Origin of the sequence: Caminicella sporogenes DSM 14501, assembly GCF_900142285.1 — a bacterium.
Taxonomy (GTDB): Bacteria; Bacillota; Clostridia; order Peptostreptococcales; family Caminicellaceae; genus Caminicella; species Caminicella sporogenes.
The window spans coordinates 115,344-168,529 of the sequence record NZ_FRAJ01000006.1 but is presented as its reverse complement, the minus strand read 5'-3'; the positions used below and the strand labels follow the sequence as shown (position 1 = coordinate 168,529).

Annotated in this window: 53 protein-coding genes (1 of these 53 only partly in view); 11 read left to right on the top strand and 42 right to left on the bottom strand. The window is 28.5% G+C overall.

Annotated features, from left to right (window positions below; genetic code table 11):
- The 12 genes from BUA90_RS04790 to nuoE form a co-directional block, all read right to left on the bottom strand.
- On the bottom strand, positions 1 to 218 hold a 218-nt coding region (locus BUA90_RS04790), incomplete at its 3' end, for a transposase (protein ID WP_465220307.1).
- A 297-nt stretch (positions 219 to 515) separates the two neighbouring features.
- Positions 516 to 1,466, bottom strand: coding sequence for an arsenic resistance protein (locus BUA90_RS04785; RefSeq protein ID WP_072966242.1), 951 nt, complete (start codon positions 1,464 to 1,466; stop codon positions 516 to 518).
- A gap of 13 nt (positions 1,467 to 1,479) precedes the next feature.
- Positions 1,480 to 1,677 carry a 4Fe-4S dicluster domain-containing protein gene (locus BUA90_RS04780; protein WP_072966241.1) on the bottom strand — a complete coding sequence of 66 codons (198 nt, stop codon included), beginning with the start codon at positions 1,675 to 1,677 and terminating at the stop codon, positions 1,480 to 1,482.
- Positions 1,678 to 2,031: 354 nt separating this feature from the next.
- Positions 2,032 to 2,217 (bottom strand): FmdB family zinc ribbon protein, encoded by a 186-nt coding sequence (locus tag BUA90_RS04775; RefSeq protein ID WP_072966240.1) that lies wholly within the window; start codon positions 2,215 to 2,217, stop codon positions 2,032 to 2,034.
- A 57-nt stretch (positions 2,218 to 2,274) separates the two neighbouring features.
- Positions 2,275 to 2,745, bottom strand: coding sequence for an HAD family hydrolase (locus BUA90_RS04770; RefSeq protein ID WP_072966239.1), 471 nt, complete (start codon positions 2,743 to 2,745; stop codon positions 2,275 to 2,277).
- Positions 2,746 to 2,878: 133 nt separating this feature from the next.
- Entirely contained in the window at positions 2,879 to 6,424 is a 3,546-nt protein-coding gene (nifJ, locus tag BUA90_RS04765; protein WP_072966238.1) for a pyruvate:ferredoxin (flavodoxin) oxidoreductase, read from the bottom strand.
- A gap of 130 nt (positions 6,425 to 6,554) precedes the next feature.
- Positions 6,555 to 7,748 carry a class I SAM-dependent methyltransferase gene (locus BUA90_RS04760; RefSeq protein WP_072966237.1) on the bottom strand — a complete coding sequence of 398 codons (1,194 nt, stop codon included), beginning with the start codon at positions 7,746 to 7,748 and terminating at the stop codon, positions 6,555 to 6,557.
- 140 nt (positions 7,749 to 7,888) lie between these two features.
- A complete protein-coding gene (locus BUA90_RS04755; RefSeq protein WP_072966236.1) occupies positions 7,889 to 8,218 on the bottom strand; it encodes a DUF4870 domain-containing protein in 330 nt (109 codons plus the stop codon).
- Positions 8,219 to 8,395: 177 nt separating this feature from the next.
- Positions 8,396 to 10,174, bottom strand: coding sequence for an NADH-dependent [FeFe] hydrogenase, group A6 (locus tag BUA90_RS04750; RefSeq protein ID WP_242945042.1), 1,779 nt, complete (start codon positions 10,172 to 10,174; stop codon positions 8,396 to 8,398).
- A 7-nt stretch (positions 10,175 to 10,181) separates the two neighbouring features.
- Positions 10,182 to 11,804: an NADH-quinone oxidoreductase subunit NuoF gene (nuoF, locus tag BUA90_RS04745; protein WP_200793485.1), complete on the bottom strand. Its 1,623-nt coding sequence runs from the start codon at positions 11,802 to 11,804 to the stop codon at positions 10,182 to 10,184.
- A gap of 24 nt (positions 11,805 to 11,828) precedes the next feature.
- Entirely contained in the window at positions 11,829 to 12,218 is a 390-nt protein-coding gene (locus BUA90_RS04740; RefSeq protein WP_072966233.1) for a (2Fe-2S) ferredoxin domain-containing protein, read from the bottom strand.
- Positions 12,219 to 12,229: 11 nt separating this feature from the next.
- Entirely contained in the window at positions 12,230 to 12,718 is a 489-nt protein-coding gene (gene nuoE / locus BUA90_RS04735) for an NADH-quinone oxidoreductase subunit NuoE (protein WP_072966232.1), read from the bottom strand.
- A 373-nt stretch (positions 12,719 to 13,091) separates the two neighbouring features.
- On the opposite strand from nuoE, the gene BUA90_RS04730 reads away from it, so the two are divergent.
- Positions 13,092 to 14,312 carry a methyl-accepting chemotaxis protein gene (locus BUA90_RS04730; protein ID WP_072966231.1) on the top strand — a complete coding sequence of 407 codons (1,221 nt, stop codon included), beginning with the start codon at positions 13,092 to 13,094 and terminating at the stop codon, positions 14,310 to 14,312.
- A gap of 91 nt (positions 14,313 to 14,403) precedes the next feature.
- On the opposite strand, the gene BUA90_RS04725 is transcribed toward BUA90_RS04730, so the two are convergent.
- On the bottom strand, positions 14,404 to 16,311 hold the full coding sequence (locus tag BUA90_RS04725; RefSeq protein WP_072966230.1) for a sensor histidine kinase: 1,908 nt from the start codon (positions 16,309 to 16,311) through the stop codon (positions 14,404 to 14,406).
- 105 nt (positions 16,312 to 16,416) lie between these two features.
- Entirely contained in the window at positions 16,417 to 17,730 is a 1,314-nt protein-coding gene (locus BUA90_RS04720) for a YjiH family protein (RefSeq protein ID WP_072966229.1), read from the bottom strand.
- 202 nt (positions 17,731 to 17,932) lie between these two features.
- Here BUA90_RS04720 and BUA90_RS04715 point away from each other — a divergent pair, with 202 nt between their 5' ends.
- Positions 17,933 to 18,637 carry a response regulator transcription factor gene (locus BUA90_RS04715; protein ID WP_094756729.1) on the top strand — a complete coding sequence of 235 codons (705 nt, stop codon included), beginning with the start codon at positions 17,933 to 17,935 and terminating at the stop codon, positions 18,635 to 18,637.
- A 67-nt stretch (positions 18,638 to 18,704) separates the two neighbouring features.
- On the opposite strand, the gene BUA90_RS12245 is transcribed toward BUA90_RS04715, so the two are convergent.
- A complete protein-coding gene (locus BUA90_RS12245; RefSeq protein ID WP_120240138.1) occupies positions 18,705 to 18,842 on the bottom strand; it encodes a Spo0E family sporulation regulatory protein-aspartic acid phosphatase in 138 nt (45 codons plus the stop codon).
- Positions 18,843 to 19,009: 167 nt separating this feature from the next.
- On the opposite strand from BUA90_RS12245, the gene BUA90_RS04710 reads away from it, so the two are divergent.
- A complete protein-coding gene (locus tag BUA90_RS04710) occupies positions 19,010 to 19,411 on the top strand; it encodes a helix-turn-helix domain-containing protein (RefSeq protein ID WP_242945041.1) in 402 nt (133 codons plus the stop codon).
- 103 nt (positions 19,412 to 19,514) lie between these two features.
- On the opposite strand, the gene BUA90_RS04705 is transcribed toward BUA90_RS04710, so the two are convergent.
- The 3 genes from BUA90_RS04705 to BUA90_RS04695 form a co-directional block, all read right to left on the bottom strand.
- Positions 19,515 to 20,465: a TDT family transporter gene (locus BUA90_RS04705; protein ID WP_330390661.1), complete on the bottom strand. Its 951-nt coding sequence runs from the start codon at positions 20,463 to 20,465 to the stop codon at positions 19,515 to 19,517.
- Between the two features lie 14 nt (positions 20,466 to 20,479).
- Positions 20,480 to 20,944 (bottom strand): C-GCAxxG-C-C family (seleno)protein, encoded by a 465-nt coding sequence (locus tag BUA90_RS04700; protein WP_072966227.1) that lies wholly within the window; start codon positions 20,942 to 20,944, stop codon positions 20,480 to 20,482.
- Positions 20,945 to 21,324: 380 nt separating this feature from the next.
- Complete coding sequence (locus BUA90_RS04695; RefSeq protein WP_072966226.1) at positions 21,325 to 21,885, bottom strand: uracil-DNA glycosylase; 561 nt, start codon at positions 21,883 to 21,885, stop codon at positions 21,325 to 21,327.
- A gap of 292 nt (positions 21,886 to 22,177) precedes the next feature.
- Here BUA90_RS04695 and pepV point away from each other — a divergent pair, with 292 nt between their 5' ends.
- The gene (gene pepV, locus BUA90_RS04690) at positions 22,178 to 23,566 is read left to right on the top strand and encodes a dipeptidase PepV (RefSeq protein ID WP_072966225.1); all 1,389 of its coding nucleotides are present in this window, start codon (positions 22,178 to 22,180) and stop codon (positions 23,564 to 23,566) included.
- Between the two features lie 171 nt (positions 23,567 to 23,737).
- Here the strand turns inward: pepV and BUA90_RS04685 are convergent, their stop codons facing one another.
- On the bottom strand, positions 23,738 to 24,133 hold the full coding sequence (locus tag BUA90_RS04685) for a secondary thiamine-phosphate synthase enzyme YjbQ (protein ID WP_072966224.1): 396 nt from the start codon (positions 24,131 to 24,133) through the stop codon (positions 23,738 to 23,740).
- Positions 24,134 to 24,280: 147 nt separating this feature from the next.
- Here BUA90_RS04685 and BUA90_RS04680 point away from each other — a divergent pair, with 147 nt between their 5' ends.
- Positions 24,281 to 24,751 carry a QueT transporter family protein gene (locus tag BUA90_RS04680; RefSeq protein ID WP_072966223.1) on the top strand — a complete coding sequence of 157 codons (471 nt, stop codon included), beginning with the start codon at positions 24,281 to 24,283 and terminating at the stop codon, positions 24,749 to 24,751.
- A gap of 24 nt (positions 24,752 to 24,775) precedes the next feature.
- Here the strand turns inward: BUA90_RS04680 and BUA90_RS04675 are convergent, their stop codons facing one another.
- The 8 genes from BUA90_RS04675 to BUA90_RS04640 form a co-directional block, all read right to left on the bottom strand.
- Positions 24,776 to 25,882: a GerAB/ArcD/ProY family transporter gene (locus BUA90_RS04675; RefSeq protein WP_072966222.1), complete on the bottom strand. Its 1,107-nt coding sequence runs from the start codon at positions 25,880 to 25,882 to the stop codon at positions 24,776 to 24,778.
- On the bottom strand, positions 25,875 to 26,981 hold the full coding sequence (locus BUA90_RS04670) for a GerAB/ArcD/ProY family transporter (RefSeq protein WP_072966221.1): 1,107 nt from the start codon (positions 26,979 to 26,981) through the stop codon (positions 25,875 to 25,877). The genes BUA90_RS04675 and BUA90_RS04670 overlap by 8 nt, the downstream gene beginning before the upstream one ends.
- A gap of 22 nt (positions 26,982 to 27,003) precedes the next feature.
- A complete protein-coding gene (locus tag BUA90_RS04665; RefSeq protein WP_072966220.1) occupies positions 27,004 to 28,155 on the bottom strand; it encodes a Ger(x)C family spore germination protein in 1,152 nt (383 codons plus the stop codon).
- Positions 28,156 to 28,177: 22 nt separating this feature from the next.
- On the bottom strand, positions 28,178 to 28,387 hold the full coding sequence (locus BUA90_RS04660) for a hypothetical protein (protein ID WP_072966219.1): 210 nt from the start codon (positions 28,385 to 28,387) through the stop codon (positions 28,178 to 28,180).
- A 3-nt stretch (positions 28,388 to 28,390) separates the two neighbouring features.
- A complete protein-coding gene (locus tag BUA90_RS04655) occupies positions 28,391 to 29,560 on the bottom strand; it encodes a Ger(x)C family spore germination protein (RefSeq protein WP_072966218.1) in 1,170 nt (389 codons plus the stop codon).
- Positions 29,561 to 29,564: 4 nt separating this feature from the next.
- On the bottom strand, positions 29,565 to 31,097 hold the full coding sequence (locus tag BUA90_RS04650) for a spore germination protein (protein ID WP_072966217.1): 1,533 nt from the start codon (positions 31,095 to 31,097) through the stop codon (positions 29,565 to 29,567).
- A gap of 194 nt (positions 31,098 to 31,291) precedes the next feature.
- Positions 31,292 to 32,911, bottom strand: a complete 1,620-nt coding sequence (locus BUA90_RS04645) for an ATP-binding protein (RefSeq protein ID WP_072966216.1) — start codon at positions 32,909 to 32,911, stop codon at positions 31,292 to 31,294.
- A gap of 85 nt (positions 32,912 to 32,996) precedes the next feature.
- Positions 32,997 to 33,248 carry a phage holin family protein gene (locus BUA90_RS04640; RefSeq protein ID WP_072966215.1) on the bottom strand — a complete coding sequence of 84 codons (252 nt, stop codon included), beginning with the start codon at positions 33,246 to 33,248 and terminating at the stop codon, positions 32,997 to 32,999.
- 124 nt (positions 33,249 to 33,372) lie between these two features.
- Here BUA90_RS04640 and BUA90_RS04635 point away from each other — a divergent pair, with 124 nt between their 5' ends.
- Positions 33,373 to 33,540, top strand: coding sequence for a CDIF630_02480 family spore surface protein (locus tag BUA90_RS04635; protein WP_072966214.1), 168 nt, complete (start codon positions 33,373 to 33,375; stop codon positions 33,538 to 33,540).
- A gap of 147 nt (positions 33,541 to 33,687) precedes the next feature.
- Positions 33,688 to 34,734 carry a M42 family metallopeptidase gene (locus BUA90_RS04630; RefSeq protein ID WP_072966213.1) on the top strand — a complete coding sequence of 349 codons (1,047 nt, stop codon included), beginning with the start codon at positions 33,688 to 33,690 and terminating at the stop codon, positions 34,732 to 34,734.
- A 65-nt stretch (positions 34,735 to 34,799) separates the two neighbouring features.
- Here the strand turns inward: BUA90_RS04630 and larB are convergent, their stop codons facing one another.
- From larB to BUA90_RS04605, 6 genes are all read right to left on the bottom strand, one after another.
- The gene (larB, locus tag BUA90_RS04625; protein WP_072966212.1) at positions 34,800 to 35,546 is read right to left on the bottom strand and encodes a nickel pincer cofactor biosynthesis protein LarB; all 747 of its coding nucleotides are present in this window, start codon (positions 35,544 to 35,546) and stop codon (positions 34,800 to 34,802) included.
- A gap of 81 nt (positions 35,547 to 35,627) precedes the next feature.
- Positions 35,628 to 36,434: an ATP-dependent sacrificial sulfur transferase LarE gene (larE, locus tag BUA90_RS04620; RefSeq protein WP_072966211.1), complete on the bottom strand. Its 807-nt coding sequence runs from the start codon at positions 36,432 to 36,434 to the stop codon at positions 35,628 to 35,630.
- Positions 36,424 to 36,831: a nickel pincer cofactor biosynthesis protein LarC2 gene (larC2, locus tag BUA90_RS12735; protein ID WP_465220306.1), complete on the bottom strand. Its 408-nt coding sequence runs from the start codon at positions 36,829 to 36,831 to the stop codon at positions 36,424 to 36,426. Before larC2 ends, larE begins: the two co-directional genes overlap by 11 nt.
- Positions 36,832 to 36,881: 50 nt before the next feature.
- Entirely contained in the window at positions 36,882 to 37,652 is a 771-nt protein-coding gene (larC, locus tag BUA90_RS12730; protein WP_330390660.1) for a nickel pincer cofactor biosynthesis protein LarC, read from the bottom strand.
- Positions 37,653 to 37,687: 35 nt separating this feature from the next.
- Complete coding sequence (locus tag BUA90_RS04610) at positions 37,688 to 38,677, bottom strand: cache domain-containing protein (RefSeq protein ID WP_072966210.1); 990 nt, start codon at positions 38,675 to 38,677, stop codon at positions 37,688 to 37,690.
- A gap of 154 nt (positions 38,678 to 38,831) precedes the next feature.
- Entirely contained in the window at positions 38,832 to 39,470 is a 639-nt protein-coding gene (locus BUA90_RS04605; RefSeq protein WP_072966209.1) for an N-acetylmuramoyl-L-alanine amidase, read from the bottom strand.
- 291 nt (positions 39,471 to 39,761) lie between these two features.
- On the opposite strand from BUA90_RS04605, the gene BUA90_RS04600 reads away from it, so the two are divergent.
- Genes BUA90_RS04600 through BUA90_RS04590 form a run of 3 tightly spaced genes read left to right on the top strand, consistent with a single transcriptional unit; the run spans position 39,762 to position 41,596 of the window.
- Positions 39,762 to 40,088, top strand: a complete 327-nt coding sequence (locus tag BUA90_RS04600; protein ID WP_072966208.1) for a hypothetical protein — start codon at positions 39,762 to 39,764, stop codon at positions 40,086 to 40,088.
- Positions 40,089 to 40,145: 57 nt separating this feature from the next.
- Entirely contained in the window at positions 40,146 to 41,231 is a 1,086-nt protein-coding gene (locus BUA90_RS04595) for a glycosyltransferase (RefSeq protein ID WP_094756724.1), read from the top strand.
- A gap of 23 nt (positions 41,232 to 41,254) precedes the next feature.
- Complete coding sequence (locus tag BUA90_RS04590; protein WP_072966207.1) at positions 41,255 to 41,596, top strand: hypothetical protein; 342 nt, start codon at positions 41,255 to 41,257, stop codon at positions 41,594 to 41,596.
- Between the two features lie 58 nt (positions 41,597 to 41,654).
- On the opposite strand, the gene BUA90_RS04585 is transcribed toward BUA90_RS04590, so the two are convergent.
- The 6 genes from BUA90_RS04585 to BUA90_RS04560 all read right to left on the bottom strand — a co-directional run bounded on the left by BUA90_RS04585 (position 41,655) and on the right by BUA90_RS04560 (position 47,182).
- A complete protein-coding gene (locus BUA90_RS04585) occupies positions 41,655 to 42,374 on the bottom strand; it encodes a lysophospholipid acyltransferase family protein (RefSeq protein WP_072966206.1) in 720 nt (239 codons plus the stop codon).
- A gap of 130 nt (positions 42,375 to 42,504) precedes the next feature.
- Positions 42,505 to 42,891 (bottom strand): hypothetical protein, encoded by a 387-nt coding sequence (locus BUA90_RS04580; RefSeq protein ID WP_242945040.1) that lies wholly within the window; start codon positions 42,889 to 42,891, stop codon positions 42,505 to 42,507.
- Positions 42,892 to 42,977: 86 nt separating this feature from the next.
- A complete protein-coding gene (locus tag BUA90_RS04575) occupies positions 42,978 to 44,264 on the bottom strand; it encodes a S1C family serine protease (protein WP_072966205.1) in 1,287 nt (428 codons plus the stop codon).
- A 78-nt stretch (positions 44,265 to 44,342) separates the two neighbouring features.
- Complete coding sequence (locus BUA90_RS04570; RefSeq protein ID WP_200793484.1) at positions 44,343 to 45,005, bottom strand: phosphatase PAP2 family protein; 663 nt, start codon at positions 45,003 to 45,005, stop codon at positions 44,343 to 44,345.
- Positions 45,006 to 45,054: 49 nt separating this feature from the next.
- Positions 45,055 to 46,461, bottom strand: coding sequence for a sensor histidine kinase (locus tag BUA90_RS04565; protein ID WP_072966204.1), 1,407 nt, complete (start codon positions 46,459 to 46,461; stop codon positions 45,055 to 45,057).
- A 40-nt stretch (positions 46,462 to 46,501) separates the two neighbouring features.
- The gene (locus tag BUA90_RS04560) at positions 46,502 to 47,182 is read right to left on the bottom strand and encodes a response regulator transcription factor (RefSeq protein ID WP_072966203.1); all 681 of its coding nucleotides are present in this window, start codon (positions 47,180 to 47,182) and stop codon (positions 46,502 to 46,504) included.
- A 255-nt stretch (positions 47,183 to 47,437) separates the two neighbouring features.
- Between BUA90_RS04560 and BUA90_RS04555 the strand changes: the two genes are divergently transcribed.
- Entirely contained in the window at positions 47,438 to 49,624 is a 2,187-nt protein-coding gene (locus BUA90_RS04555) for a glycoside hydrolase family 3 N-terminal domain-containing protein (protein ID WP_072966202.1), read from the top strand.
- 38 nt (positions 49,625 to 49,662) lie between these two features.
- Here BUA90_RS04555 and BUA90_RS04550 read toward each other — a convergent pair whose 3' ends face one another.
- The 3 genes from BUA90_RS04550 to galT all read right to left on the bottom strand — a co-directional run.
- Positions 49,663 to 50,673, bottom strand: a complete 1,011-nt coding sequence (locus BUA90_RS04550; protein WP_072966201.1) for a LacI family DNA-binding transcriptional regulator — start codon at positions 50,671 to 50,673, stop codon at positions 49,663 to 49,665.
- A gap of 87 nt (positions 50,674 to 50,760) precedes the next feature.
- Positions 50,761 to 51,804, bottom strand: a complete 1,044-nt coding sequence (locus tag BUA90_RS04545) for an aldose epimerase family protein (protein ID WP_072966200.1) — start codon at positions 51,802 to 51,804, stop codon at positions 50,761 to 50,763.
- Between the two features lie 94 nt (positions 51,805 to 51,898).
- A protein-coding gene (gene galT / locus BUA90_RS04540) for a UDP-glucose--hexose-1-phosphate uridylyltransferase (RefSeq protein ID WP_330390659.1) crosses the window boundary here: on the bottom strand, positions 51,899 to 53,186 show its 3' portion. The gene runs 212 nt beyond the window's last position; only the last 1,288 of its 1,500 coding nucleotides appear in the window; its start codon lies beyond the right edge, outside the window — the gene reads right to left on this strand; the stop codon is at positions 51,899 to 51,901.

The window sequence follows — 53,186 nt, the reverse complement described above, 5'->3', positions numbered from 1 at the left end:
AGCTCATTCATATCTTTGAGTATCAAGTATTTGAACAGGCGAATAGGGTCTTTGGCACCACGACCATGAGTTAGATTATAATTCTTTTCTACTTCCTCTATGACAAATGAAAAGTCTACTAGTTCTTTGATTTTGCGAAGTATGTGATCTTTTTGAATAAGTATATCATATAAGTCAGCATATTTGCTAATCATCATTTCTTGTTGCCTTTTTAGCATAATAAGTCTCTCCTTTATTTTTTCTATACTTATTATATTCGACATCTACTCCCTAATCTCCTTTTTGCCACTTAAAAAACCTTATCATAATTTCTTATGATAAGGTTTGACTTTTTCAGTGACCTCAAAAATAGTCATTTGTTTTTTTATTTTATTATGCTATTGTTAAAAAAGTTAACCAATATGCACTATCATTAGAACCATATCGTCTATATTCATAATGACAGATTACTTTTTTCAATGTATCTCCTGCTATAAATGCATCAAATTCATTATCTAGTATATTTCAGAAAATTTTCAGACCTCTTGTGTTACCAATTTCATATAAAACGCTGCTACGGGTAATTGTACTACGTAACCTATTGCAATTAAAAATACTGCTAAACTTCCACCAAAAGAGCTCAATGATAATCCAAGAGCTATAGTAAGATTTCTCATTGTCGTTGCATAAACTAATGAAATACCATCTTTGTCTTTTAAAAACTTCTTTCCTAAAAAATGTGATATAGTCACTATTAACACATAAAAAATAACTAAAGGCACTATTGATAAAGCTACCAAATCTAATTGGTTAATAATTGTCTTGCTTTTAAGCGCCATTGCTATAAATACTATAATAAGTACTCCCAATGAACTTACACCACTAAAATTAGGCTTCATCTGATTATACTTTTCTATCCCAAATACCTTTATAATTAAACTTCTAGTAAACACACCTAAAATTAGAGGCACTATAACAACTTTTAATAAACTGTTTACAATAACCATTGTCTTTACTGTTACAACTTCACCTAAAAATAGTTTCATATAAATGGGAATCATTAATACTGACAATAATAAATTAACTGAAATCATAACTAATGAAAGTTGAAGATTTCCTTTTGCCAGTCCCGTCCATGATGCAGTCATTCCACTCGTAGGTATCAATCCTATTAGTATAATTCCTACTAATAACATAGGCTCATTCACAAAAAATATTTTTCCTAATAAAAATACTAAAATAGGCGATATGATAAAGTTAATAACTATACTCATAATAAGAGGTCTAATATTATTAAAACTCTTTAATACATCTGAAAATTTTAAATTTATCATCATTGGATAAACCATTAAAAATAATACAATTGATACATATGATTTTAAAAATGTCGGTTTGCTAAAATATCCGAAAATCAACCCTAATACTATTGATACAATAATTAAATATGGTAAATTATTTTTTATAAACTTTAAAAATTTCGTAACCATTCTCTCACTCCTTCTAAACCATTTTTACAGCTTTCATTGGACAAACTCTAACACATTTTCCGCATCCTATACATTTATCATGGTCTATAACAGGAGTTTCAGCTCTAAAAAATTTTACTTTTTGGCTTACTGCATTTACTGGACAAATTCTCTTTACTGGACAAAATGGAGACCTATCACATTTATTCTTATCTATAACTGCTTTTTTCATAATAAAAATCACTCCTCAATCTCTTATAATAAAAAATTATTATAGTTTTAAAGTCTCATCTTTCTAAATTAAATTTGCTATAGCTCTTTTAAATAACAAAATCCCTAACCTAACTTTTATTGTCTAATCTCAATTCAAATATACCGCATACAGGTATATGGTATCATATTTGTTTTCTATTGTAAAGTTAAAATATATATCAGTACTTAATTATATTGTTACAAATTTTAAACTTTTTTATGATAAAGCCTTGAAAAAACATTTTATATTCTCAATAGTAAAAAAGCCTGAAGTAATTTTAAATTACTTCAGGCTTTTTAAAACACAGCCCTCTATACTAGAGGCTTATATACCTCAACCGCCACATGAAGGAGCTGAAAATCCACCACTATTTCCCCCACATGCAAATGTTGAAAAAACTTTTTTAGTATTTTCACTGCCACACTCTGGACATTTTTGCTTTTTATCACTATCTGAACTTCTAATTAATTTTTCAAACTTATATCCGCACTTTTCACAAACATATTCAAATATTGGCATATTTTCACCTCCTAGTAATATTATATACCCCCTACTGGTATATTTCAATATATACTTTTATTTTCTTAAAGTTGCAATAAGTCTCCTTTTTTCAATTATCATATCAAAGACATCTACTATATTATTTACAATTATATCGCTATTTATAAAAGTTTCTGTTGCAAGACCTTCTCTACCTAATACACATATACCTATGGCACTCTCTTTAATCATCAATAAATCATTATTTCCATTACCAACAGTTATTGTCTTATCAAATCCCAAATACTTTACAAATTCATATTTATCTAATCTTTCATTTCCCTTTGAAATTATATGTATATCTACATTTAAACCTTCAAAATTTTCCTTTACTGTTCCATAAGTATCAGCAGTCAATATATATACATTAAGAATTTTTGTAAGTTCTAATAATCTTTCCTTCACTCCTTCTATAAGATTGCCATCAACTGCTAAAGTTCCATTGTAGTCAAATACTATATTTTCAACATTAATTTTTTTAAAAGAAGGTATTTCAATTTCAAGCACCTTAAGTCACTCCTTAAATATTTTTTTATATAATATCATTTTTTTCTTTTATTTCAAAGATTCATTTTTTATTGTAATACTAAAAAATATAAAAAAAATCGAGCAGTTTGTAAACTGCTCGATTTTTTTTATATTAGTATTCCATTTCTGCCATACGCTTATAAGTTAAATATCTTTCTTTAGCATCTTCTTCTGCTTTTTTGAATAATTCTTCTGCTAATTCTGGGAATGACTTCATTAGTGAAGTATATCTTACTTCTCCTTTTAAGAACTCTTGGAAATCACCAGTTGGTTCTTTAGAATCAAGAATAAATGGATTCTTACCTTCTGCTTTAAGCATTGGATTATATCTCCATAAATGCCAGTATCCAGCTTCAACAGCTTGTTTAGTTCTCTCTTGAGTTTTACCCATACCAGCTTTAATTCCATGGTTAATACATGGTGCATAAGCTATAATTAATGATGGTCCATCATAACTTTCAGCTTCTTTGATAGCTTTCATAAACTGGTTCTTGTCAGCTCCCATACCTACTTGAGCTACATATACATAACCATAAGTAGTAGCTATCATACCAAGGTCTTTCTTCTTAACCTTTTTACCTGATGCAGCAAATTTAGCTACAGCAGCTGTTGGAGTAGCTTTAGAAGACTGTCCACCAGTATTTGAATAAACTTCTGTATCGAATACTAATACATTTACATTTTCACCTGAAGCTAATACATGGTCGAGTCCACCATATCCTATATCGTAAGCCCATCCGTCTCCACCAACAATCCATACGGACTTCTTAATTAAATAATCTTCTTTTTCTTTAATTTCTTTAAGAATTGATTTTATTTCGTCACTTGAAGCATTTGCTATCATATCGTCAATTACATCAGTAATAGCCTTAGATGCTTTCTTAGAACCTTCTGCATCTTCTTTATTATCTATCCAAGCTTGGAATAATTCTTTGTTTTGTACATCTTTTTCTAAAAGCTGTTTCATCAAGTCTTCTAATCTATTTCTTATTTGCTTAATTGCCAATGCCATACCATAACCGTATTCAGCATTATCTTCAAATAATGAGTTTGCCCAAGCTGGACCTTTACCTTCTTTATTTACACAATATGGAGTTGAAGGAGCTGAACCACCCCAGATTGATGAACAACCTGTTGCATTTGCAATAACCATTCTATCTCCAAATAATTGAGTAATTACTTTAATATATGGAGTCTCACCACAACCTGCACATGCTCCTGAAAACTCAAATAGAGGTTGTGCAAATTGACTTCCCTTAACTGTTCCTTTTGACATTAAATCATCTTTATAGCTTACATTATTAACTGCATACTCCCAATTTGGTACTTCTCTTTCAACTTGAGTTTCAAGAGGCTTCATTACTAGCGCTTTATTCTTAGCTGGACAAATATCAGCACAGTTTCCACAACCTGTACAGTCTAAAACACTAACCTGCATTCTATATTCAAGTCCTTCAAAACCTTTACCCATAGCTTTAATAGTTTCAAATGTCTCTGGAGCATTAGCTTTTTCTTCTTTATTTACTAAGAAAGGTCTAATTGCTGAATGAGGACATACAAATGAACACTGATTACATTGGATACAATTTTCTTTAATCCACTCTGGAACATTTACTGCTATACCACGTTTTTCATAAGCTGTAGTTCCTTGTGGGAATGTACCATCTTCTCTTCCTACGAAAGTACTTACAGGAAGTGAATCTCCTTCTTGTCTATTCATCGGAATAAGAACTTTTTCAATAAATTCTGGTACTTCTTTTGCAGCTACTTCTTTTCCTTCTTCATTAGCTGACTTCCAGCTTTCTGGAATTTCAACTTTAACTAAGCTCTCTATACCTCTGTCAACTGCTTCATGGTTCATAGCAACAACCTTCTCACCTTTTTTACCGTATGTCTTAACTATAGCTTCTTTTAGATACTTAACAGCATCTTCAACAGGAATAACATTAGCCAACTTAAAGAAAGCAGCTTGCATTATCATGTTAATTCTGTTGCCAAGACCTATTTCAGCAGCTATATCAGTTGCATTTATGATATAGAAATTTATATTATTGTCTGCAAGATATTTTTTCATATCAGCAGGTAACTTCTTATCTAAATCTTCAACACTCCATCTACAGTTAAGAACAAAAGTTCCACCTGGTTTTAATCCTTTAAGTAAATCATACTGTCCTACATAAGCTTGATTATGACATGCTACATAATCAGCTTCATCAATTAAATAAGTTGATGTGATAGGCTTTTTACCAAATCTTAAGTGTGATATAGTAACTCCACCTGATTTTTTAGAGTCATATGAGAAGTAACCTTGTGCATAAAGGTCTGTATTATCTCCGATAATCTTAATAGCATTTTTATTAGCTCCAACTGTACCGTCTGAACCAAGTCCCCAGAATTTACATCTTACAGTTCCTTCTGGTTCTGTTATTATATGTTCTTTTATTTCTAATGAAGTATTAGTAACATCATCTACTATACCTATAGTAAATCCATTTTTTGGATTTTCTGATTTTAAATTGTCAAATACAGCTTTTATTTGAGAAGGAGTAGTATCTTTAGAACCTAATCCGTAACGTCCACCAATTATTAATGGAGCATTTTCTTTATCATAGAATAATGTACGTACATCTTGATATAAAGGTTCTCCTAATGAACCTGGTTCTTTAGTTCTATCAAGTACAGCAATTCTCTTAACTGTGCTTGGTAATACATCAAAGAAATATTTAGCTGAGAAAGGTCTGTAAAGACGAACTTTAATTAGACCTACTTTTTCTCCTTTAGACAATAAGTAATTAATAGTTTCTTCAGCAGTTTCTATAACAGAACCCATAGCAACTATTACGTATTCAGCATCTTCTGCTCCATAATAGTTGAATGGTTTATAATCCCTGCCTGTAATTTTGCTTATTTCAGCCATATAGTTAGCAACTACATCTGGCACTTCATTATAAAATTTATTTGAAGACTCTCTAGCTTGGAAGAATATATCTGGATTTTGAGCTGTACCTCTAGTTACAGGATGTTCTGGATTTAATGCTCTCTTTCTAAAAGCATTCACAGCATCCATGTCAACTAATTTTGCAAAATCTTCATAATCAATCAATTCAACTTTTTGAATTTCATGTGAAGTTCTAAATCCATCGAAGAAATGAAGAAATGGAACTCTAGTTTTGATAGCTGAAAGATGTGCAACTCCACCTAAATCAATAACTTCTTGCACAGAACCTGATGCAAGTAGTGCAAAACCTGTTTGTCTTGTAGCCATTACGTCTGAATGGTCTCCAAAGATTGACAATGCATGGCTTGCAACTGCACGTGCACTAACATGGAAAACTCCTGGTAATAATTCTCCAGCAATCTTATACATATTTGGTATCATTAACAATAAACCTTGTGAAGCTGTAAATGTAGTAGTCAAAGCTCCTCCTTGTAATGAACCGTGAACTGCTCCTGCTGCACCAGCTTCTGATTGTAATTCAGTTACTTGAACAGGTTGACCAAAAATATTTTTCTTACCATGGGCAGCCCATTCATCAACATATTCAGCCATTGGTGATGATGGTGTAATCGGATAAATAGCTGCTACATCAGTAAAAGCATATGCTACATATGCTGCAGCTGTATTACCATCCATGGTTTTCATAACCTTTTTTGCCATAAAAATAGCCTCCTTCTATGTAAAATATAAATAAAAATACTAATGTATACAACATACTATTTTAAGTATAGTATACAATATACATTAAGTTAATGTATATACCTTTACTTTATTTTTTTTATATAGGCAATTATTTTGAAGCTTTAAAATTTTTTTGCAATATACTCTTTAAATCTTCTCCCATTTCTCTTTCTATATATGGCTGCACATTCCAAAATTCCTTAAATTTAAGATATTGAGATACAGCCTTCTTATTTATTATATTATTCCTTTTAAAAGCTCTTATAAGTATATTCTTTGGAGTATGCTCCATATCTATAAATTCCAACATTTGAACAGAATAACCCATTATCTCTAAAATATTTCCACGAATACTATCAGTTATCAAACTAGATAATTTTTCCTTTATTATACCATGTTTTAACATCGACTCCATTACAGGATTTTGTATTTTATTAAATAATTCATGTTGACAGCAAGGTACGGAAAGTATTATATCTGCTCCCCATTTCACTGCTTTAACTAAAGCATCATCAGTAGCTGTATCACATGCATGCAGAGTTACAACCATATCTACACTATTAAATTCATTAAAGCCTTTTATATCTCCATAAACAAATTTTAATTTATCATAACCAAGTTCAGTTGCTATCTTATTGCAAAAATTAATTACGTCTTTTTTTAAATCTAATCCAATAATATTCACATCAAGTCCCAATTTTTCCACAAGATAATAATAAAGTGCAAAAGTTAAATATGATTTTCCACAGCCAAAATCTATAATATTTATTGTTTTATCCTTTTTTAAATAATCAGTACAATCTGACACCATTTCTAAAAATCTATTTAACTGTTTAAATTTATCGTACTTTTTAGCTATTATCTTCCCGCTTTTATTCATTACTCCTAATTTAATCAAAAAAGGATTCGGTATATTTTCTTCTAAAATATAATTTTTCTTTCTATTATGACTTAAATCTCTCTTTTCTCTTGAAGGTGGCTTTTTAAGAATTTTTATCTTCCCTTTTTTGCTTATAAGAATTTGATAATCACTGTCTGTAGTATATAACACAACTTGTCTAAAATAATTGTGGATAAGATTATGTAACTCTCTTACTGTATCCACAAAATTCAAATTGTTGTGAATAACCTTTTTATCATAATGGTATGTAAACTGCACAAATATATTATTTCTTACAAGCACAGGTTTTATAGATACTTTATTAAAAGTTTTTTCACTTTTTTTATTTATTTTACTTAACACTCCGTATATTAATTTTTCTTCTTCAATAATTTTCTCCAATAACTTTTTTACATTTTCCATAAAATCTCTCCTATGTTTAAATTTAATTTTATATTTTTACATTTTTTAATAAATTTATTCTTTTTTAGCTGTATTATTTATAAGTTTTTATAAGCAAAAACAAAGTTCACAAGGAACTTTGTTTTGCAATAAATAAAATACTATAACTTTTTAGCTATATACTTACCCGTTATAGGATAAGAATATTTTTGTCCATTTAATACTTTAAAAGCAGCAACAAAAGGCAGTATTGAAGCTAATATACCCATAATAATAAGCAAAGGAATGCCTATTAATAAAAAGGATAAAATTCCAAGTACTATTCCAGCACCAACTATAGCCATTTGAAAACAAAGTGCTTCTTTCGCCTGCTGCCTTACAAAATCATCTTTAGACAAAAGAAAAATAAGAACCGGCAACAATACGGGAAAACCTATAATCCAACCTAAATGTGCAGCAATCGAAAGTAATTTTTGCTGTGTACTAATCATTTTCTCAACTCCAAATAAAAATTTTCTTATAAAATTATTATACTATATTTTCTTGACAATGATATACTTTTATTTTTTATATTAAATTTATTTGAACACTTTCTAATATCTTCAATTTCAAATTATAACAATAGGGCTGTTTCAAAATAAATATCAAAACAGCCCATACTTAATTATCTAAATTCTCTCTTTTTTTTCATAATGTGTATGCAACAAGTCATGTGCCTTCTGTCCATAAGGCTTTCCAAGATATTCTTCATAAAGTTTCTTTACAAATGGATTTTCATGAGATTTTCTAAGTTTTTTATTTCTATCTTCTCTATAAAGAGCTTCTTGACGTTTTTTAACTACTTCATAATTTCCATGATGATACGGCTGTCCTCCTCCACCAATACATCCACCGGGACATGCCATTATCTCTATTGCATCATATTTTTCCTTTCCATCTCTAATACTCTCTAAAAGTCTGCGAGCATTTCCAAGTCCATTTGCAATACCTATTCTCAATTTCCTACCTGCTATATCTACAGTTGCCTCACGAAGACCTTTTATTCCTCTAAGCTGAGTAAACTCTACTTCATCAAGTTCTTCTCCTGTCATCCACTCATAAACTGTACGAATTGCTGCTTCTATTACTCCTCCAGTAGTTCCAAATATAACTGATGCTCCTGTACTTTCTCCAAGCGGATTATCAAAATCACTATCTGGAAGATTTGCAAAGTCTATTCCTGCCTCTTTTATCATAGCTCCTAACTCACGAGTCGTTATTACTAAATCAACATTATTATGATTATCTTTTGTAAGTTCAGGTCTTTCAGCTTCTGCCTTTTTAGCTATGCACGGCATAACTGAAACTACAACTATGTCTTTAGGATTTAATCCCTTTTTTTCTGCATAATAAGTTTTTACAATAGTACCAAACATTATATGAGGCGATTTACATGTGGATGGAATTTCTATAAGTTCTGGAAACTGATGCTCTATAAATTTTATCCAAGCTGGACAACAACTAGTAAGCATAGGCAAAGTTTTATTATTTTTTATACGGTCTATAAGCTCAGAAGCTTCTTCAATAATTGTAAGGTCTGCTCCAAAGTCTGTATCAAATACAGCATCAAATCCCATACGCTTTAATGCTGTTACAAGTTTGCCTGTTACAATAGTTCCTATCTCCATATCAAAGAGTTCACCAATAGCTACACGAATGGCTGGAGCTGTTTGTACTACAACATGTTTATCAGGGTCATTTATCGCCTCCCAAACTTTATTTGTATAGTTAACTTCTGTTAAAGCTGCTGTAGGGCATACTGCAACACACTGTCCGCAATATGTACAAGAAGATTCTACTATGGGTATATTAAAAGCAGTTCCTACAAATGCATTAAAGCCACGACCTATTCCCGATAATATACCGCATGTCTGTACCTCATTGCACATAGTTTCACAGCGTCTGCAGTATATACATTTATTTACATCTCTTATTATTGCTTCACTAGATACATCTTTAGGATAATTTATTTTTTCACCATTCCATTTTATTTCTCTAATCCCCAATTCTTTAGCTAGTGATTGTAGTTCACATTCTAAATTTTTAGGACATGTAAAACATTCATTTGGATGATTAGATAATAAAAGTTCAACAGCCATTCTTCTAGCAGTTATTGCACGTATTGAATCAGTACGAATTTCCATACCATCAGTTACCTTTGTTACACATGCCGGTACAAGAGAATCTCTTCCGGGTGCTTCTACCATACACACTCTGCAAGAAGCAGTTTGATTTATCATCTTAATATCATGTAAATCTAAATGACACAATGTTGGTATCCTAACACCTGCTTTTTGAGCTGCTTCTAATATAGTAATTCCTTCAGGTACTGTTAGCGGTTGGTCATTTATTTTTATATTAACCATATTTTTTTCTTCAGTCATATACTCAGTTTCACCTCTTATCATAGTTATTCTACATTTTCTCTTGTTTTTTACTTTTAGATTTATCTGCTTCTTTAATAAAAGCTAAATATTCATTCCAAAAATGTTTCATGGTACTTATAACTGGGTTTGGTGCAGTCTGTCCAAGTCCGCACAAAGAACTCGCCTTTACCATATGTGCCAATTGTTTTAGATTTTCTAAATCTTCCATAGTTCCTTTGCCGCTCGTAATTTTATCTAAAAGTTCATACATTCTTTTTGTTCCGATGCGACAAGGTGTACATCTTCCACATGATTCATCCATAGTAAACTCCAAATAAAACTTTGCAATTTCAACCATATTGTCTGTTTCATCCATTACAATCATTCCGCCAGAACCCATCATAGAACCTATTGAAATAAGACTGTCATAATCTATAGGTATATCAAGATATTTTTCTGGTATAACTCCACCTGAAGGTCCTCCAGTTTGAACTGCTTTAAATTTTCGACCTCCTACTATTCCCCCACCAATATCATAAATAATCTCACGAAGTGTTATACCCATAGGCACTTCAACAAGTCCTACATTGTTTATCTTTCCTGCAAGTGCAAATACCTTTGTACCTTTACTTTTTTCTGTCCCCATTGAAGCAAACCATTTTGCCCCTTTAGTTATTATAGGAGGAATATTTGCAAAAGTTTCAACATTATTCACACAAGTTGGATGTCCCCAATATCCTTCCTGTGCTGGATAAGGTGGTTTGTAATTTGGCTCTCCACGCTTTCCTTCACATGAATTGATAAGTGCAGTTTCTTCTCCGCATACAAAAGCTCCAGCACCATATTTTATATCTATATCAAAAGAAAAATCTGTTCCAAAAATATTTTTACCAAGCAATCCCAATTCTCTTGCCTGTTTAATTGCTGTAGTAAGTCTTGATATTGCAAGAGGATATTCAGCACGAATATAGATAATGCCTTTACTAGCTCCGATAGCATATCCTCCGATAGCCATTGCTTCTAATATACTGTGAGGGTCTCCTTCTAATATACTCCTATCCATAAACGCCCCGGGGTCACCTTCATCTGCATTACAAATAATAAATTTCACATCACTTTTCTGCTTACTCGTAATCTCCCATTTTACACCTGTTGGAAAACCTCCACCACCTCGCCCACGAAGCCCTGAATTTTTAATTTCTTCTATAACTTCATCTCTACTCATATTTGTTATAGCTTTTCCTAAAGCTTCATATCCACCTAATGCTATGTATTCATAAATGTCTTCTGGATTTACAAGTCCACAATTTCTCAGTGCAACTCTAAGCTGTTTCTTATAAAAAGGCATATCACTTTGTCTATTAATCTTTTCATTCTTTTCTGGCTCTCTATATAAAAGTCTATCCACCTTTCTCCCTTTAATAATATGTTCATCAACTATATCTTTAGCATCTTTCGGACTAACTCTAACATAAAACACATTATCAGGTTCTATCTTAACGATTGGTCCCTGCTCACAAAAACCAAAACAACCTGTTTTTATGACCTTAACTTCATCAGAATAACCTCGAGCTTTTAAAATAATCTCCAAATTTTTTATTATCTTTTCACTATCACTTGCTAAGCAACCTGTACCTCCACAAACCATAATATTTGTACGAGCTCTAACCATTTTAAAGCCTCCTAACATTTAAATTTAAGCTCTTTCAAAATCTACATCTATAGTTAAATTCAATAAAGGCTTTCCCTCTTTAATATGCTTTTCTACGATAGCATGAACTTTATCTTTCGTTACATTCCCATAGACTACAGGTCTTTGCCCGGGAATATTAACCTGTACAGTAGGTTCTGAATGACAATATCCAATACACCCTACTGGAATGACATTAACATTATTTAATTTTTCTCTGGCAATTTCCTCTACAAATTCATTTAGCGTTTCTCTAGCTCCAGCAGAAATACCACAAGTTGCCATTCCAACGAGAATTTCTATTTTATCTCCATCAGTCTCTCCACATCTCAAATTAATCTTATCAATAGATTCTTTTCTTATTTTTCTCAATTCTTCTAAAGATTTAATCTTCACTGTAATTCCTCCTAACTACGATATTTATCAAGAATTTCATCTATTTCATCTTCTTTAACACGTCCAAACACCTTATCATCTACCATTACCACAGGTGCAAGTCCACAAGCTCCAATACATCTGACATATTTAAGTGTAAACAAACCATCCTTTGTTATTTCATCTGCCTCTATACCTAATTTTTCTTTAAGTTTCGTAGCAATTCTCTCTGCTCCTTTTACAAAACAAGCCGTTCCCATACATACACTAATAGTGTGTTTCCCTCTAGGCTTAGTTGTAAAATATGAATAAAAACTCACTACTCCATATACTTCTGCTCCCGGAATCCCCAATTTCCTTGCTATATAAAGTTGAACATCTCTTGGAAGATACCCAAATATATCCTGAGCTTTGTGAAGTATTTCAATTAAAGCTCCTTTTGTTGTTTGCATACTATCAATAAACTTTTCAAGCTCATCAAATTTTTCCTTAGGCAAATCTTCACCTAGTGCTTTTACCATAAATCCACCATCCTTTCCCAATACTCAATATTATCTATTTGTTAATTTTACTGTTGCCATAAAAATACTATTTAAATTAAACTTCAAGTTTAATTAAGACGAATAAATTAATGTAACTGAGTTTTACAACTTCACATCTCTATTTATTATTTACAAATGAAAATTTTTTATTTCAAAATTAACATTAATTTACTTTTAATTTCTATTAAATTTTTTTATAATATAAAAATTATTTTAATTTGTATGAAATTTGTAAAATAAAAAAGGAAAATATTATCTTTTGTAGAATATGTTTTATATTTGAATATATAAAAAAAATATATTATATAAAAATTTTTATTAGCAGCAATAGACTTAGGAAGGAGTAGCACAAATGAGTAGATTAAGCTTTAATTCGGAACAAAAAATTTTCAAATCTTTTAAAGAAGTATTGCCCCATCTTAAAGACATTATCCAAGAAGATGTAATGGTATCAATTACGGATAGAGAAAAATTCCTAGCTTATTATCCTGGAAATAAAATGAAAATAAACCTTTCTGTTGGAACTAAAATTCCCAAAGATGACCCTTTATATCAAACCATATCTGAAAATAAAATTATTAGTTCTATCGTTCCAAAAGAAGTTTATGGTATCCCCTTTAAGGCAGTTACATATCCAATAAGAAACTCAAAAGGTGAGTGCATCGGTGCCATTGGCTTTGCAAAAAGTCTTGAAAAAGAGTTTCTCATGAGAAATTCTTTAGAAAGCTTGGAAAGCATTTTTGAAACGATAAATAAAGAAATGAATGACGTTAACAAAAATATATCTCAAATTTCAAGTAAAATTCAGGATAATTCGGCAGCAATAGAAGAATCCCTAGCAGGAATTCAAGAAATGGAAAGCAATTCTCATATAATCGATAAAATTGCAAATAATACTAAAAACTTGAGTAAAGATATGAAAATTAAAGCTCAAAAAGGAGTAGAATCCGTTGAAAATACTGTTAAATCAGTAAATACAATAGCTCAGTCTTCTCAAAATATATTCATGCTAATTAATAAATTAAATGAATCTATAAATAAAATAGGAAATATGGTAAACTTGATAAATCAAATATCTGAACAGACAAACCTTCTAGCTCTCAATGCCGCTATAGAAGCTGCTAGAGCCGGTGAACAAGGAAAAGGTTTTGCAGTTGTTGCAGATGAAGTTAGAAAACTTGCTGAACAATCTAAATTAGCAACAATAGATATTAGAGAATTAGTTTCAGAAATCCAAAGTGAAACACAAAGTGTGGTAGAAGCTATGAAAGAATCTGACAAGCAAATTTCTGATGGAGTAGCTTCTTCAAAAATAACCTTAGAAAACATCAATTCTATTATTGAAATAATTAAAGAAGTAGATAGCGGTATAGATGAAATAAGCAATAAATCTGATATACAATCAGAAATTACAACTCAAATGTCAGCAGCTATCGAAAGTATAGCTACATCAATTAGCGAAACTGCATCTACTTCCCAATCTATAAGTCTGTCTATTGAAGAACAGATAAAAAATATTTTAGATTCAGGAAAAGTTATTCATGAAATTTCAGAAAAATTAACTCAAGCTTAAAAGTTTAAATAAAATAGAGATATAGGAAAACTCATTCCTATATCTCTTTTATCTATAAGTCAGTTATAATTTCTATCAATATAAACTCTTATCAACCATATTTATTTGAATATTTATCTAGATAAAACCAAAATTTTGTCCCCTTTCCTATTTCAGATTCTACAAAAATATTTGAATTATGAGCCTTAATTATTGATTTAGTTATGAAAAGTCCTAAACCATAACCCTTTTCCTTATTTTTTTCTCCTCTATAAAACATATCAAATATTTTAGAAATCTCCTCTTTTTTTATGCCCTTTCCTTCATCTATCACCTCAAATACAACTCTGTTTTCTTCTTCATTAATAAATATTTTTACTACACTATTTTCTTTAGAATATTTAACAGCATTGTTAATCAAATTATTCCAAGCTCTTTTAATTTTTGTTTTATCTATATAAAAATATCCTTCACTACAATTCCAATTCCCTTTAAAATTTCTATTTGAATTAATGACATATTGCTTAGTATTTTCAAATAACTCTTTTATAAATTCCTTTGCATTTACATTTTCTCGTCTTAAATTAGGCACACACTTTGCTTCATAAGCGTTATCAAGTATATCACACGTTATCCTTTCAATATCTTCAGCACTTTTAATAATCCCATCTAAAAATTCATCCTTTATCTTTTCATCTTCTATAATTCCTGATTTTAATCCTTTCGCATATCCTTTTATAAGAGTTATTGATGTCTTTAAATCATGTGACAATGTAGAAATGAATTTTGCTGTTCTAAAAGATATGTTTTCCACAGTAGAAGATAACTCCTTTGAATATTTTACAAGATTTTCACTTTCAAGTTCAAACATACTTATAAGATGTATAAAATACTCTTTCAAATTTTTTAACGCCTTTCTCAAGTTACCTATTTCATCATTAGAATTAATTTTTATCTCTTCACTTTCTCTAATAAATTTTCTACCTTCTTCTTTAAAACTTTTAACAGATTCTGCAATTGACTGCTTAATAAGCAAATTACTCTTTGTAGCATTATCTAAATAATTAGTTATAGCTATAATCGGCTGAGAAATTTTATTTGATATATATGAGCCTAATACAATAGCAAGTATTATACCAACGGTTCCTATTAAAAGTACATAACTTAATAAAAGCATAGATTTTTCATACATTTCATACTCTGGGAGAATTGCAATAAGTATCCACCTATTACTATTCATAAGTTTATATATTTGAAACTCTTTAACTCCATTAGTTATAGATTTTTTCTTAATCACAAAATTTTTTTGATTTTTAGTTTCTTCAAGCATTTCATATGTAACATCAAATATAGATTTTTTAGCTATCAATTCTCTATTTGGATGTACTAATATGCGATTATTTGAATCAATTATTGAATAATATCCTTTTTTACCCAATTTTAATTTGTTTGCTATCTTTGAAAAATACTCAGCCTTTATAGCTATTCCAGCATAGCCAGATATAATTCCTTTAGAATTTCTAACAGGACTTATAGTATTTACTATCAAAGAGCCGTCAGACCTTGCAATCAATATATCACTTGTAACTGTTTTTCCCGTTTTTTTTGCTTTTATAAAATACTCTCTATTTGACAAATCTAAATTTACAGCTTCAGCCATACAAGTAGCAAGTATTTTCCCATCATTATTTAATATAAATAAATCCTTATAATAATTACCATTTTGATTTTTAATATTTATTTCTCTTAATAATATATCATTCATTTTTATTGCATTTATCTTTCCCTCTAAAAAAGCTATCACATTATCATTTAAAGCTAAATTTTCAGTTTCAAGTTTTGTAATATTTATACGTAAATCAATATTTTCTTTAGCTCTCTCAAGTTGAGAAAGCATATAAACTTCTGCTTCATCATTCAAAATAGAAGCTGACTTTTTATATATAATTCCACTCAGTAGCAAAAGAAGCAGTATAATTATTGAACAAATAGTAAGGGTTATTCTCTTTTTTAAACTCATAAACCCACCTCTTTAATTCATAAAAACAACATCTATATCTTATTAATAAGATATAGATGTCTATATTTTATCATATTATTTTAAATTATTATAAAATTCTTATTTTTATAATATTAAAAATGCTAATGGTGCTACAATTAAAAGAGTTAATATAGTTCTTTCTATCCATATAATTAATATTTCTGTAATACTTATAGGTATTTCAGTAGATAAAATACATGGTATTGAAGCTGAGAAAAACAATATCGAAGATATAGAAATAACTCCTATTATGAATTTAGTAATTAATGGAGCACTTGCTACAAGTAGTGCAGGTAAGAACATTTCTGCAACTTCTACTGCCATAGCTTTTGCCGCAAGCATTGGCTGTGGTACTCTTAACAACAATGCAAATGGATAGAATATATATCCAATTATATCGAATATAGGTGTATATTTAGCTAATATTAAACCCAACAAACCTACTGACAATATAGATGGAAGTATTCCCATTGCCATAACAAAACCATCTTTTAAATTATCCATAATATTTTTAACTAAAGAAGGAGATTCTTCCGCTGCCTTTAATCCTTCATCAAGAGCTTTTTTAAACAGATTTCCTTTAAACTCTGGTTCTGGGTCGCCTTCACCTGTAATATAGCTGTCATCCTTACTACTCAAAGGTTTTATTCTAACAGTAATGGCAGTTACTATAAATGTAATAATTAAAGTCGTCCAGAAAAACGTATTCCACATTTCCATAAGTCCAAGCGTTTTAGCAACAATTATCATAAAAGTAGCTGATACAGTTGAAAATCCTGTTGCAATAATACATGCTTCTTTTACAGTATATTTTCCTTCTTTAAAAACTCTATTTGTAATCAAAAGTCCTATAGAATAACTTCCAACAAAAGATGCAACTGCATCCACAGCAGACCTACCGGGAGTCTTCCAAATAGGTTTCATAACTGGTCTCATTAAAACACCTATAAACTCTAATAATCCATATCCAACTAAAAAAGCCAAAAATATCGCTCCTATGGGAACTATAAGACCAACTGGAATGACGAGTTTATTAAATAAAAATGGAACCATATCTTTTTCGAAGAGCCATGCTGGACCAAAATGAAAATAAGCCATAAAAGCAACTAATACTCCTAAAAGTTTAAGAAATGAAAACACTACTGTAACTTTATCTTTATTCCACGTTTTTTTATAAAAAGGTGCTATTCCGCCTATTATTATCACAATTAATGCATATATAGGCGTCAAAGAAGGCATACCTTTCTTAATTCCTGTAACTATGTGATCTAACGGAATAGTTGATTTCCCACCAATATTAATGGGAATGAAAAACATAAAAATTCCCACCAAACTAAAAACTATAAACTTTAATAATCCATTACTACTATTTCTTTTTGTTTGAACATTATTATCCATATAAAAACCCCCTTTATATATTAAATTATTTATTATACAATTATTATATAACATAATATATTTAATAATCTGAAAGTTCTATATATTTATATGAAACTGTCATAAAATTGTCATAATATTTAATGTATATTCATTTAAAATGCAAAATTTCAAAGTTTTATATATATATTTAAAGCAAATATTAGTTTAAGGGGTAATTTTTGTGGATAAAATTATGGTAGTTGATGATGAAAAGAAAATCGTTCATATGATAAGTCAATTTATGAAAATAAATAATTTAGAAGTTGTTTCTGCTTATAGCGGTAAGGAAGCAATCGAAAAGCTTAATAGCGATATTAAATTAGTTATATTAGATATAAATATGGAAAATCTAGATGGAATGGAAACATGCAAGATTATTAGAAAAAAAACTAATATTCCTATAATCTTTTTAAGTGCCAAATCAAGTCAATACGATAAAGTATTAGGTTTTGGAATTGGTGCAGATGACTATATAACAAAACCTTTCGACCCAATAGAGCTTGTAGCAAGAGTAAAAGCACATATAAGACGCTATAAAGAATATAACAACTCTAACCCTAATGCAAATAAAAATATAATCAAATTTGACAATATCGAAATACACATAAATGCTCATAAAGTCTTAAAAAATGGAAAAGAAATAAACTTATCAACAACTGAATTTAATTTACTATTATTTTTTATAAACAATGTGCACACTGTTCTAACTAGAAAACAAATTTTAAACAATGTATGGAAAAGTGAATTATACGATGAAAATACAGTAAATACATATGTAAAAAGACTGCGACATAAAATAGAGGACAATAAATCCAATCCAAAATATATAAAATCAATAAGAGGTATTGGCTATATTTTTGAAGCCAAAATAAACACTAATTCATAAATTTTCGTATAAATTGTTTGATATTAAAAATTAATTTCTACAATCACATAATTAATTAGTATTTTCTCTATTCATTTTTATCTTTTTCCATATATTTACTTATAAGCTTGTCTAATTTTTTACTAATCTTCAAAATCTCATCTAAATCTTTATCACCTTTATCGTTTTTTAAAAAGTTTTTTATTCTATCTCTAAATTTTCCCATTATCTTCACATCTCCCAAATATTTTATAACTTTAATTGTTACTAGAAACATTTTACAACAAATATAGGCAAATTGCAAACAAAAAATATATACAATTAGCTTATTTAGATTATTTTATTTTTTCGATAGAGTTTAAGTAACAGATTAATAAGAAGGTGGGAGAAAATGTGTACAACGAAATAGACAACAAAGCAATAGGTGAAAGAATAAGACAAGAAAGAGAAAAATTAGGATTAACAAGGGAAAAATTTGCTGAAATAGTTGAACTTTCCCCACTATATATAGGACAGCTTGAACGTGGCGAAAGACAAATGAGCTTAAATACTTTATTTAAAATTTCTGAATGTCTTCACATATCAATTGATTATCTGGTGAAAGGTTCAGATAAAGAAAAGCTGAATTATTTTGTAAAAGAAATTGAAAAAAATGATTATTTAAAAGATAGTTATAGCAAATCTTATACAAATGAGTTTCAAGAATTTATTTCACTTATTAATAAGTGTTCAAAAAAAGAAATTTCTATTTTTAAAGACATAATTAAAATAATTTTACCTCATTTAAAAAAATAATTTTTAAAATTCAATTATTTAATTACACAACCAATATTTAAAAGAAAAACGCATTAGACAAGATAAACTTTATCTTTCTAATGCGTTTTTTACATCTTAAAATTTATAAAGCAGCTTCAATTTTTCTTTTTCTTTGTCTATTACTTAAAATGAAAATACAATACCTAACAAAAACATAACTTACTATTAAAACAGCCAATAAAGTTTCAAATACAACTACATATTTTAAAATTACTATTGTTTGCCCTAAATTAACTAAAAAATTATATAACTTTTTTACAGCTATAGCACTAATTACAAAGGGAAAAGTAAAAGCCGAATAGCTTGGATAAAATTTAATTTTTAACATTTTAGGCATATATAAAAGTACTAAAAAAAACATAGCTAAAGACAAAATAGTTAAAAAATAAATTATAAACATATTTTTTGACTCAAATGAACTTAAATATCCTGCTAAACAAAGACTTGCAGGTGCTGTAAAAATTGTAATTGTAGGTAATACGGGTTCCTGAATTGCTTTAACAGCAAAAACCCTATAAACTACCAAAGGTAATAAAATTAAGTATGCTACAAACCCCAACCAAAATACTAACCTTCCTATATAATTTAAATCATATGCAGATGAAGTAACACTACCTACCACAATACCAACATAAACTACAAAATAACTTGGAAAAACTTTTTTAATATCAAAATTAAAAATAAATTTCTTTGTAAAATAAATTATTAAAGAAAAATGAATTACTAAAGCTAAAATCCAAATGCCATAAGCCACATAAGGCAAATGCGGTTTAATATAAGTAGACAAAATCATTATTCCCATAGAAAAAGTAGGGAAAACACTTGCGATAACGGGATTTTTAAGGTCTTCAACAATATCTTTTCTATAAATTCCCATCTTCAAAACAAGAAGTATAAAGATTACAAACGATAAGATACCAAAAATATTTTTATAAACAATACCATAAGATAATATTAAATTCCCCATTGCTGCTAAGGCTAACATCAATCCAGCAATAGGTAAAGGTATTTTTTTTATTATTCTACTTTTCACCTCTTCACCTCTTATTATTCATCAATATTTTTTATATTAAGCTCTCTTACTATTATTTCAGCAGCTTTTTGAGCTACCTCTCCAGTAAAAGAAATACACTGCTTTTTATGCTCTCCTGAAGCCATATCCATTCCCCTTGTATGAACATGACAGCATAAGCAACCATGATTATCTCTAAAGCTTTGTTGTAATTCATTAGCTAGTTGAAGAGTTTTTTGAACCTTTGAGTCTCCGCCTTTTGTTCTTCCAAAAAAATATCCAATTGTTAAAATGCCACCAGATACTGCTCCACATACACATTTTGACTTTCCTATACCAATAGGAAAACCTGAAGCCATTGCTATCATTTCATCTGGCATGTCAATTTCAAAATTATTTTTTATTGAACTGACAACTGCTTCTGAACAGTAAAAATCCCCTTTTCTAAATAATTCTTCTGCATCATTTCTAATTTTTTTAATACTCACTTCCTTCTTCAATGAAAGCTCCTCCTTTTGTCAAATGTTTAACACAATATAATATATAACATACATTTAGACAAAATAAAAATAAAATTCTCCAATAACTTTTACTTTATTATAAAAATATTTTATAAATAAAACTCATCAAAATAATTACCTGCTGCTTAATTTAATGGGAAACACAATTACAATAAAGAAATGACTTTATAATATTCTAAAACATTTAAATGCTTAAAGAAATGTATAACAATAGAAATGAATACATCTACACTTGAATATATTAGATAGAATGAAAAATTTTTTTCCAAGGTGCAAAGCACTTCATTATAAATCCGAACTTTAACCTCTAGCTTTGCACCAATTGCTTTTCAAAATGTTTAAAAAATATATAATTAATATCAATCAGAAATTATTTCATAATACTTTTCCCTTACTTTCTTCATATCTTCCCAAAATGGTCTTTTCTTCTTTACATCTCTAAGAAGAGCTGCTGGATGAAAAGTAGGCATTATAAAATATCCTTTTCTTTCTATCCATATACCTCTTTCACGAGTTATACTAAAATTTTTATCTATTATACTTCTTGCAGAAACTGCTCCAAGGCATACTATAATCTTCGGTCTTATGATTTTAACCTGCCACCTCAAATACGGTATACAAGCATTTATTTCATCTTCTCTTGGATTTCTATTATTAGGCGGTCTACATTTTACAATATTGGCTATATAAATTTCTTCTCTTTTAAAGCCAATACCTTGAATTGCTTTCGTAAGGAGCTTTCCTGCTGCCCCTACAAATGGTCGTCCCATCACATCTTCATTGTAACCCGGACCTTCTCCTATAAACATAATTACAGCTTCTGGATTTCCCTCACCAAAAACTACATTATTTCTTCCTCTACATAATCTACATCTTCTACATTTATGAGTTATTTGCTTTAATTCTTCTAAAGTATACATAGCTCTCTCCTAAACATTTATACTTTATTTATATATTGTTGGTTACAAGTTGCAAGTTTTAAAGTCAAACTTTTAAATAACTTAAAGTTCTTTAAAAACTCTCAATTCTTAACTGATATAATAATATTTTTTCATTAATTTGTTTAACTTATATATTACCTATCTAATAATGACTATAATAATATTTTAATACATTTTAATATAAAATCAAACCTATATCCTTGAAAATTATTCCAAATTGAAGTATTATAAAACAAAATCTTCAAAATTTTTCTTACAAGGAGGAATTTAAGTGAATCTCAATGAAAGAATTGAAAAAATGAAAGATGAAATCATTAAATCTACACAAGAAATAATAAGAATAAAAAGCGTTAAAGATGAGCCAAAGGAAAATATGCCATTTGGTGAAGGAATTTATAAATGTCTTCAATACGCTTTAAACCTCTCTAAAAGTTTTGGCTTCAAAACTAAAAATATAGATAATTATGCTGGTCATGCTGAATTTGGAAATGGTGATGAAGTAGTAGGTATATTAGTCCATCTCGATGTTGTTCCAGAAGGTGATAATTGGACATACCCTCCATATGGCAGTGAAATACATGATGGCAAAATATATGGTAGAGGAGCAATAGATGATAAAGGTCCTGCTATAGCTGCTCTTTATGCAATGAAAGCTCTAAAAGATTCAGGCATTAAATTAAATAAAAAAATTCGTATTATATTCGGAACTGATGAAGAAAGTGGGTGGAAAGGTATAGAATATTATTTAAAACATGAAAAAGCTCCCGATTTAGCATTTACTCCAGATGCTGATTTTCCAGCAATCAACGGTGAAAAAGGTATTCTCATTTTTGATTTAAATAAAAACTTTCAAAAAAATAGTGATAATAATGGAGTAAAAATAATAAAAATTAAAGGTGGCAATAGACCAAATATGGTTCCTGATTACTGTGAAGCTCATTTAATTTATAATGAATCATTAAAAGAAAAAATAGACAAATACACCAAAGAAAATAATGTAAAACTTGAATTAATTGAAAATAATAATAAGAAAATAATCAAATCATTTGGCATATCAGCCCATGGCAGCCTTCCAGAATCAGGTCAAAACGCAATTTCTCAACTTATAGTATTTCTAGGTACATTAAACTTATCTAAAGGAGAAATAGCTGATTTTATAAAATTTTATAATGATAAAATAGGTATGGAATATTATGGACAATCCATAGGATGTGGATTTGAAGATGAAGAATCTGGAAAATTAATATTTAATGTAGGTATTATAGACTTAAATGAAAATAGAGTAAAATTATCCGTAAATGTCAGATACCCTATAACTAACACTCAAGATGATGTTCTTACTGGAATAGAAAAGGAATTAATAGATACAGGAATAGTACTAAATTTACATGAACATATGGCACCAATTTATATCCCAAAAGACCACGATTTAATTAAAAAACTTATGAATGTATACAAAGATTTCACTGGGGATGAAAGAGAACCAATAACTATAGGTGGAGGAACTTATGCTAGAGCAATAAAAAATGCCGTTGCCTTCGGTCCTCTATTCCCGGGCGAACCAGAACTTGCTCATCAAAGAGATGAATATATATCCATTGAAAATTTAATTAAAATTACAAAAATATATGCCCATGCATTATATGAATTAGCAAAATAAAATATTTTTTATCTTAATCAAAATTAATATAATATTAAATATATATTTAATTTCAAAATCATAAAGTTATATAAGTTAAAAGTTGAGAGTTGTAATTTTAACCTTAACAACTCTTAACTTTTAACTTTAATTTTTTTAGTTTATTAAAAATGTATATATACTAGACAATTCCTATTTTATAATCTTTACATAAACTTTTCTATTTCTTGGTCCATCAAATTCACAAAAATATATTCCCTGCCAAGTTCCTAATAAAAGTCTTCCTTCTTCAATAATAACTGTCTGAGAAAATCCCATAATACTTGCTTTAATATGTGCAGCCGAATTTCCTTCTATATGTCTATAATTATCTTCTAATGGAACGATTTTATTAAGCTCCATAACCATATCCTTCTTTACATCAGGGTCTGCATTTTCGTTGATTGTTATTCCAGCTGTAGTATGTGGAATATATACTGTACATATTCCATTTTTAACACCAGATTTTTTAACTATATTTTCTATTTCACTCGTTATATCAATCAATTCCATATGTTTATTAGTCTTTAAATTAAGTAATTTAAGCATAATTTTCCCTCCTTCTTTAAATTTTGCATATCTTGTCAATAATATATTATAACAACCTAAATACATCTGCCTAGTCAATTAAAAACAATAATGTTATAATTAATTTGTTTTGTACATACAAAAAAATTATTTTGAGGAGGTATCCTAATGAAAAATACTAAATTTCTCATACAAGCATCAGTAATTGCTGCCATATATGCAGTTTTAACTATAGTTTTTGCTCCTATAAGCTATGGAGAAATACAAATTAGAATATCTGAAGCACTAACTATACTACCTTACTTTACTCCTGCTGCAATTCTTGGATTGTTCGTAGGATGCCTTATAGCTAACCTTTTAAGTCCTGTAGGAATTTTAGATATTATATTTGGAAGTCTTGCTTCTCTTATTGCAGCATATTTATCCTATAAAATGCCAAAAAAATGGCTAGTACCACTGCCACCTGTAATCGTAAATGGAATTATAATAGGACTTCTACTTAAATATGCTTATGGTATACCTCTTCCCCTTATATTGTTAATGGCATATGTATCAGTAGGACAAATTATAGCATGTTATGGATTAGGTTATCCTCTAATGTCTATTTTAGAAAAATATAAAAAAAAGATTTTCAATTAATCAAAGGCGTTTTTAACGCCTTATTTATTTTGTTCTATTAATGTTAATTATATAATCTTTTTTTCTCTTTTTAAATTCTGCACATATTAATATAAATATAGGAAGTATCACTTGAAACGGCAGTGCATAAAAACCATAAATCTCAAAAGCCCACTTAAACATTTCATTTGTACTGTCATATATTAAGTATGATAAATTAATCATAAGTAAAGACATAGGAACTACTATAAACCTGTAATCATTAAAGCCAAATAATTTTGTTATTCCCTTACAAGATGCTAATAAGCACATAGATATTTTTATAAATCCTCCTGCTAAAAATGATATAGATACAATTATTTCAAGACTTTGAATAAAATCACTTATTTTTATCCTGCCTACAGCTTTGTAAGAAGGAAACAAGAAAGAAACATATTCTTTTTCTCCAAATACCAACAATTCCGAAAAAGAAGTAGCAAAAATAATAATTCCACCTAATATCAATCCAGTTAAATATATTTTATATGATGACTTGTTATCAACAGATGAAAAAAATAATAAAAATACTACCGTTTCAGCAAATGGAAAAGAAAAAACTGAAAAAGCACCTTTGAAAACAGGCTTAAATCCTCTAGACAATATGGGTAAAATATTATCTATTTTCATATTAGGTACAAGAAGAATTATCGTAACAGTTATAAGAATAAATAGTATCATCAAATTTAAATTCGACCATCTTCCAAGTACCTCTATACCTTCTTTTACTCCCCATATACATACTATAATCATAAACAACATACTAATAATTATAGGAGTTTCAGGCAAAGATACATTTGTTATAAACTCTCCAAAATTTCTTAAAACTAGAGCTCCTAAATGAAATGAAAACCATATAAATAACAATGCTATAATTTTCCCTATAAATTTGCCAAATATTATTTCTACTATTTCAACTAAATCTTTTTGTGGAAATAGATAAAGAATTCTAGCATATACACATACTATAGGAACTGCAAACAGTATTGCTATAATCTCAGCTATCCAAGCATCTCTTCCAGCACTAGTTCCTGTTCCTAATATCAAACTACTTCCCATTATAAAAAGTGTTATCAACGCTATACCCTGTTTATTAGAAATAACCTCTCTATTCAATAACTTTTCCTCCTAGCTTTTTTAATTTGTCCATTCTTCTAATCTTCGCTGTAATAAATATCAAAATAGGTATAATAACTTGAAATGGAAAAGCATAATAAGGCCAAATTTCAGCAGACCAATTCACAAAATCCATTATATTATCACTTATTATATAAGCTAAATTTAACATCATTAAACTCATAGGTACTACTATAAATCTATAATCTGTAATATCAAATAACTTTGCAATCCCTTTAATTGAAGCAAGCATTGATATACTTATTTTGATAAAACCTCCTGTAAAAATAATAATAAAACTTAACATTTCTATACTCTTAATAGCTTTTCCAACACCTGCTCTTCTTACTGCAGCAATACCGGGAAAATACTGAAATGAATATTTATTTATTCCAATTACTAAAACATTTGTCAACTTTATTATCAAAATTAATACTCCACCAATAATTAATCCTAATAAATAAACTTTATACGTTTTTTCCTCTTTTTGTAAAGACGAAAAAATCATAATAAAAATAATTATCTCTCCAAAAGGAAAAGAAAAAGCTGAAAAAGCTCCTTTCATTACAGGTTTTATACCATTCATTAATACTGGTCTTATATTGTTTATATTCATTTTATGAATTAATACAATTACAAAAAAAAGTATAAAAAATATTATTAATGGCATAAAAAATTTTGCTACTCTCCCCAGCACCTCTATTCCTTCTTTTATGCCCCATACACATACAGTCAAAAGCGGTATAAATATTATAACCATTGGCGTTTCTGGCAGTAAAATATTAAAAACTTCTCCAAAGTCCCTTAGTACTAAAGCTGATAAATGAAATGAAAACCAAATATATAATATGCCAATAACTTTTCCAATATATTTGCCAAAAATTATTTCTAAAATATCAAAAAAATCTTTATGAGGATACATCAAAAGCAGTTTAGAATATATAAATATCATAGGTATTGTAAAAATAATGGAAATAACTATTGACATCCAAAGATCTTTTCCAGCCTCTGCTGCCGTTGGAAGCATTACTGTTCCATCAATTATAAACAAAACTAAAAGTGCAATCCCCTGTCTAATCGAAATAAATTCTTTTTTCAATAATATTCCTCCCAGGCAAAAATTAATAGTTTACTTTAATAGGCCTAGATGTCAGTGCACTGCTCTTTATTGTTACTTTTACATTGACTTTAGTTTTTATATTACTAAAAATTTCTTCCCAGTTAGGTTTTATATCTTTCCATACAGAAGGCATTTTTTTATTTATTACTTTACTAAACTCAAAAATATCACTTTTATACTGATTTTGAACCTTTTTTATTAAATCTTCTACCTGTTTTTTAATTAAATTTTCAGTATCTTCTTTAAGTTTTTCCCTACCCTTGTTACTTATAACATCAATATCTCCACCTATTTCCCCAATGCTTACTATTAACTTTATGTCTATATTTACAACTAAATTATTCCCTGAACGTACCGGCTTAATTTTTGTATTATTATCAAGCACTTCTAACCCAACCTTTACAATTCCTCTCGATGTATCACAATCTACTGTTATTACTCCTCCTTTTATCTCATCAATTAAAAATAAAAAACTCCTACTTTCAATAGTATTCAACCATCCAACTATTCTATCTTTTTTAAAAACAGCAATTTCCTCTACTTGAGTAAAAACTTTACCTTCTTTCTCCACAATTTTTACACCGGGTAAAGTTGGAGATGCTCCTTCAGACTGCAATATCTCCATAAACCTCCACAAAGGAACTGCATAGTAAGTACATATTCTATTAGAGTTTTTAAATACATTATCTAAATTAAAAGATATTATTTCTTGAGGCTTTTTATAATCTATCTCATATATTTTAGAAGCACTTTCCTCTTTAGATACTAAAAGCCATATATCATCTTTAAACTCTGCATCTCTGCTAATATAATCTAAAACCGAAAGAAGCTTTTTATTTACAACACTTTTACCTAAAATAATAACTTTCGTATGTGCCCAAAACAATTTCCGCCCATTTTTAAATATTAAATCTCTAACTCCATCAAATGCCGTCTCTCCTCTGCTTTGAAAAATTTCCCTTTTAATCTGCGTACTTGAACCCTGAGGACTTGCAATCTCTGCAGTAATAATGTATTCATCTTTGCTTTTATCATAATCCACTGCTATTCCTGCTACAAATCTCATCTTGTTTATATCTTTATAATTCCAACAGCCAATTAAAAGAAGATTATTTACAATTATCAACAAAATCAACTTATAAAACTTGTTCATTTGTATCATTCCTATTTAAAACTTAAATATTTATTATTGCCTTTACTGCCTTTTCTAACGGTTTAGCAGGACTTGGTATTTTTACTCCTAAACTCAATAATAAACTTATAACAAATGCACCAATAAATGTTATTAAATATACAGCCAGTTCTTTTTTTTGGTTTCTTTTTATTAAAGGCAGTATTTCAATAATTCCTATAATTATATATGCTAAAATAATTAGCAAAAACATATTTTAATCCTCCACATCAATTGACTTTAATCTTAAAGCTGTTCCTTTAATACTTAAATCTACATTTACTTTTATATTTAGATTTAAAAAGTATTCATCCCACTTATCTCGAATTTTTTTCCATTGTTTTGGAAATTTCCTCTCTATAATTGTTCCAAAACCAAAAATATCACTTCTATATTCCTTTTGAACTTTTTTAATAACATTTTGTATATCATTTTTTATAACTTGTTCTCCTTTTTCTTGCAATCTTTTTATTTTTTTTTCATCAGTTAAATCTATTTTTGCTCCGATTTCATTTATATTCACTTTAGTTTTTACATCTATATTCATAGTTAATTTTTCATCAGAATATACAGGTGTAATTTTAGTCTTATTATCAAATATCTCCATTGCAATTTTAATAGGCTTATCAAATAGCTTATCTTCCTGTATTACCAAAGTTCCCCCTTTCAGCTCATTAATAACTAATAAAAAACTCTTTGTCTCTATTCCATTTAAAAATCCAACACTTTCCAATTTTTTAAATACTACTGTACCAAAAACTTCTACAACATCTCTATTGTTATATGTAATTTTAGAAACCAACGGTAACACGGGTGAAATTCCTTTAATAGCTAATTTATCAACAAATTCCCACAACGGTACAGCATGAAACTTTGATACACTTTTTTTATTTTCCATCATATCCTCCAAATGATATGCTACTATTTTATCCAGCTGAAGATTTGCTTCTAATATTTCTCTTGCCTCTTTATTTCTTGATACAAAAAGCCAAATATTATCTCTCAGCTCTACATCTCTATCCATAAAGTCAATAACGCCTAAAAATTTATTTTTATTTTTTAATAGTGATTTGCTTAACACCATAACTTTTGCATGACTCCAAAACAACTTTTGACCTGACTTTTCTATTATATTTCTTATTGCTTCAAAAATTGTACTGCCTTCACTATAAAAAATCTCTTGTTTTGTTCTTTCCGTTTCTTTTCCAAGTCTATTAGTAACAGTTTCCACTGTTAAAATAATCTTGTCATTTTTTTCATCATAGTCTACAGCTGCTCCAGAAACTATTCTTTTATCATTTATTTCTACATAATTCCAACAAGAAGTAAGAACAGTTATATTTAAAATCATTATTATAATTAAAACTCCTATTATCTCTTTTTTCATAATATTACCTCTTCTTGCTTCGTGGAGTATTATTACGTATAATATCTTTTGCTGCAATTAACTTCGACCTATAATTCATAACCCACCATGGAGCACGTATAGCTGTATCTTTTATTTCTTGCTCACTTAATGAATCTAAATTAGACATATATGGTACTCCAAATGACCTCATTGACATTAAATGAATTAAAAGTCCTATAATGCCAAATATATATCCATATAAACCTAAAAACGCCGACAGTAATAAAAAAATTGTTCTGACAACTAGTATAGGGCCTAACATTTTGGGCAACAAAAAATTAGAAAATCCTGTTACAGCTACTACTATAACAATTGGTGCACTTACAAATTTTGCTTCTACTGCAGCTGAACCCAAAATTATAGCTCCTATAAAGCTTATAGATGACCCAATAGGAGCAGGTAATCTTACTCCACCTTCTCTAATTATTTCAAAAGCAAAAAGCATGAGTAATGCTTCTACAATAGTAGGAAATGGTACACCTTCTCTTGCCGCCGAAATACTCAAAAGCAGTGGTGTAGGTATCATTTCCTGATGAAATGTAGTTAAAGCAACATAAATAGCAGGAATACTCGTAGAAATGAAAAAACCTAAAACCTTTATTATTCTATTAATAGATGCATAAATAAAATGCTGATAATAATCTTCATTCGACTGAAAATATTCCATAAATAAATATGGTAATGTCAGTACATTAGGAGTTCCATCAACTATCAAAGCAATTCTACCCTCTAATAATCTTGCTACTACTATATCAGGTCTTTCTGTATTTCCAATAGTTTCAAATGGTGATAGAGGAGAATCTTTAATTAACTCCTCTATATATGCTGATTCTATTATGCCATCTATATTTATTTTCTTTATTCTTTTGTCTAACTCTTTAATAATTTTTTCTGATGCTATTCCCTGTATATAGCAAATACAAATTCTCGTTTTGCTTTCTCTACCAATTTCTCTAAATTTAAATTTTAAATCAGGACTTCTTATCCTTCTTCTTATCAATGTATAATTTACATCTATTGATTCAGTAAAACCATCTTTAGGTCCTCTAATAACCCTTTCCGACATGGGTTCCATTATAGGCCTTTGCTTCCAATTTCTAGTATTAATTAATATTGCTTCATCAACACCATCTATTAGCAATATAGTATTTCCATATAACAAAAATCCATCTATCTCATCTATATCAGATGCTCTTCGGCAATCACAAGACGATATAACTTTTGTCAGTATATAATCTATTCTTTTTTTTCTTGGAATATTTGTTCCTAGTTTTGAACTAATAATAGGTTTTATAATGCCATCATTAATTTCAACTATTTTACTTAAATTTACATCAAACAATATACAAAACTTTATACTACTTGATGCCTTGCTTTCAAATCTTCTATATATAATAGTTTCATCATTATCATGAATACTTTTAAACAGATTAATATTTTCATCTAGCGACTTAGTAAGTTTTAATTTTTTATTTTGTTCTTTTCTAAATACCTTATCCTTTATTATCTTAAACAAAATATATCCACCCTTTTGAATTTTGTACAAAAATTCACTTTATAAGTATTATTTGCAAAATATATCTTTATATTCTAAAATTTAATTCCATTTAAAAAACAACCAAAAAACTCTGCAACTATGTTATTTTCTTAAAAAAATTTAAATTTTAATAAAAAAAAATTGACATCTAAAATTAGATGCCAATTTTTTTATTAAAATCTCACTATAAAATGATTGCCTTCTTCATCTACTACAAGTTCTATAGTTCCTCCATTTTTCTCAACTAATTTTTTTACAATATGAAGTCCTAATCCGCTTCCCTCTTTACCTTTTGTAGTAAAACCTTTTGTAAAAATCTTGTCCCTAATTTCTTCTGGAATAATTGGAACATTATTTATTATTTCAAATACATATTCATCTAAATCATTATATATTCTTATAATTAATTTTTTTTCCAAAGCATCATCTTTTTCAAGAGCATATATAGCATTTTTAATAAGATTAGTTAATATTTTAGTCAAATCATATATCTTTACAGGTATTTTTTCAGAAAGCTTTATACAATCTATTTCAACTTCTATATTTTTTTCTCTAGCTTGAGAAATTGCTGTAAAAATAGTAGATTCTATTTCTGGAATACCTATTTCATATTTATCTTTTATAATCAAACCTTCTTTAGATAAATCTATCAGATATTCCAAAGCCTTTTCAGGATAATTAAGCTCAATAAGTCCTCTAATAATTTGTAAATGATTCATAAAATCATGCTTATACATACGCAATTTCTCATTCATCTTTTCAGTAAAAACTAATCGATAATGCGCCATTTCTTTTTCCGTAATAACTTTTGAAAGCACTATAACTTCTATTACTATCCAAAACGCAAGTAAAAGACTTATAAGTACAATAAACCCAATACTTTTATTTAAGTGTGCTTTTATACCCATTGTTAATTCATCTTTAGGTACAACTACTGTCAAATACCAATTTAGCTTATTAATACGTGTAGTCCCAATAAAATACTTTTTATTTTTTATATTAAACTCTTTCATTCTATTAAATGTCTCATTTTTTATTAAATCTCTCAATATATCTTCTGAAACAGCATATCTAGGCTTTGTAAGTACAAATTTCTTATTTTCATCATATATCGATAATTCTCCATCAAATCCAAAAGAATAGTGTTTGTAAAGTTTTATAATTTTTTTTGTATCCATAATTGCAAAAACATAACCTACATCTTTTTTTTCATCTAGTGATTTTATCTTTCTGACTAAAAAAAGTACTTTTTCATCTTTTGCATTTGAAAAAAACTTTTTCGACTCATCATATATCCAAAATATATCTTTATCACTATCAGTTTTATAAATTTCCTTCAAAACTTCATCAAAAAAATTTTTCGATTTATCAGTAATAAAATTTTCATCACAATTTATTATCTTATTTGTTTGTACAATACATATAATCTCTTTAATGTAAAGATTTTCTTTTTGTATTTCTCGAAATTTTCTAGCAATAAACTTTTTTACTCTCATTCTATAATCATCTTTTAATATTTCAAAATCTTCTATTCCCTTACGAATCCCCCTATGATTTACTACTTCATTAATAGAACGTTCAGTATCCATTAATATAAAATCAATTGTCTTGCTAAATTTTCCTAATATATCTTCTACCTTCTCAATTTTTTCCTTCTCAACTACTTTTATTGTCCTATTATAAATAAGATATATATTTAAAGCCATAGGTATATATATTAATACTAAAAATCCTATTAATATCCTAACACGAAATACTTTATCATTCTTAAAAAGCTCTAATAATTTTTTCATAAGTTTTTCACCCATTTTATCTAATAATCATTAGTTTTATTTTACTAAACATGATTGTTTTTTTTCAAGCAAATTTATCTTTTATTTAACTTCTTTTAGCAGTTTGTTTAACAAGCTGATGTCCTAGTACCGATACTCCTGTAATTAAAATTCCTTGTATGAATGCTTGGAGAGCAAAACCTAATTTTACTGTCATCGCTACCACACTAATTATTAACAATATCCATGGTATAAACCAATCTGGAATTTTAGGCGTCTTTTTTAGAAAAATTCCTATTACCCATATAACAGGTACTAATATAAGTGATTCTTCTGATAAATAACTAAACAAATCCATAAATAATCCCTCCTTATTAAATCATATGAATAAAAAATATAAAATAGTGTAAAATTTTCCTGATTTTTCGTTTATATATATTTTTTATTTATGCAAATAATAATAACTGAAAGAGGTGAATATAATGAATAAAAACACATCTAAAAAAAATTCTTCAAACACAACTATTAAAAGTAATGAAACTGCCGCTTGGGCCAATATAGAAAAACTAGAAAACATTTCAAATGTACCTATCCCAAGTGAATTTCAGGTGGAAAATGCAAAAAAATGGGTAGATGAAAATCAAAAATAACAATTGACGGCTATTTAGCCGTCATTTTATTTTTCCAATAAAATCATAACTATGTAATTTTTTTCTTAACTCGCTTAAATATATCTGATAATATTATTTATAATAGATTAATTTTATTAATAAAATAGTCAAAAAGGGGTGCTTAACATGAAATACGATATAAACAAAAAATATATTATTAAAATCTTAAAAGAATTATTAACCATTCCTAGTCCAAGCGGCTTTTGTCATGAAATAATGAAAAAAATTAAAAACGAAGTTAATGATTTAGGCTATGAATTTTATATGACAAATAAAGGATGTGGAGTTATCACTATACCGGGTAAAAATGACAATTATATTATAGGTCTTTCTGCTCATGTAGATACACTTGGTGCAATGGTTCGTTCTATTAAAGACTCTGGAATGATAAGATTTACTCCTATAGGCGGTTATATGATGAATACCGTTGAATGTGAATACTGTAAAATACATACACGCAGCGGAAAAATATATGATGGTACAATTCTCACTACAAAACCATCTGTACACGTTTATTCTGATGCCAAGGACCAAAAACGTGAAGAACTAAATATGGAAATAAGAATAGATGAAATAGTTAATTCTAAAGAAGATGTAGAAAAACTCGGCATATCCGTAGGTGATTTCATATCTTTTGATTCTAGAACAGTAATTAAAGAAAATGGTTTTATTAAATCAAGACATCTAGACGATAAAGCTGGTGTTGCAGTTTTATTCGGATTTATGGAAATACTAAAAAGAAACAAAATTACCCCTAATAACACTATTAAAATTTTCATATCTACTTATGAAGAAATAGGTCACGGCTCGTCTTATATTCCCAAAGAAATTGATGAACTTATTGCAATAGATATGGGAGCAATAGGTGATGATTTAAATTGTACAGAATTTGATGTTTCTATATGTGCTAAAGATTCTTCTGGTCCATATGATTACAATATGGTATCAAGACTTATAAATCTTGCTAAAAAACATAATTTACAATTTTCAGTAGATATTTATCCTAATTATGGTTCTGATGTTTCAGCTGCTTTAAAAGCCGGAAACAATATAAGAGGTGCTTTAATTGGTCCCGGTGTTCATGCTTCACATAGTATTGAACGTACACATATAGATGCTTTAATAAATACTACAAAACTCATCTCGGCATATATCTTAGAAACAGAAAATTAGGAGCAGACTTAAATATTCATTTCCTTAAAAGACCTGTTTTTTACATAAACAGGTCTTTTAAGTTTTTATAATTTATTTATTATACTTGCATTATATGCCGCTCCAAAACCATTATCTATATTTACTACACTAACTCCACTAGCACAACTATTGAGCATTGATAATAAAGATGAAAGTCCTCCAAAATTTGCTCCATATCCTACACTAGTCGGCACTGCTATTACAGGCTTATTTACAAGTCCACCAACTACACTTGCAAGTGCACCTTCCATTCCCGCAACTACAATTATTACCTTTGCTCCTCTTATTATATCTAATTTAGCAAACAATCTATGTATTCCAGCAACTCCAACATCAATAATCTTTTCTACTCTATTCCCCAAAATTTTAGCTGTTTCATAAGCTTCTTCAACTACTGGCAAATCTGAAGTTCCAGCTGCAATTATAGCTATATAACTATCAGTATATTCCTCTGGAGTTTTCCTTATAGTAATCGTTCTGCCAAGTTTATTATACTGTGCATCTTCACATATTTCCTTTATAGCCCTATACATTTCTTCACTTGCACGAGTGGCAAGTATATTTTTATTTTTTGTAAGCATAAATTCCACAATATCTCTTACTTGCTCTACCGTTTTGCCCTCACAATAAATAACTTCTGGATAGCCACCTCTAATTTCTCTATGATTATCTATCTTGGCAAATCCTAAATCTTTAAAAGGCAAATCTTCCAGTACTTTTACTGCCTCATCTATATCAATTTCTCCAGATTTAAACTGTCTCAAAAGTTTTTTTATCTCTTGCTTATTCATTCAAAATTCCTCCATTATAAGTACAAAAATATATTTGGAACAGTTATAAACTGTTCCCATACTACTAACTACTTTTTCTTACTATTCGCTACTTATCATTTGATTAAAACTTCCTACTCTATATCCTTCCATGTCAAGAGTAATATATTTAAATCCATATTTTTTGAACTCTTTTGCAATTTTATCCAAAAGTTTTTCATCAAATAGTTTTTTTCTATCTTCTCTATTTACTTCAATCCTAGCTAAATTTTTATGACATCTCACTCTAACCGCTTTAAATCCTATATCCATCATGTATTGTTCGGCTTTTTCGATTTTTTCAAAATCCTCTATTTTAAATTCTTCACCATAAGGCAGTCTCGTCAAAAGACATGCATAAGAAGGTTTATTCCATGTTTTAAGACCTAATTTTTTTGATAAAATTCTTATGTCTTCTTTAGTTAAGTTAACTTCAAAAAGCGGACTTTTTATATTTAGCTCTTTTAAAGCCTTTATCCCCGGTCTGTAATCATTTGTATCATCAAAATTTGTTCCATCTACAATATAATCATATCCCTGATTTTTTGCAATTTCCCTTATCTTAGAAAATATAAATTTTTTACATAAATAACATCTGTTTTTAGGATTTCTTTTTATGGTATCAATAATTGGTATTCTTATTATTTCACAATCAACATTTAATTCATCTGCCAGTTCCCTTGCTTCTTTAATTTCCCACTTAGCCATATATGGAGAAACAATTGTAACAGCCTTTACTTTATCTTTTAAAGCATCTTTTGCTGCTTTAAGTAAAAAAGTGCTGTCTACTCCTCCTGAAAATGCTACTAAAACTTTTTTTAAATCTTTTAAATAATTTATTAGTTTTAAATATTTTTCATCACTTATCATTGTACTCCTCCATAAGCTTACTTACTTCTCTATATACTTCTTTGATAGCTATATTATTTTCATGTGCAATACGTCTGCAATCTTCAAATTCAGGTTTACAGCTTACCATTTTTCCATTAAAATACGAATTTTTAATAGTAACTGCTCCATATTTAGTATTTAATTTAAAAAAATTTCTTTTAAGCATAACTTTTTTTACTCCAAATTTTCTAATACCTATTGAAGTAGTTTCTTCAAAAATTATCTTTTCTATATCTTCTTCATGTTCGCTATTAACTAATATACTTAACTTTATTGCTGGTCTGCCCTTTTTCATAATAATTGGTGTCTTATAAACATCTAAAGCTCCAGCTTCAAATAATTTTTCTTCTATATAGCTGTAAATTTCAGGATTCATATCATCTATGTTAGCTTCAATTACACACTGCTTATCATAAATTTTATCATCTATCTCACTTTTTTTTTATTTTCTTTCCCCAAATAAACTCTTAAAACATTAGGTATCTCTAAATCTCTACTTCCTACCCCATATCCAACTTTTTCAATAGTCATATCTACTTTATCAGTAAACTCATCTACATTTACAGCTAATATAGCTGCTCCTGTAGGAGTTGTAGTTTCAAATGGTACAATACCAGATTTAATAGGTATTCCCTTTAAAATTTCAACTGTTGCAGGTGCTGGTACAGGTATCAATCCATGAGCACATTCTACAAATCCTCCACCCACTTGAACGTGAGATGCCACAATCTTATCTGGTTTTAAATAATCTATACAAATCGCTGCCCCTACTATATCTATTATAGAATCTATTGCTCCTACTTCATGAAAATGCACTTCATAAAGAGTTTTACCATGAACTTTTGCCTCTGCCTCTGCAATCTTCATAAACATAGAAATACTCAATTTTTTTATACTATCATTTAATGTACTTGAATTTATTATTTCTTCAATATCTTTTAAATTTCTATGAACATGGTGATGATGTTTTTTATCATGATGGTGCTTTTTATGTTCATGCTGAAGTATTACATCTACCTTTGTTCCTTCTATACCATTTTTATTTTTCTTTTCAATTTTTATTTTATATTCTGAATTTAAACCAAGCTTCGAAAGCTCTTTTAATAAATAATCTGTATCTACGCCTAAATCAATTAATGCTCCTAAATTCATATCTCCACTTATTCCAGAAAAACAATCATAATAAAGTATTTTCATAGCCTTCATCTCCCGTTATAAAATATTCATTTAAATTATACCACATCATCTTCATCATCTTTTTTCCCTTTTTCATCTAAATTAAATTCTAAATTCAATTCTTTATCTACAATTATACTTTTACTGAATATGTTTTTAAACTCTCCGTTAAATAATTTTTGAAGCAAAGCCATTGCAGCAACTTCAAATCCTGTTAAATATTCCCCTATCTTTACTATATCTTTATTATTCTTATTAACTTCTTTCTTATCTTTTTCAACTATTAATGTCCAATTATTAAATGGAATATCAAAATATATTCCATACACTTCTTCTCCTCTATAATCTAAATATGGAGTTTCTCTAGAATAATCTATATTTAATTTCACTCTCTTAACATCAACCTTTTCTCTCCCTACTGCATCAGGATGAAATCTTGATTCAGTAATAAATATTCCTTCTTTATTAACTAAATATCCTTCTACTGTATCATCCATAAGCCTTATATCTTCCATTATATCATTTAAATAAGATAATCTTATACTAGCACACATAGCTCCAACTACTGCTTTTTCATTCACTATTGGAACTGCTACCTCAATTATTGCACTATTTCCACGAAACCTAACAGTTGATATACCTATTTGCCCTTGAAATGCTTTTTCTAACCATCCCTCATTTCTAAAATCAGTCAATTGATTTACATATCCATAAATAACATTATAATTTCTATCTACTACATATATCTCTCTATACAGCTCTTTATTTGCTTTGACATATTCTATAATTCCTGCCATTTTATCTCTATCCATATTTTTTACAGGATTAGAATATGCTAAAGCTTTTAGAGTAAAAAGTATTTCTTCTATCCAATTATTCACTTGCTGTTTATAGTTATTCCCAACTGTGTATAAAGAACTCATTGTTAAATTCACATTTGTTTCATTATCTATATCTAAAAATAAAAAACTGGCAATTATAGTTGGTAAAATAGAAATCATTATCATTCCTAAAATTTTAATATATTTAGGATTTAATCTTATCAAAATACTCACCCCTCCTTGTCTTAATACAAAATATGCATGTACAATTTAAACTGTTATTTTAAAATAAAAAAGTACTGACAATTTAATTTCAGTACTTTAAAATAAAATTCATAGATTTTTTAATCTCTAAAACTCTCTTATTAAAATCATATTTTTATTTTTTATTCTTCTCAATTGACTCTCTAATTCTATTTATTACTACACTAAACTCTCCCCAAGTTAAAGGAGAATTAAGGTCATGATCTGATGTTATAATTCCATCTGCTTTGAGTTTTTCAAAATCCTTTTGAGCCCAATGATACTCTTTTTCCTGTAATTTAATACCTACTGTATTTATTAACTGTTCAAATGGAAAATATTTACCCGGACAATCTTTTTTAGCAAATTTATTATGAGGATATATCTTTTCTACTGGAATTTTAAATTGCTTACAAAGTTTTACTAAAGCCTCAACTCCTGCCTCAAACTGTTTCGGATTCATTTCCTTATCTATTTTCAATCTAGGATTCCAATCTGAAAAATTTCCTTCAAAACATACTCCAATTCCCTTTCTGTTATGCCCTTTACAATGAGCACCTGCAGTATTAATTGGTCTTAAAATATATACCTCTCCGCTTTTCCTAATATATACATGGTATCCTGCCCCACTCCATCCCCTTTCTTTATGCCACTGATGTATTTGTTCTGGAGTAGCAAAATATGCAGCTGGATGGTGAACTATTATCTCCTCTTTCTCCTTTAAACTCACTATATGAAGTTTATCAAATGTTAAATTCGCATTCTTAAATTCCATATACAATCATCTCCTCTAAAAAATTTTCTCTTTTCACTGCATATATTATTATCTACTTGTCTTATTTGTTCATCTTTAATTAAAATTTTACTCTTTTTTTATAAATTTCTACAATCCATCTTTAAAACTTATAAATTAAAATTTTTGTCTTTTTCAATTTTTAAATTTATAAAAATTTTTTCACTCTTTTCTATCTTATTAATACAATAATACTGGGAAAATTCCCTCAGCACTAAAATTAATTTCAGTGTTGAAAAAATATATTTTAAAAAAAGGAGAGGTGTAAAATTTATGGCTTCTACAAAATTATCTTTAACTGATTTATCTTTCAAACCAGGTACAGAGCTCGATATTGATATAAATTTAGAAGATGAGCCACGTTCTGTAGTTCACGGAGTAGTAAGACTTCCAGATGGAAATTATGCTGAAAATGCTGCTGTAAAACTTTTTGCTGTGGACCCCGTTGATCAGCATCTTATACCAGTATGCTTTGCTTTTACAGACCAATTCGGACAATTCTTATTTGGTATAGAAGACACTACCCTTCAATATAAAGTTAAAGTATTCCATTATACTCCTGAAAATGCTCTTCCAACAGGTACTCAAATACAAGAATAAAAACTTAGCCGGCTTTAATGCCGGCATTTACATAACTTAAAATTTGGAGGTGTATAAATGATACAATTCTATTTACCTATAATAGTAGTTTTAATATTACTAGTAATAATAACTTTTTTCACACTAAAAAGAAAATCTAATTCTTTTAATAATATAAAAATATCAAAATATTCCTATAAACCTAAAACGTCTTCAAACGAAGAAAAAAATTTAACTATTAAAACTGTAGAATATCAAATAATAAAAAATAAAAATAAAATATTACCTGATGCATCTATTATAGTCCCCTGCAGAAATGAAGTGAATAATTTAAAAAATACTATTAACTCACTGATGTCTTCAAAAAATTCACATAAATTTGAAATTATTATAGTCGATGATGGTTCTACAGATAGAAGTATAGAATTTTTAAATGATTTCAAATATGACGATGTAATTTTAATTAAAACAAAAAATGCTGGTTCAGCTGGTTCAAGAAATATAGGTGCAAAAGAAGCTAGAGGCCGCTATCTTTTTTTCTGTGATGCACATATATCAGTACCCAATCATTGGATTGATAATTTAATTGAAACAATGATAAAACACGATGCAAGTGCAGTAGCTCCTGCCATATTAAATATGGAAAATGATTTTATAGTCGGTTATGGCCAAACATGGAATCATACTCTAGAAATCAGATGGCTTAAAGAAAAGCCTGAAGAGATAACAGAAATTCCAATAGCCCCCGGATGTGCTTTTTGTATAACTAAAAAAGCTTTTTATTCAGTAGGTGGATTTCACCCTTACTTTGAAGTATGGGGCAAAGAAGATGAAGAACTATCATTCAAATTATGGCTTTTTGGTCATAAAATCGTAGTTAATCCAAATGTTGAAGTAAAACATTTATTTAGAAAAAGACATCCATATCATGTTACTACAGGAAACGTTATACACAATTTGCTCTGTATAGCTTATTCTCACATGGAATATAAAAATCTAGCTAAAGTAATCAATTTTGCTAAAAAAGACCCCTTTTTTAGTTCAGCAATGGCTAAAATACTGCTCAACAAAGATTTACTAGATTTAAGAGAATTATTTTTTAAAAATCGTGTTTATGACGAAAATTTTTTCTTTGAAAAATTTAAAATCCCATTTATTTACTAAATTAAAAAGGAGGCAGTTTTATTATGTATATAACTGTAGCTATTATATTAGCTATAGCTGTAGGAATATTTTTATACAGGCACAATAAAAATAAAAGTTTAGAAATACAAAAAACTGAAAAAATTTCTAACACAAACCCTATATATAATACCGATATAAAGCCACTACAAGACAATATTGAAAAAGAAAATCAAGATTTTCAAATTTCTACTAATTCAAATAATAATTCAGATAAAGAAATTCCAATTAATAAAATAACTATTGATGATAAAACAGAAATAGATGGAAATGACAGCTTTTCTTTCGGCAAAAATAAAGAAATCAAAATCGAAATAACTTTAGCAGATGATGAAGATAATAAATAAAATATAAAACGTCCTCTTCCCAAAGGACGTTTTATATTTTACAACAGAATATTTTAAATTAATTTTTTAAATTTTCTTCTATTATATTTTTTACTTTATCAGCTAACATTTTTGAATCTCTTTTGATTTCTTCGTCTGCATAAATAGGTTTTGAAATTATCATCTCTACTTTTGAAGGTTTAATTATTAATTTTCCTTTTGGCATTATTTTATAAGCTCCATTTATTGTAACTGGAATTATTGGAACATTTGATTTTGTTGCCAGCTTAAAACTTCCATGTTTAAACTGTCCAAGCTGTCCATCTTTGCTTCTTGTACCTTCTGGAAAAATCACTAGAGAATGTCCTTCTTTTAAAATATTAGCTCCTTCATTTATCGCTCTAAGGGACTGTCTAACATCTTTTCTATCGATAAATATACAACCCATAGCTTTCATCCACTGACTCAATATAGGTATTTTCATAAGTTCAACTTTAGCAATAAAAGCTTTTGGTTTATCAATAAAACCTAATAAAAGCAGTATATCAAAATTACTTTGATGATTACTTACAAATAGCACTGCCTTATCTCGAGGTATATTTTCTTCTCCCACCACTTTTATCTGTGAACCACTTAATTTTATAAGCCTTCTGGACATCTTACTGACAACTTCAAATGCCAATCTATTTCTTTCATCTAATTTACCTTTTTTCTCCAATAATTTTGCCTTCATTAATGAAGGTATAGAAAAAATTAATGCTGGAATCAAATAAGTAGCTAAAATAATAGTCCTTATCATAGTTCACCCCATTCATATTTTTTATAAATCAAAATTATAAATAAATTTAAATATTTAAATAAAAAATTTTTTAACCAAACCTTACAGACAAATATCTATATTGATATTATATTTCAATTTATATTAATAATCACGTATTAATTTTTTCCTTAATTTTCATATCAATAAAATACTCTTTATCAATAATTTCTATAATATGATTTTCATAATTTATTTCAAAATTCACATGTGACGATTGCAAATCTATATTTCTTAATAGATGAACAGTACAGACATTATTATCTTCCCTACTGCAAAATCTGATAATAATATTTCTAACCATCAAAAACTGCAACCTAGATTTTAAATATGATGGAAAATCTTCAAAATATAAATTTACTGTCCTATTTTCAACTGGAATAAACAAATCTGTATCATTCTCATCTTCTCTAATTACTCTTATATCAAAATCACAATTTAAACAAAATTTGCCCTTTTTATAAAACACTTCTATACCCCTACCTTTTCTATCTATCACATGAAAATCTTCATCTTTTAGTAAATGTTCATATATAATAATAAAACCTGTATGGCATTTTGTAAATACCATACAGGTTTTATTATTTATCGGCTTATCTTTTCCTGTAATTTCACTGTTATTTCTTTCTTTTCTTTACCATTTCTAACAATTTTTACTTTTACTTTTTTACCAACTTCATATTTTCTAATTAAATCACTTAATTGTTCCATAGAAACTATTTTTTTACCATCAAATTCTATTATTACATCTCCTCTTTTTATTCCAGCTCTATCTGCTGCTCCATTTTCTATTACATCAACTACTATAACTCCAATAGGTATTTCATAAAGCTCTGATAAATGTTCATCAACATCTCTACCTAGTATACCTAAAAACGGTCTTGATACATATCCTTTATTAACTAATTCTTCTATAATAGGTTTTGCATGATTTATTGGAATTGCAAATCCTATACCCTCAACTTTTGTATCTGCAATTTTTATAGTATTTATTCCAATAACTTCTCCTTTTATATTTACAAGTGCTCCTCCACTATTACCTGGATTTATAGCTGCATCAGTTTGTATAAGTCTTAATCTCTTATCAGGTAGATTAAGCTCCCTATTTAAAGCACTTATTACTCCAACTGTTACCGTATTGTTGTATCCTAGTGGATTTCCTATTGCTATTGCCGGTTCTCCTACTCTCAATAAATCTGAATCTCCAAAAACAGCTGGACGAACTTTTTTATATACATCTTCCGGAACATCCTTTTTTTCTATCTTTACAATAGCCAAATCTGTTTCTCTGTCTTTTCCCATAACTACTGCAGGTACTTTTACATTTCCATTTAAAGTTACTATCAATTCTTGAGCATCTTCTATTACATGATTATTAGTCAATATTAATATATTTTTATCATTTACATCAAATATTACCCCCGAACCATTTGCTTCTTGAATATATTCATTTCTAAACCAATCGCTAATTCTTACTTTAGTCGTAATAGCAACAACTGATGGTCCTACTTCCTTTGCTATATTTACTATTGGACTATTTACATAGCTATCTTGTAAATTTACAACAAAATTTTTATCAAATTTATTATTATGTTTAACGTTATGATTATCAGCTAAATGATATTTATTTCCTTCCATTAGATTGCTAGCTATTGAAAAACCTGCTCCTATACTCGTTCCACCAACTAAAGAAATTATTAAAAACAAAATCACTATTTGCTTAAATGAAAATCTTCTTTTTTCCGTACTTTCCTTAACGCTTTCCTGTTTTAACTCCTCATAGATTACATCTTGTATCCCTGTTTCATCATGATGAACACCTTCTGTGTTATTACTTTCATAGCCATATAATTCATTATTAAATTTGTCCATTTTATCACCTCCAAATTTATTGTTCAATTTAATATTAAACAATAAATTTGTATAAAATATGAACAAATTGTAAACTTTTTAATAATCTTGATTTTGTGATACCAATTTTTTGATTTTAAAATATTGAAGTAGATTTACTTTATAAATACATAAATACAAAATCAAGCTCAAACCTATTCCATACATTACATCTAATATTGAATGTTGTTTTATCATAACTGTTGATGCAATTATAGCCACCATAATTATAAAAGAAGTAACTGTAATCCATTTTTTCGTTTTTAATTTTTCACAATTAATTATACTTATATGCACTGCTATTGAATCAACTACATGCATACTTGGTGCAGAATTTGTTGGAGTATCCAATAAATATATATTTTTTATAACTCTTGAAAAAACATCATTAGATACTATAACAGGTCTCAAATCTTGCCCATTCGGAAATATTAGGTATATCATAAAACATATCGTCATACCTGCAAACATAAAAATCGATAATTTGTAAAAATCTTTTTTTGAATTAAATCCAAAATATACAAGTGGAATAGTTATATATACATACCAAAACAAATAAGGTACAACCATTTCTTTTACAAAAGGAATATAATCATCTATTTTAGAATGCATAATATATTCAGGTCTTGTAATTTGCTCTGTATATTTATATAAAAAGAATATTATTATATAATAGGATAATATTAAAAAATGATTGTTATTCTTTATTTTTTCTAAAATCACTGTTCTCCTCCTTTACCTATTAAGCTTAGGTCTATTTCTTATTATATTATTATTTACTTTCTAAAGTAAATGTAAATTCTATCCAATCACCTTCTGTTTTTACTTCAATATGTTCATCATGTGCCTTTATTATCTCTTTTACTATTGAAAGTCCAAGTCCAGAACCAGATTTATCCTTTCCTCTTGATAAATCCAATTTATAAAATCTATCCCAAATTCGATTTAAATCTTCTTTTGGTATCATTTCTCCTGTATTTTTTATCGATATATACATTTTTTTATTTTTGTACTTAGTTTCTATACTAATTTTACCTCCAACATTAACAAACTTGACAGCATTATCTATTAAATTATAAATTACTCTTTTTATTTGATTAATATCACCATTTACCATTTCCTTTTCTTTTGAAAGATTTATCGATACATCAATATCTTTTTCAAGTAATCTCTTTTCAAATTTATCTATTTCATTTATTAACAATTCATTGATATTAAAACTAACTCTTTCTAAAGGAAATTGTCCACTTTCTATTTTAGATAAATCCAATATATCATTAGTCAGCTTAGTTAATCTTTCACTTTCTTCAGCAACTATCTCCAAATACTTCCTTTCACTATCCTTTTCAATAGTTCCATCTAAAATTGCTTTAACAAAACCATTTATACTTGTAAGAGGTGTTCTCAAATCATGTGATAAATTAGATATAAATCTCTTTCTCATTTCATCCAGTTTATTTAATTCCCCTGCCATTTCATTAAAACTTTGGATTAACTGTCCTAACTCGTCATTTCTATTTACTTTCAATCTCTTTTGAAAGTTTCCCTTTGCAATTTTCTTAACAGCATCGTTTATCTTTTTTATTTCTAATGTTAAATTTCTAGAAATGAGAAACACTAATACTATAGCTATAATCGTTGAAAACAATAAAGATATAAAAGCTATTTTATAAATATCTGAAATAGTCTTCTTTATTTCTGGTATCGATGCATTCATAAAAAGAGCAAAAACTACTCTATCATTTATTATTATAGGATACCCTATAGTAAGCACTGGTTCATTAAAAAAAGTTCTTATATAACCTTTTCGCCTTACAATTTCCCCATTGAAAACTCTTTCTATTTCATTGAGGTCAAGTTCCTTTTTAAGTTGTGAAATATCCTCTATCCTAGAGTTTATATAAATATTTCCATTTCTATTTATAAGCCATATTCTCGTATTTAAATATCTATCCAATGCTTGTATCTCAAAATTTAATCTTTCAAAATCAATAACTCCTGTTTTATATGCAACGGCATATTCTCTTTGAATACTTTTAGCCTGCTCTATAAGTGCTTTCTCTTTTTGTTTCATAAAATATGTTTCAAACGATTTTGACATAGTATAAGTTAAAACTAAAAATCCTATCAATATTATCGATACATATATTACAATCAATTTTTTAAATAAAGTATTCAAATTCTCTTTTCCCTCCAAGTTATATAGTATATAAAACTATTTATAGCTGAAATTTATACCCAACGCCCCAAACTGTTTTTATTTCCCAACTATCTTCTAAATTAAACTTTTCTCTAAGTCTTTTTATATGAACATCTACTGTTCTAGTTCCACCTGCATAGTCATATCCCCATATTTTATCCAACAATTGTTCTCTAGTAAATACTCTATTTGCATTAGAAGCTAAAAAATACAGAAGTTCTAATTCTTTTGGAGGTATTTCCATTTTCTTTCCATGATAAATTATCGAATAATCTGATATATCTATAGTTAAATTAGGAATCACTAGTTTAACATTGTCTGAATGTTTTGAATTATATCTTCTAAGAACAGCTTTTATCCTAGCTAAAAGCTCCTTTGCATCAAAAGGTTTTACTATATAATCATCTGCTCCAAGTTCAAGACCTAATACTTTATCAAATGTCTCTCCCTTTGCAGTCAGCATAATAATAGGAATATTACTAATTTTTCTAATTTCCCTACATATTTCATAACCATCAATTTCAGTAAGCATTATATCTAAAATAACTAAATCAGGTGCAAATCTTTCAAACTCCTTCAACGCTTCCTTTCCATTATAAAACTTTTTTGTCTCATATCCTTCCTTTTTTAAATAAACATCTATTAGTTCAGCAATATTTTTATCATCATCAACAATCATAACTTTAACTTTTCTGTCCATATATTATTCCCCCGCAAAATGATTTAATATCTTCATATTCTATTATAAAACAAAAAATGGATATACTCTCTTAAAAATTAATTACATTATCAATTTATCCAAATATATCTTTATACACTCTTGCTCATTTCACACTTTTTATTTATAAACTGTCTTTTTAAACTTTCAATTAATAAAAATACATTTTGATTTGTTATTATATGGTAAAATAATAATACAACATATAAAATAAATTTAAAAGTGAAGGTGATTGTTATGTCTGAAATCTATAAAAACCCATCCTACACTCCTATTGAAAGGACAAATGATTTACTAAGTAAAATGACATTAGAAGAAAAAATAGGTCAAATGTGTATTGTAGATGGAAGAAAAGACCCTGAAACATGGATTTATAAAAAACATGTTGGTTCTCTTTTACATGTTACAGGTGATAAGGTTATCAAACTTCAAAAGATGGCTTCTAAAACTAGATTGGGAATACCAATTTTATTTGGTATTGATGCAGTTCATGGTCATGCTTTTCAAAGTGGTGCTACGGTCTTCCCTTCTCAACTTGGCATGTCTTCCAGCTGGAATCCAGAATTATTAGAAAAAATAGCACATATTACTGCTATCGAAGTAACTTTAACTGGTCTGCACTGGACATTTTCTCCTGTTTTATGTATAGGCAGAGATTTAAGATGGGGACGTATAGATGAAACATTTGGTGAAGACCCTTATTTAATCGGAATTCTCGCTAGTGCCATGATTAGAGGCTATCAAGGAAAAAATCTATCTGACCCTTATAGTATTTTAGCTTGTGCTAAACACTTTATTGCATATGGCGAAACACAAGGAGGTCGTGATTCTTCAGAATCTGATGTTTCAGAGCGTAAACTACGTTCCATATTTCTTCCACCTTTTGTAGAAGCTATTAAAGCTGGTTGTGCAACTTTTATGGCTGGATATAATGCTATTGATGGTATACCATGCTCTGCTAATAAATGGCTGCTTACAAATTTACTAAAAGAAGAACTAAATTTTAATGGTTTTGTCGTTACTGATTGGGATAACGTAGGTAATTTGCACAGAAAACAAAAAGTAGCACCTAATATTAAAAAAGCATGTGAAATTGCACTTTCTGCCGGTAATGATATGATAATGTCCACACCTGAATTTTTTGAAGAAGCAGTAAAGCTTGTAAAAGAAGGAATTATTAAGGAAGATTTAATAGATAAGGCATGCAGACGTATACTCATGTTAAAGTTTAAATTAGGACTCTTTGATAATAAGCGTTTTCCAAATAGTAAAAAAGCCATTTCCATATTAGGCTGTAAAGAACATAGAAAAATTGCCTATAAATCAGCTCTTGAATCAATAGTATTGCTCAAAAACGAAAATAATATCCTTCCATTATCTAAAGAAATAAAACGTATAGCACTCATAGGTCCAAATTGTAATGACGTTCAAGCTCAACTAGGTGATTGGTCCTTCGGAGCTAGAGAACTTGAACATCCTGAAATTCCAACTTTAGATTATCATCCTGAATATGATACTTCCCCCATTGTTACCATACTTGAAGGAATGAAAAAACGTGCTGGCAATGATATTATTATTAACTACGAAAAAGGTTGTGATATAATCGATAAAAATAATCATAATATTAATAAAGCAGTTGAAATTGCTAAAAAATCTGATGTAGTAATAGCTGTAGTAGGCGATACTAACATATTAAATGGAGAATTAAGAGATAGGGTCGAACTTAATCTGACTGGAGCTCAGCAACAACTTCTCACAGCTTTAAAAGAAACAGGAAAACCACTTATAGTTGTATTAATTAACGGTAAACCACTTACTATACCTTGGATAAAAGAAAATGCTGATGCAATTTTAGAAGCCTGGAATCCCGGATTAGAAGGCGGCAACGCTCTTGCTTCAATTATCTTTGGCGACTTTAATCCCTGCGGTAAACTTACTATATCTTTTCCACGTCATATTGGACAGCAACCCGTATTCTACAATCAACTTCCCGGCTGGCACAGCAATAGATATGTTGAAATGTCTGCTGAACCATTATTTCCATTTGGTTTTGGACTATCATATACTAATTATGAATATTCAAATTTACAAGTTTCTTCTACTAAGCTAAAACCAACTGATAAACTTACTGTTTCTGTTGATGTACATAATACTGGAAAATACGATGGCACTGAAATTGTTCAGCTTTATATCAATGATATTTATAGTTCGGTAACTACTCCAATCAAAGAATTAAAAGGCTTTAAACGTATAAATTTAAAAGCTGGAGAGAAAAAAAGGGTGAATATTACTATTCCAGTCTCTTCACTTACATTAATTAATAGTGAATGTAAATCTATTGTAGAACCGGGTGAATTTGAAATAATGATAGGAAGCTCCTCTATGGATAAAGATTTGCTTAAAATAGTTGTAGAGGTTATATAATATCTATCAAAAAGCTACGGTTTATCTAAACCGTAGCTTTATCCTATTTTTTTGCAACTTTCCCTTATTATTAAATCAGTAGGAATAATAACTTTTTTAGGAATTTTTCTATTTTCTTTAACCCTTTCAAGTAATAAACTAACAGCAGTTCTTCCCATAAACTCAGTATAAACCTTAACAGTACTTAATGGAGGAACTAAATATTTTGCTGTAGAAATATCATTAAATCCTATTATACTTACATCATCAGGTACTTTTATATCTGATTCATATAATGCCCTAATAGCACCTGTAGCCATAGTATCACTTGCTACAAAAAAAGCAGTTGGCAATTCCCCTTTTGCAATAGCTTCTTTCATCAATTTATATCCATCTTCTGCAGCAAATTTGCCAATATAAATATCTTCAGCATTATATATTCCTTTATCTTTTACAAATCTTTTATATGCTATCTTTCGCGGGTCTTCTAAAAACTCCTTTTTCTTCCCTATACATTCTAATCCTCCAATAAAACCTATTTTCCTATGTCCTAAATTAAATAAATATTCCATTACTTCCTGCATTGCTCTGTCAAAATCAATTACAACAGAGTCATATATTTTTTCGTTTGGAGAAAAATCTATAAATACAATATTTGACGAATACATTGACAACTCATAAACTTCTTCTTTACTGAATTTTCCTATGGCTATAAATCCATCTAAAACACTTAATTTATCCTCCATAAATTCTAAATCATTTCTAAAAATCGTTGTCAGTTCTATTTTTTTAATAGAACATTCATCTTCAACACCTTTTCTTATAGTGTAGTAATACGGGTCTTCTATCTCTTGTTCCTGTGAGTACCAATGTATAAGTCCAAATTTTAACCTTTTTTCAACATTTTTATTCCTCTGCTTAACTGTTTTATAATCTAATTTCCTAGCTGCTTCAAAAATTCTCTTTTTCGTCTCATCAGCCACAGAAATATTTTGATCATAATTTAATACTCGAGATGCTGTAGCAAGAGAAACATTGGCTAGTTTTGCTACATCTTTCAAAGTAGCCATAAAATTCTTCCTTTCGGTATTATTATTCACTCTCATTAAACTAAGCATGTATTATAATTTATTACTAATAATCTGTCAATTATATTTTTATAATGTTTCTATATCGAACTTTAACTCCGTCTTCTCATAATACTTTTCATTTACATCCAATATAGCCGAATTTAAACTGTCATGATTTATACCATCAGGTTCGTATTGAGTTTCAAAACAAATGCCATCATGTTTACTCCCTACTTTACCATACTTCAACTTTTCACCATTTGAAAAATTATGACTATAAACTACTACACTAGGATAAGTAGTATTAATTACCATTTTTCTGCCACTAAATTTATCATACATTTCAATCTGATTTTTAATTTCACTTAATATCCATACATGATCATATCCATTTGCTATTTTTAATTGAGGATAATCTTTATGAATATCTTTTCCAATGAGTTTAGCTTCATTAAAATCCATAGGAGTATTTTTGACATCAATAAACTTTCCTGTAGGTATTTGATTATTATCTAACTCTAAATAACTAGATGCTTTAATTTTTAAGTACTGTTCAGTTATCTTTCGCTTATAATTTCCTGATAAATTAAAATAAGAATGATTTGTCAAATTACATATCGTCTTTTTATCAGTATTCCCCTCATATTCAATTAATAACTCATTATTATCTGTTAAAGTATAAGTAACTTTTACATACAAGTTTCCGGGATAATTTTCCTCCATGTCTTTGCTAAAATATGTAAACTCTACTGATGTAGCCGTTTCTCTTTCTATAATATTATAATCCCAAATTCTAAAACTAAATCCTGTCGTTCCTCCATGCCCATGATTTATTCCAAAATTTCTATTTAGATTATATATTTTTCCATCTAACATAAATCTGCCATTAGCAATTCGTCCAGATGTTCTACCTACTGTCACTCCAAAATACGATGGATTTTCAATATAATCCTCAATATTTTCATATGTAAGTACTACATTCTCAATATTCCCATATCTATCAGGAACTAATATCTCTACTATAGCAGCTCCATAATTTAAAAATTTAACTTCCATATTTTTTTTATTTCTTACCGTTATCAATTTAATTTTTTTATCTTTCTTTTTTAATATGCTTTCAACAAAATACATAAAAATCACCTGCTTTAAAAGCTTAACATATTTAATCATATATACTACCCAAATACTATATATATCTTTTTAACTTTAAATATTATAGTATTTTTTATGATAGAGAATTGATAAAACGCTCAAAAGCTTTTAATCCCATCTCATCTTGCTTAAATACTCCTGCATCTATTAATATTCTTTCAAAAACTTTTCCTACTTCCATCTTCAATATATAATCAAAATCCATATCAGTATTTTCATACTTAGATTTTAAATATTTAAACCATTTTAGGTGCTTATTTAATTCTTCATACTCACTAATATTTTTATTTCCACTAAGACAGTCTTTTAACAATTCTAATTCATGTTTTAACCTAGCAGGTAATACAGCTAGACCCATAACTTCTATAAGTCCAATATTTTCCTTTTTGATATGATGAACATCTTCATGAGGATGAAAAATTCCAAATGGATACTCATCACTTGTTCTATTATTTCGCAGTACTAAATCTAACTCAAATTTATTATCTCTATATCTTGCTATAGGTGTTATTGTATTGTGAGGTTCTCCATTCGTATGAGATATAATATCTACACTTTCATCATTATACTGTCTCCATGTACTAAGTATCCTGCCGCCAAGCTCACTTAATCTCTCTCTTTTTTCACTTCTCATTCTTATAACAGATAAAGGCCATTTAACAATACCTACATCTACATCTTCAAAACCTCTTATACTCACTTGTTTTATTAGAGGAGCCTTCTCCATAGGAAATACATAGTTTCCACCTTGAAAATGGTCGTGAGATAAAATAGAACCTCCTACAATTGGCAAATCTGCATTAGAACCAATAAAGTAATGAGGAAATTTCTCGACAAATTCCAAAAGTCTTTCAAAAGTAGTTTTGGAAATCTTCATTGGCTCATGAGTACCTTTAAAGACAATTGCATGTTCATTATAATAAACATATGGTGAAAACTGTAAAAACCATTCTTCATTATTTAATATCAAAGGTATAATTCTGTGATTTTGCCTTGCAGGATGATTAACACGACCTGCATATCCTTCATTCTCTTTACATAATAAACATTTAGGATACGAAGATGACTTTAAATTTTTAGCTGCTGCTATAGCTTTTGGGTCTTTTTCAGGTTTTGACAAATTGATAGTAATGTCCAATTCTCCAAAGTCAGTTTTAACTTTCCATCTAATATTTTTATTAGTTCGTTCAGTCCTAATATAATTTGATGCCTTTGACATGTTATAGTAGTTCTTTGTTGCCAATTCAGGAGACTTTTTATATTCTTCATAAAATTTTCTTATAACTTCACTTGGTCTTGGAAGTAAACAATCCATAATCTTTGTGTCAAATAAATCACGATATGTTATTGTATTATGAGAT

What these genes read in the sequence shown, in the direction of transcription:
- BUA90_RS04725 (WP_072966230.1), bottom strand. Translation starts at nt 16,311, where the DNA reads ATGAGTTTAAAAAAGAGAATAACCCTTACTATTTGTTCAATAATTATA.
- BUA90_RS04605 (WP_072966209.1), bottom strand. Translation starts at nt 39,470, where the DNA reads ATGGAATTTAAGAATGCGAATTTAACATTTGATAAACTTCATATAGTG.
- BUA90_RS04780 (WP_072966241.1), bottom strand. Translation starts at nt 1,677, where the DNA reads ATGAAAAAAGCAGTTATAGATAAGAATAAATGTGATAGGTCTCCATTT.
- BUA90_RS04645 (WP_072966216.1), bottom strand. Translation starts at nt 32,911, where the DNA reads ATGAAAAAATTATTAGAGCTTTTTAAGAATGATAAAGTATTTCGTGTT.
- BUA90_RS04595 (WP_094756724.1), top strand. Translation starts at nt 40,146, where the DNA reads ATGATACAATTCTATTTACCTATAATAGTAGTTTTAATATTACTAGTA.
- larE (WP_072966211.1), bottom strand. Translation starts at nt 36,434, where the DNA reads ATGATAAGTGATGAAAAATATTTAAAACTAATAAATTATTTAAAAGAT.
- BUA90_RS04575 (WP_072966205.1), bottom strand. Translation starts at nt 44,264, where the DNA reads ATGGACAAATTTAATAATGAATTATATGGCTATGAAAGTAATAACACA.
- BUA90_RS04655 (WP_072966218.1), bottom strand. Translation starts at nt 29,560, where the DNA reads ATGAAAAAAGAGATAATAGGAGTTTTAATTATAATAATGATTTTAAAT.
- nuoF (WP_200793485.1), bottom strand. Translation starts at nt 11,804, where the DNA reads ATGGTTAGAGCTCGTACAAATATTATGGTTTGTGGAGGTACAGGTTGC.
- BUA90_RS04680 (WP_072966223.1), top strand. Translation starts at nt 24,281, where the DNA reads ATGAAAAATACTAAATTTCTCATACAAGCATCAGTAATTGCTGCCATA.
- BUA90_RS04560 (WP_072966203.1), bottom strand. Translation starts at nt 47,182, where the DNA reads ATGGACAGAAAAGTTAAAGTTATGATTGTTGATGATGATAAAAATATT.
- BUA90_RS04600 (WP_072966208.1), top strand. Translation starts at nt 39,762, where the DNA reads ATGGCTTCTACAAAATTATCTTTAACTGATTTATCTTTCAAACCAGGT.
- BUA90_RS04755 (WP_072966236.1), bottom strand. Translation starts at nt 8,218, where the DNA reads ATGATTAGTACACAGCAAAAATTACTTTCGATTGCTGCACATTTAGGT.
- BUA90_RS04720 (WP_072966229.1), bottom strand. Translation starts at nt 17,730, where the DNA reads ATGGATAATAATGTTCAAACAAAAAGAAATAGTAGTAATGGATTATTA.
- BUA90_RS04660 (WP_072966219.1), bottom strand. Translation starts at nt 28,387, where the DNA reads ATGTTTTTGCTAATTATTTTAGCATATATAATTATAGGAATTATTGAA.
- BUA90_RS04760 (WP_072966237.1), bottom strand. Translation starts at nt 7,748, where the DNA reads ATGGAAAATGTAAAAAAGTTATTGGAGAAAATTATTGAAGAAGAAAAA.
- nifJ (WP_072966238.1), bottom strand. Translation starts at nt 6,424, where the DNA reads ATGGCAAAAAAGGTTATGAAAACCATGGATGGTAATACAGCTGCAGCA.
- BUA90_RS04695 (WP_072966226.1), bottom strand. Translation starts at nt 21,885, where the DNA reads ATGTATACTTTAGAAGAATTAAAGCAAATAACTCATAAATGTAGAAGA.
- BUA90_RS04635 (WP_072966214.1), top strand. Translation starts at nt 33,373, where the DNA reads ATGAATAAAAACACATCTAAAAAAAATTCTTCAAACACAACTATTAAA.
- larC (WP_330390660.1), bottom strand. Translation starts at nt 37,652, where the DNA reads ATGAAAATACTTTATTATGATTGTTTTTCTGGAATAAGTGGAGATATG.
- larB (WP_072966212.1), bottom strand. Translation starts at nt 35,546, where the DNA reads ATGAATAAGCAAGAGATAAAAAAACTTTTGAGACAGTTTAAATCTGGA.
- BUA90_RS04640 (WP_072966215.1), bottom strand. Translation starts at nt 33,248, where the DNA reads ATGGATTTGTTTAGTTATTTATCAGAAGAATCACTTATATTAGTACCT.
- BUA90_RS04550 (WP_072966201.1), bottom strand. Translation starts at nt 50,673, where the DNA reads ATGGCTACTTTGAAAGATGTAGCAAAACTAGCCAATGTTTCTCTTGCT.
- BUA90_RS04730 (WP_072966231.1), top strand. Translation starts at nt 13,092, where the DNA reads ATGAGTAGATTAAGCTTTAATTCGGAACAAAAAATTTTCAAATCTTTT.
- BUA90_RS04590 (WP_072966207.1), top strand. Translation starts at nt 41,255, where the DNA reads ATGTATATAACTGTAGCTATTATATTAGCTATAGCTGTAGGAATATTT.
- BUA90_RS04555 (WP_072966202.1), top strand. Translation starts at nt 47,438, where the DNA reads ATGTCTGAAATCTATAAAAACCCATCCTACACTCCTATTGAAAGGACA.
- BUA90_RS12245 (WP_120240138.1), bottom strand. Translation starts at nt 18,842, where the DNA reads ATGGGAAAATTTAGAGATAGAATAAAAAACTTTTTAAAAAACGATAAA.
- BUA90_RS04775 (WP_072966240.1), bottom strand. Translation starts at nt 2,217, where the DNA reads ATGCCAATATTTGAATATGTTTGTGAAAAGTGCGGATATAAGTTTGAA.
- BUA90_RS04685 (WP_072966224.1), bottom strand. Translation starts at nt 24,133, where the DNA reads ATGCTTAAATTACTTAATTTAAAGACTAATAAACATATGGAATTGATT.
- BUA90_RS04630 (WP_072966213.1), top strand. Translation starts at nt 33,688, where the DNA reads ATGAAATACGATATAAACAAAAAATATATTATTAAAATCTTAAAAGAA.
- BUA90_RS04545 (WP_072966200.1), bottom strand. Translation starts at nt 51,804, where the DNA reads ATGTATTTTGTTGAAAGCATATTAAAAAAGAAAGATAAAAAAATTAAA.
- BUA90_RS04665 (WP_072966220.1), bottom strand. Translation starts at nt 28,155, where the DNA reads ATGAACAAGTTTTATAAGTTGATTTTGTTGATAATTGTAAATAATCTT.
- larC2 (WP_465220306.1), bottom strand. Translation starts at nt 36,831, where the DNA reads ATGAATCCTGAAATTTACAGCTATATAGAAGAAAAATTATTTGAAGCT.
- BUA90_RS04750 (WP_242945042.1), bottom strand. Translation starts at nt 10,174, where the DNA reads ATGATAAGAGGTGAAACTGAGTATATGACTGAAGAAAAAAATATGGTT.
- nuoE (WP_072966232.1), bottom strand. Translation starts at nt 12,718, where the DNA reads ATGGTAAAAGCACTAGGTGAAGATTTGCCTAAGGAAAAATTTGATGAG.
- BUA90_RS04585 (WP_072966206.1), bottom strand. Translation starts at nt 42,374, where the DNA reads ATGATAAGGACTATTATTTTAGCTACTTATTTGATTCCAGCATTAATT.
- BUA90_RS04785 (WP_072966242.1), bottom strand. Translation starts at nt 1,466, where the DNA reads ATGGTTACGAAATTTTTAAAGTTTATAAAAAATAATTTACCATATTTA.